The sequence below is a fragment of the Taklimakanibacter deserti genome (assembly GCA_003574785.1).
On the sequence record QORU01000001.1, the window covers coordinates 285875 to 340242 of the forward strand.

59 protein-coding genes and 2 pseudogenes (2 of these 61 running past the window's edge) are annotated in these 54368 nt (G+C 62.4%); 32 read left to right on the forward strand and 29 right to left on the reverse strand.

All coding sequences use genetic code 11. The features are described from left to right. The 6 genes from DS839_RS01260 to glpX form a co-directional block, all read left to right on the forward strand. Positions 1–371: the final stretch of an MFS transporter gene (locus DS839_RS01260; protein ID WP_119268461.1), read on the forward strand. Its footprint begins 877 nt before the window's first position; only the last 371 of its 1248 coding nucleotides appear in the window; its start codon lies beyond the left edge, outside the window; it ends in the stop codon at positions 369–371. A 203-nt stretch (positions 372–574) separates the two neighbouring features. Next, the gene (locus DS839_RS01265) at positions 575–1999 is read left to right on the forward strand and encodes a cytochrome ubiquinol oxidase subunit I (RefSeq protein WP_119268462.1); all 1425 of its coding nucleotides are present in this window, start codon (positions 575–577) and stop codon (positions 1997–1999) included. After that, positions 1996–2997 carry a cytochrome d ubiquinol oxidase subunit II gene (cydB, locus tag DS839_RS01270; protein ID WP_119268463.1) on the forward strand — a complete coding sequence of 334 codons (1002 nt, stop codon included), beginning with the start codon at positions 1996–1998 and terminating at the stop codon, positions 2995–2997. Before DS839_RS01265 ends, cydB begins: the two co-directional genes overlap by 4 nt. Next, complete coding sequence (locus tag DS839_RS36840) at positions 2994–3119, forward strand: DUF2474 family protein (protein ID WP_119268464.1); 126 nt, start codon at positions 2994–2996, stop codon at positions 3117–3119. Before cydB ends, DS839_RS36840 begins: the two co-directional genes overlap by 4 nt. A gap of 70 nt (positions 3120–3189) precedes the next feature. After that, entirely contained in the window at positions 3190–4485 is a 1296-nt protein-coding gene (locus tag DS839_RS01280; RefSeq protein ID WP_119268465.1) for a homoserine dehydrogenase, read from the forward strand. A 19-nt stretch (positions 4486–4504) separates the two neighbouring features. Then, positions 4505–5464 carry a class II fructose-bisphosphatase gene (gene glpX, locus DS839_RS01285; RefSeq protein ID WP_119268466.1) on the forward strand — a complete coding sequence of 320 codons (960 nt, stop codon included), beginning with the start codon at positions 4505–4507 and terminating at the stop codon, positions 5462–5464. Positions 5465–5771: 307 nt separating this feature from the next. Here glpX and murI read toward each other — a convergent pair whose 3' ends face one another. Both murI and DS839_RS01295 read right to left on the reverse strand, forming a co-directional pair. Beyond that, the gene (gene murI, locus DS839_RS01290; RefSeq protein WP_119268467.1) at positions 5772–6590 is read right to left on the reverse strand and encodes a glutamate racemase; all 819 of its coding nucleotides are present in this window, start codon (positions 6588–6590) and stop codon (positions 5772–5774) included. Continuing rightward, positions 6587–7405 (reverse strand): RNA methyltransferase, encoded by an 819-nt coding sequence (locus DS839_RS01295; RefSeq protein WP_119268468.1) that lies wholly within the window; start codon positions 7403–7405, stop codon positions 6587–6589. The genes murI and DS839_RS01295 overlap by 4 nt, the downstream gene beginning before the upstream one ends. Positions 7406–7517: 112 nt before the next feature. Between DS839_RS01295 and DS839_RS01300 the strand changes: the two genes are divergently transcribed. Together DS839_RS01300 and rpsD are read left to right on the forward strand one after the other, a co-directional pair. Beyond that, complete coding sequence (locus DS839_RS01300; protein WP_119268833.1) at positions 7518–9326, forward strand: PHA/PHB synthase family protein; 1809 nt, start codon at positions 7518–7520, stop codon at positions 9324–9326. Positions 9327–9550: 224 nt separating this feature from the next. After that, the gene (rpsD, locus tag DS839_RS01305; protein ID WP_119268834.1) at positions 9551–10168 is read left to right on the forward strand and encodes a 30S ribosomal protein S4; all 618 of its coding nucleotides are present in this window, start codon (positions 9551–9553) and stop codon (positions 10166–10168) included. 66 nt (positions 10169–10234) lie between these two features. Here the strand turns inward: rpsD and DS839_RS01310 are convergent. From DS839_RS01310 to DS839_RS01335, 6 genes and pseudogenes are all read right to left on the reverse strand, one after another. After that, positions 10235–10863, reverse strand: a pseudogene (locus tag DS839_RS01310) (hypothetical protein). Between the two features lie 82 nt (positions 10864–10945). Then, entirely contained in the window at positions 10946–11215 is a 270-nt protein-coding gene (locus DS839_RS01315; protein WP_438816481.1) for an usg protein, read from the reverse strand. 139 nt (positions 11216–11354) lie between these two features. Then, entirely contained in the window at positions 11355–11738 is a 384-nt protein-coding gene (locus tag DS839_RS01320) for a hypothetical protein (protein WP_119268470.1), read from the reverse strand. Continuing rightward, positions 11735–12979 (reverse strand): MFS transporter, encoded by a 1245-nt coding sequence (locus DS839_RS01325; RefSeq protein ID WP_119268471.1) that lies wholly within the window; start codon positions 12977–12979, stop codon positions 11735–11737. Before DS839_RS01325 ends, DS839_RS01320 begins: the two co-directional genes overlap by 4 nt. Positions 12980–13073: 94 nt before the next feature. After that, on the reverse strand, positions 13074–13949 hold the full coding sequence (locus tag DS839_RS01330) for a DMT family transporter (RefSeq protein WP_119268472.1): 876 nt from the start codon (positions 13947–13949) through the stop codon (positions 13074–13076). 4 nt (positions 13950–13953) lie between these two features. Further along, a complete protein-coding gene (locus DS839_RS01335; protein ID WP_119268473.1) occupies positions 13954–14928 on the reverse strand; it encodes a DMT family transporter in 975 nt (324 codons plus the stop codon). A gap of 63 nt (positions 14929–14991) precedes the next feature. Here DS839_RS01335 and DS839_RS01340 point away from each other — a divergent pair, with 63 nt between their 5' ends. Next, a complete protein-coding gene (locus DS839_RS01340) occupies positions 14992–15747 on the forward strand; it encodes an SDR family NAD(P)-dependent oxidoreductase (RefSeq protein ID WP_119268474.1) in 756 nt (251 codons plus the stop codon). Between the two features lie 37 nt (positions 15748–15784). Here the strand turns inward: DS839_RS01340 and grxD are convergent, their stop codons facing one another. The 6 genes from grxD to purQ form a co-directional block, all read right to left on the reverse strand. After that, positions 15785–16105 carry a Grx4 family monothiol glutaredoxin gene (grxD, locus tag DS839_RS01345; protein ID WP_119268475.1) on the reverse strand — a complete coding sequence of 107 codons (321 nt, stop codon included), beginning with the start codon at positions 16103–16105 and terminating at the stop codon, positions 15785–15787. Then, positions 16080–16337 (reverse strand): hypothetical protein, encoded by a 258-nt coding sequence (locus DS839_RS01350; RefSeq protein ID WP_119268476.1) that lies wholly within the window; start codon positions 16335–16337, stop codon positions 16080–16082. Before DS839_RS01350 ends, grxD begins: the two co-directional genes overlap by 26 nt. Positions 16338–16344: 7 nt before the next feature. After that, positions 16345–16581 (reverse strand): BolA family protein, encoded by a 237-nt coding sequence (locus tag DS839_RS01355; protein ID WP_119268477.1) that lies wholly within the window; start codon positions 16579–16581, stop codon positions 16345–16347. A 23-nt stretch (positions 16582–16604) separates the two neighbouring features. Next, positions 16605–18809 carry a phosphoribosylformylglycinamidine synthase subunit PurL gene (gene purL, locus DS839_RS01360; RefSeq protein WP_119268478.1) on the reverse strand — a complete coding sequence of 735 codons (2205 nt, stop codon included), beginning with the start codon at positions 18807–18809 and terminating at the stop codon, positions 16605–16607. A 75-nt stretch (positions 18810–18884) separates the two neighbouring features. Further along, positions 18885–19529 (reverse strand): glutathione S-transferase family protein, encoded by a 645-nt coding sequence (locus DS839_RS01365; protein WP_368911025.1) that lies wholly within the window; start codon positions 19527–19529, stop codon positions 18885–18887. Continuing rightward, positions 19526–20188 carry a phosphoribosylformylglycinamidine synthase subunit PurQ gene (purQ, locus tag DS839_RS01370; protein ID WP_119268479.1) on the reverse strand — a complete coding sequence of 221 codons (663 nt, stop codon included), beginning with the start codon at positions 20186–20188 and terminating at the stop codon, positions 19526–19528. Before purQ ends, DS839_RS01365 begins: the two co-directional genes overlap by 4 nt. 97 nt (positions 20189–20285) lie before the next feature. Here purQ and DS839_RS36220 point away from each other — a divergent pair, with 97 nt between their 5' ends. From DS839_RS36220 to DS839_RS01385, 4 genes are all read left to right on the forward strand, one after another. Further along, positions 20286–20576, forward strand: coding sequence for a hypothetical protein (locus DS839_RS36220; protein ID WP_162918217.1), 291 nt, complete (start codon positions 20286–20288; stop codon positions 20574–20576). After that, positions 20573–21019 (forward strand): PIN domain-containing protein, encoded by a 447-nt coding sequence (locus DS839_RS01375; RefSeq protein ID WP_162918218.1) that lies wholly within the window; start codon positions 20573–20575, stop codon positions 21017–21019. Before DS839_RS36220 ends, DS839_RS01375 begins: the two co-directional genes overlap by 4 nt. 102 nt (positions 21020–21121) lie before the next feature. Further along, the gene (locus DS839_RS01380) at positions 21122–21529 is read left to right on the forward strand and encodes a DUF3024 domain-containing protein (RefSeq protein WP_119268481.1); all 408 of its coding nucleotides are present in this window, start codon (positions 21122–21124) and stop codon (positions 21527–21529) included. Between the two features lie 48 nt (positions 21530–21577). Then, positions 21578–22156: a hypothetical protein gene (locus DS839_RS01385; RefSeq protein ID WP_119268482.1), complete on the forward strand. Its 579-nt coding sequence runs from the start codon at positions 21578–21580 to the stop codon at positions 22154–22156. Here DS839_RS01385 and purS read toward each other — a convergent pair. Both purS and purC read right to left on the reverse strand, forming a co-directional pair. Next, entirely contained in the window at positions 22153–22392 is a 240-nt protein-coding gene (gene purS / locus DS839_RS01390) for a phosphoribosylformylglycinamidine synthase subunit PurS (protein ID WP_119268483.1), read from the reverse strand. The genes DS839_RS01385 and purS overlap by 4 nt on opposite strands. Before the next feature lie 6 nt (positions 22393–22398). Further along, positions 22399–23187: a phosphoribosylaminoimidazolesuccinocarboxamide synthase gene (purC, locus tag DS839_RS01395; RefSeq protein ID WP_162918219.1), complete on the reverse strand. Its 789-nt coding sequence runs from the start codon at positions 23185–23187 to the stop codon at positions 22399–22401. A 255-nt stretch (positions 23188–23442) separates the two neighbouring features. Here purC and DS839_RS01400 point away from each other — a divergent pair, with 255 nt between their 5' ends. From DS839_RS01400 to DS839_RS01415, 4 genes are all read left to right on the forward strand, one after another. After that, a complete protein-coding gene (locus DS839_RS01400; RefSeq protein WP_119268485.1) occupies positions 23443–23766 on the forward strand; it encodes a DUF1476 domain-containing protein in 324 nt (107 codons plus the stop codon). Positions 23767–23776: 10 nt separating this feature from the next. Beyond that, positions 23777–24544 (forward strand): HpcH/HpaI aldolase family protein, encoded by a 768-nt coding sequence (locus tag DS839_RS01405; RefSeq protein ID WP_119268486.1) that lies wholly within the window; start codon positions 23777–23779, stop codon positions 24542–24544. Positions 24545–24589: 45 nt separating this feature from the next. Continuing rightward, positions 24590–25828: a nicotinate phosphoribosyltransferase gene (locus DS839_RS01410; protein WP_119268487.1), complete on the forward strand. Its 1239-nt coding sequence runs from the start codon at positions 24590–24592 to the stop codon at positions 25826–25828. Positions 25829–25988: 160 nt separating this feature from the next. Then, positions 25989–26432 (forward strand): L,D-transpeptidase, encoded by a 444-nt coding sequence (locus DS839_RS01415; RefSeq protein ID WP_119268488.1) that lies wholly within the window; start codon positions 25989–25991, stop codon positions 26430–26432. A gap of 9 nt (positions 26433–26441) precedes the next feature. Here the strand turns inward: DS839_RS01415 and purB are convergent, their stop codons facing one another. Further along, positions 26442–27743, reverse strand: a complete 1302-nt coding sequence (gene purB, locus DS839_RS01420; protein ID WP_119268489.1) for an adenylosuccinate lyase — start codon at positions 27741–27743, stop codon at positions 26442–26444. Between the two features lie 133 nt (positions 27744–27876). Between purB and DS839_RS01425 the strand changes: the two genes are divergently transcribed. From DS839_RS01425 to DS839_RS01435, 3 genes are all read left to right on the forward strand, one after another. Continuing rightward, positions 27877–28413 (forward strand): RNA polymerase sigma factor, encoded by a 537-nt coding sequence (locus DS839_RS01425; protein ID WP_119268490.1) that lies wholly within the window; start codon positions 27877–27879, stop codon positions 28411–28413. A 190-nt stretch (positions 28414–28603) separates the two neighbouring features. After that, positions 28604–30424: a vWA domain-containing protein gene (locus DS839_RS01430; protein ID WP_368911030.1), complete on the forward strand. Its 1821-nt coding sequence runs from the start codon at positions 28604–28606 to the stop codon at positions 30422–30424. 87 nt (positions 30425–30511) lie between these two features. Next, a complete protein-coding gene (locus tag DS839_RS01435) occupies positions 30512–31315 on the forward strand; it encodes an MBL fold metallo-hydrolase (protein ID WP_119268492.1) in 804 nt (267 codons plus the stop codon). Here the strand turns inward: DS839_RS01435 and DS839_RS01440 are convergent. Together DS839_RS01440 and DS839_RS01445 are read right to left on the reverse strand one after the other, a co-directional pair. Next, positions 31312–32037, reverse strand: coding sequence for a DUF2259 domain-containing protein (locus DS839_RS01440; protein ID WP_119268493.1), 726 nt, complete (start codon positions 32035–32037; stop codon positions 31312–31314). The genes DS839_RS01435 and DS839_RS01440 overlap by 4 nt on opposite strands. 9 nt (positions 32038–32046) lie before the next feature. Beyond that, positions 32047–32283: an Lrp/AsnC ligand binding domain-containing protein gene (locus DS839_RS01445; protein ID WP_119268494.1), complete on the reverse strand. Its 237-nt coding sequence runs from the start codon at positions 32281–32283 to the stop codon at positions 32047–32049. A gap of 120 nt (positions 32284–32403) precedes the next feature. Here DS839_RS01445 and DS839_RS01450 point away from each other — a divergent pair, with 120 nt between their 5' ends. Both DS839_RS01450 and DS839_RS01455 read left to right on the forward strand, forming a co-directional pair. Beyond that, a complete protein-coding gene (locus DS839_RS01450; RefSeq protein WP_119268495.1) occupies positions 32404–32739 on the forward strand; it encodes a hypothetical protein in 336 nt (111 codons plus the stop codon). Positions 32740–32983: 244 nt separating this feature from the next. Continuing rightward, entirely contained in the window at positions 32984–33364 is a 381-nt protein-coding gene (locus DS839_RS01455) for a hypothetical protein (protein ID WP_119268496.1), read from the forward strand. Between the two features lie 78 nt (positions 33365–33442). Here DS839_RS01455 and DS839_RS01460 read toward each other — a convergent pair whose 3' ends face one another. The 6 genes and pseudogenes from DS839_RS01460 to DS839_RS01485 form a co-directional block, all read right to left on the reverse strand. Further along, entirely contained in the window at positions 33443–34564 is a 1122-nt protein-coding gene (locus tag DS839_RS01460) for a branched-chain amino acid ABC transporter substrate-binding protein (RefSeq protein WP_119268497.1), read from the reverse strand. 128 nt (positions 34565–34692) lie between these two features. Next, the gene (locus tag DS839_RS01465) at positions 34693–35040 is read right to left on the reverse strand and encodes a DUF6867 family protein (protein WP_119268498.1); all 348 of its coding nucleotides are present in this window, start codon (positions 35038–35040) and stop codon (positions 34693–34695) included. Between the two features lie 10 nt (positions 35041–35050). Next, positions 35051–35776, reverse strand: coding sequence for an ABC transporter ATP-binding protein (locus DS839_RS01470; RefSeq protein WP_119268499.1), 726 nt, complete (start codon positions 35774–35776; stop codon positions 35051–35053). 11 nt (positions 35777–35787) lie between these two features. Then, positions 35788–36675 (reverse strand): annotated as a pseudogene (locus tag DS839_RS01475) (ABC transporter ATP-binding protein); the annotation flags it as partial. A 1-nt stretch (position 36676) separates the two neighbouring features. Next, the gene (gene livM / locus DS839_RS01480) at positions 36677–38260 is read right to left on the reverse strand and encodes a high-affinity branched-chain amino acid ABC transporter permease LivM (RefSeq protein WP_162918220.1); all 1584 of its coding nucleotides are present in this window, start codon (positions 38258–38260) and stop codon (positions 36677–36679) included. Positions 38261–38307: 47 nt separating this feature from the next. After that, positions 38308–39243, reverse strand: a complete 936-nt coding sequence (locus DS839_RS01485) for an ABC transporter permease subunit (RefSeq protein WP_119268502.1) — start codon at positions 39241–39243, stop codon at positions 38308–38310. 267 nt (positions 39244–39510) lie between these two features. Between DS839_RS01485 and DS839_RS01490 the strand changes: the two genes are divergently transcribed. From DS839_RS01490 to DS839_RS01505, 4 genes are read left to right on the forward strand one after another with little or no spacing between them, the layout of a single operon-like run. Beyond that, positions 39511–40653 carry an efflux RND transporter periplasmic adaptor subunit gene (locus DS839_RS01490; protein ID WP_119268503.1) on the forward strand — a complete coding sequence of 381 codons (1143 nt, stop codon included), beginning with the start codon at positions 39511–39513 and terminating at the stop codon, positions 40651–40653. A gap of 11 nt (positions 40654–40664) precedes the next feature. Continuing rightward, positions 40665–43895: an efflux RND transporter permease subunit gene (locus DS839_RS01495; RefSeq protein ID WP_119268504.1), complete on the forward strand. Its 3231-nt coding sequence runs from the start codon at positions 40665–40667 to the stop codon at positions 43893–43895. A gap of 21 nt (positions 43896–43916) precedes the next feature. Further along, entirely contained in the window at positions 43917–45407 is a 1491-nt protein-coding gene (locus DS839_RS01500) for a S41 family peptidase (RefSeq protein ID WP_119268505.1), read from the forward strand. Between the two features lie 9 nt (positions 45408–45416). Further along, complete coding sequence (locus DS839_RS01505; protein ID WP_119268506.1) at positions 45417–45797, forward strand: GFA family protein; 381 nt, start codon at positions 45417–45419, stop codon at positions 45795–45797. Here DS839_RS01505 and DS839_RS01510 read toward each other — a convergent pair. Next, positions 45794–47008, reverse strand: coding sequence for a pyridoxal phosphate-dependent aminotransferase (locus DS839_RS01510; RefSeq protein ID WP_119268507.1), 1215 nt, complete (start codon positions 47006–47008; stop codon positions 45794–45796). The genes DS839_RS01505 and DS839_RS01510 overlap by 4 nt on opposite strands. A gap of 176 nt (positions 47009–47184) precedes the next feature. On the opposite strand from DS839_RS01510, the gene DS839_RS01515 reads away from it, so the two are divergent. After that, a complete protein-coding gene (locus tag DS839_RS01515; protein WP_119268508.1) occupies positions 47185–47550 on the forward strand; it encodes a hypothetical protein in 366 nt (121 codons plus the stop codon). A gap of 7 nt (positions 47551–47557) precedes the next feature. Here the strand turns inward: DS839_RS01515 and DS839_RS01520 are convergent, their stop codons facing one another. Beyond that, positions 47558–48868: an NAD(P)/FAD-dependent oxidoreductase gene (locus DS839_RS01520; protein WP_119268835.1), complete on the reverse strand. Its 1311-nt coding sequence runs from the start codon at positions 48866–48868 to the stop codon at positions 47558–47560. Positions 48869–49066: 198 nt separating this feature from the next. Here DS839_RS01520 and DS839_RS01525 point away from each other — a divergent pair, with 198 nt between their 5' ends. The 3 genes from DS839_RS01525 (at position 49067) to DS839_RS01535 (ending at position 52532) form a co-directional block, all read left to right on the forward strand. Continuing rightward, positions 49067–50206, forward strand: coding sequence for a TRAP transporter substrate-binding protein (locus DS839_RS01525; protein WP_119268509.1), 1140 nt, complete (start codon positions 49067–49069; stop codon positions 50204–50206). A gap of 95 nt (positions 50207–50301) precedes the next feature. Further along, positions 50302–51204, forward strand: coding sequence for a TRAP transporter small permease subunit (locus DS839_RS01530; RefSeq protein WP_368911036.1), 903 nt, complete (start codon positions 50302–50304; stop codon positions 51202–51204). Continuing rightward, entirely contained in the window at positions 51201–52532 is a 1332-nt protein-coding gene (locus tag DS839_RS01535) for a TRAP transporter large permease (protein ID WP_368911037.1), read from the forward strand. Before DS839_RS01530 ends, DS839_RS01535 begins: the two co-directional genes overlap by 4 nt. Here DS839_RS01535 and DS839_RS01540 read toward each other — a convergent pair. Further along, positions 52529–52984, reverse strand: a complete 456-nt coding sequence (locus tag DS839_RS01540) for a GNAT family N-acetyltransferase (protein ID WP_119268510.1) — start codon at positions 52982–52984, stop codon at positions 52529–52531. The two genes, DS839_RS01535 and DS839_RS01540, sit on opposite strands and share 4 nt — an antisense overlap. Positions 52985–53034: 50 nt before the next feature. Between DS839_RS01540 and DS839_RS01545 the strand changes: the two genes are divergently transcribed. Beyond that, positions 53035–53568, forward strand: coding sequence for an SRPBCC family protein (locus DS839_RS01545; RefSeq protein ID WP_119268511.1), 534 nt, complete (start codon positions 53035–53037; stop codon positions 53566–53568). Here the strand turns inward: DS839_RS01545 and DS839_RS01550 are convergent, their stop codons facing one another. Further along, positions 53569–54042: an Lrp/AsnC family transcriptional regulator gene (locus DS839_RS01550; RefSeq protein WP_119268512.1), complete on the reverse strand. Its 474-nt coding sequence runs from the start codon at positions 54040–54042 to the stop codon at positions 53569–53571. Positions 54043–54167: 125 nt separating this feature from the next. Here DS839_RS01550 and DS839_RS01555 point away from each other — a divergent pair, with 125 nt between their 5' ends. Next, positions 54168–54368, forward strand: the 5' portion of a protein-coding gene (locus DS839_RS01555; protein ID WP_119268513.1) for a DUF455 family protein. It continues 1158 nt past the right edge of the window; the window shows 201 of its 1359 coding nt (coding positions 1–201); its start codon is at positions 54168–54170; the stop codon falls past the right edge of the window.

Below are 54368 nucleotides of genomic sequence, written 5' to 3' on the forward strand. Positions count from 1 at the left end.
TCATCATGTTCATCTTCGTCGCGGGCTTCGGTGTGTTCACCACCGTATTCGGCGCCTCGACGGCGATCTGGCTCTCGGTCCTGGCACTGGCGCTCGCCGGCGCCTGCGACATGATCAGCGTCTATGTGCGCGAAACCCTCATCCAGCTATGGACGCCGGACGAGGTGCGCGGACGCGTGAACGCGGTTAACATCGTCTTCATCGGCGCCTCCAACGAGCTGGGCGAGTTTCGCGCCGGCATATCGGCGGCTTTGTTCGGCGCGGTGCCGGCCGTCGTCTTCGGCGGCATCGGCACCGTCGCCGTCGCTCTTCTGTGGGCGATATGGTTTCCGCAGCTGCGCCGGATACGCCACCTGGACGGCAAGCATTAGCAACGGAGCCCCCGCAAAAAGTCGCAGGCGCGTGATCAGGAAAAGTGGACACCGGTTTTCCGTCCGATCACGCGCCAAAATTAAGAGTCTGGATGGCCGCCTCAAGGGCGGCCATGGAGGCCCGCTGCGACAGATGAGGTGTTGCAACAGTGCTGTGTTTGCCGCAGGTTAGGGGCAACGTCGACATCTGAAGGCTTGCCGCAATGGATGGCTTCGATCCGGTCCTCTTGGCCCGCTGGCAATTCGCCTTCACCGTCAGCTTTCACATCGTTTTCCCCGCCTTCACCATCGGTCTCGCAAGCTATCTCGCGGTGCTCGAAGGCTTGTGGCTCGCAACCGGCCGCAACACCTTTCTGGCGCTCTTCCACTATTGGAAGAAGATCTTCGCCGTCACCTTCGCCATGGGCGTCGTCTCAGGTCTGGTGATGAGCTACCAGTTCGGCACGAATTGGAGCGTGTTCGCCGACAAGGCCGGTCCCGTCATCGGTCCCTTGATGGGCTATGAGGTGCTCACCGCCTTCTTCCTCGAAGCGGGATTCCTCGGCGTCATGCTGTTCGGCCTGAACAAGGTCGGACGCGGCCTGCATTTCGTCGCCACCGCGATGGTCGCCTTCGGCACCTTCCTGTCGGCCTTCTGGATCCTGTCGGCGAACAGCTGGATGCAGACCCCAAGCGGCCATACGGTCAATGCCGCGGGACAGTTCATGCCGGTCGACTGGTGGGCCATCATCTTCAATCCGTCCTTCCCCTATCGCCTGGTCCATATGGTGATCGCGGCCTACCTCACCACGGCGCTTGTCGTCGGTGCGGTCGGCGCCTGGCATCTGTTGCGCGACAGCGTCAACCCGCATGCCCGTGTCATGTTCTCGATGGCGATGTGGATGCTGGCGCTGGTGGCGCCGATACAGGTTCTCGTCGGCGACCAGCACGGCCTCAACACGCTCGAGCACCAGCCGGCCAAGATCGCCGCCATGGAAGGCCATTTCGAGACGCGCGCCGGAGCACCGCTCATCCTCTTCGGCTGGCCCGATATGGAAGCCGAGAAGACGCTTTATGAAGTGGCGATCCCGCAGCTCGGCAGCTTGATCCTCACCCATGACTGGAACGGCGTGGTGCAGGGCCTCAAGGACTGGCCCAAAGAGGACAGGCCCAATGCGACGATCGTCTTCTGGTCGTTCCGCATCATGGTGGGCCTGGGCTTCCTCATGCTGGTGGTCGGCCTGTGGTCGCTCTGGGGACGCTTGCGCAAGAACCTCTATGTTTCGCGACCGCTCCTTGTCGCGGCACTCCTGATGGGGCCCACGGGCTTCGTCGCCGTGCTCGCCGGATGGGTCACCACCGAAGCCGGGCGCCAGCCCTATACCGTCTATGGGCTCCTGCGCACGGCCGACTCGGCGGCACCGGTCGCGGCGGAAGCGGTGGCGGCCTCGCTCATCGCCTTCATCGTCGTCTATTTTGCCGTCTTTGGCGCCGGCATCTTCTATATCCTGCGCCTGATGGCGAAGCCGCCCATCCCGGACGAGCCCGACAGTCCGAGCGATGCGCATTTGCGATCGGCTGGCATCGTGCCGGCGCCGGCGCTCGAATCGGTCGGCGAACTGCAGCCGCAGAGGGAGGGCTTGCGATGACGATCGATCTCGCTTTCATCTGGGCCGCGCTCATCGCCTTCGCCGTCCTTGCCTATGTGGTGATGGACGGCTTCGATCTCGGCATCGGCATATTGTTCCCGTTCTACAAATCGGAAAGCGATCGCGACCGGATGATGAATTCGGTGGCGCCGGTCTGGGACGGCAACGAGACCTGGCTGGTGCTGGGCGGCGGCGGTCTCTTCGCGGTCTTCCCGCTCGCCTATGCCGTCATCATGCCGGCCCTCTATGCGCCGATCATCATCATGCTGCTGGCGCTCGTCTTCCGCGGCGTCGCCTTCGAATTCCGCTGGCGCACCCATCGCGGCAAGTTCCTGTGGGACTGGGCCTTCGCTGCGGGATCGATCGCCGCCACCTTCGCGCAAGGCATAGCGCTCGGCACCATCGTGCAGGGCATTCCGGTGGCCGACCGCGCCTATGCCGGCGGCTGGTGGAACTGGCTGACACCGTTCAGCGTGTTCACCGGCATTGCCCTGGTGGTCGGCTACGCGCTCCTCGGCGCCACCTGGCTCATCCTCAAGACCGATGGCGCGATGCAGGAGAAGTCGCATCGCTTCGCCCTCGTCCTCGGCCCGGCGACCCTCATCCTCATCGGCCTGGTCAGCCTGTGGACGCCGTTCCTCGAGCCGCTCTACATGGAGCGCTGGTTCACCTGGCCGCGCATGCTCTATACCGTGCCGGTGCCGCTGCTCGTGGCGATCGCGGCCTACGTCCTCATCAAGGGCATCCTGCGCCGCGAAGAGCTGACGCCGTTCCTCGCATCGCTGGCGCTCTTCGTGCTGTCCTTCATCGGCATCGGCATCAGCTTCTATCCCTATATCGTGCCGCCGACGCTCACCATCTGGGACGCGGCAGCGCCCGATGAGAGCCTGGGCTTCCTCCTGATCGGCGCCGTCGTCCTCATCCCGATCATCCTCGCCTATACTGCCTATGCCTATTGGGTGTTCCGCGGCAAGGTCGGCACGGAGGGCTATCATTGACGGCGACACCGGGCGACAGGCCCCTCTGGCAAAGGTTTGCCTGGTTCGTCCTGCTCTGGCTCGCCGGCATTGTTGCCGTCGGGGCGGTTGCCTGGGTCATCAGACTGTCTCTCGGGTTATAGGCCGGTTCCTTGCCATTCCGTGCCGTTCCCGCCATAAGAACGGCCGCACTGAACTTTCCTGTCGGATATCATGGTAAAATCGCTGAAATTGGGTGTCGCCGGGCTCGGAACGGTCGGCACCGGGCTTCTGGACCTCCTGGCCAAGCATGGGCCCGAAATCGCGCGCCGCGCCGGCCGTCCCATCGAGATCACCGGCATTTGCGCCAGAGACCGGGCCAAGGATCGCGGCCATGACCTCACCCGCTTCGCCTGGTTCGACGAGCCTCAGGCTCTCGCCCGGTCCGACGCCATCGACGTATTCGTCGAACTGATCGGCGGCGATGGCGATCCGGCGAAATCCGCCGTCACGACGGCGCTCACTTCAGGCAAAGCGGTGGTGACCGCCAACAAGGCGCTCCTCGCCCATCACGGCGTGGCGCTCGCCAGGCTCGCCGAGGACAAGGGCGTCGCGCTCAATTTCGAAGCCGCGGTCGCGGGCGGCATTCCGATCGTCAAGACGATGCGCGAGGCGCTCGCCGGCAACCAGGCGACGAAAGTCTTCGGCATCCTCAACGGCACCTGCAACTACATCCTGACCAAGATGGCTGAGGAGGGGCGCAGCTTCGCCGACGTGCTGAAGGAAGCGCAGCAGCTCGGCTATGCCGAAGCCGATCCCACTTTCGACATCGGCGGCTTCGACACGTCGCACAAGCTCGCCATCCTGGCTTCTCTCGCTTTCGGCGCGGAAGTGAATGTCGCGGAGATCGACATCGAAGGCATCGAGGCGGTGACCCTTGCCGACATCCGCAACGCCAATGAGATGGGCTTCAAGGTCAAGCTGCTCGGCGTCGCGCTGGCGACGGCCGACGGCATCGAGCAGCGCGTGCATCCAACGCTCGTGCCCAAGGGATCGCCGGTCGCCGATACCGACGGCGTCTTCAACGCGGTCGTGGTGCAGAGCGATTTCGCCGGCGACCTGATGCTGGAAGGCCGCGGGGCGGGTGCGCATCCGACCGCCTCGGCGGTGCTCTCCGATATCGCCGATATCGCGCGCGGCAATCTCAGGCCTTCTTTCGGCCTTCCGGCGAAAGACTTGCGCAAATACAAGGCGGCGCCGAAGCGCGCGCATGAAGGCGGCTATTATGTGGCGCTCGAGCTCTATGACAAGCCGGGCGCGGTCGCAGCCATCGCCCGGATCCTTGCGGACGAGAAGGTGTCGATCGAAAGCATCGTGCAGAAGGCTCCCGCGAAGGAAGGCGCCATCGCCTCCTTCATGCTCGTCACACATAAGACACTCGATTCATCCATGCGTCATGCTCTCGCCCGGATCGAAAAAGACGGGCATGTCGCCGCCAAGCCGCGTATGATCCGTATCGAACGGCTTTAGACTTTTCTGGAGGACCCTGATGCTCAATCGCATGCTTACCATCGAGATCGCCCGCGTCACCGAGGCGGCGGCCATAGCCGCGGCGGGCTGGCGCGGCAGAGGCGATGAGAAGCTTGCCGATCAGGCGGCGGTCGATGCGATGCGCCAGGCGCTCAACGCCATCGTCGAGATGGACGGACTCGTGGTCATCGGCGAAGGTGAGCGCGACGAGGCGCCGATGCTCTATATCGGCGAGCATGTCGGCGGCGGCAAAAGCTGGCGCATCGACATCGCGCTCGATCCGCTGGAAGGCACGACGCTGTGCGCCAAGGCGATGCCGAACTCGATCGCCTGCGTCGCCATGGCGGAAGGCGGCAGCCTGCTGCATGCGCCCGACACTTACATGGACAAGATCGCCATTGGCGGCGGCTATCCCGAAGGCACCGTCGATCTCGATCTCTCGCCGCAAGACAACATCGCGCGCCTCGCCAAGGCGAAGGGCGTGCCGATGGCGCAGATCACCGCCTGCATCCTCGACCGGCCGCGGCATGAGAAGATCATCGCCGGCGTGCGCGAGACCGGCGCCTCGGTCAGGCTCATCACCGACGGCGATGTCGCGGGCGTCATCCATACGGCCGATCCGGACGAGACCGGCATCGACATCTATCTCGGCATCGGCGGGGCGCCCGAAGGCGTGCTCGCGGCCGCCGCTCTGCGCTGCATCGGCGGGCAGATGCAGGGCAGGCTCGTGACCTCGAGCGCCGAGCAGAAGGAGCGGGCGCGCAAGATGGGCATCTCCGACTTCAACAAGAAGTTCACGCTCAACGACATGGCCTCGGGCGATGTGATGTTCGCGGCGACCGGCGTCACCGACGGATCGCTCTTGCGCGGCGTGCGCTTCGACAAGGAGCATGTCACGACCGAGACGGTGGTGATGCGCTCGGCCACCGGCACGGTGCGCTGGATCAAGAACCGCCGCCGCGCCGATGCGGGAGATTGAGTCAGCACAATCCAGATGGACAGGCATCAAAAGGCCTATGTGTGCTTACACGTCTTTGAGAGGAAGAGACCTGTCTTGCTGGTCTCTCGCGCAGACGGCGACTGGTGCTTTTTATGCGGTGAAGGCCATGAGAACGTCGCGTCCAATTATCGTGTCGTCGGATTGGGGCATGTGATCGATGATGATCCGAGCCTGTTGCCGGTTCTGGATTTGCCTACCGATTGGGAGGCCGAAAGAACGACGCCTCGTTCACCCTGGATTCGGACCAAAGGCATCCCAGATCAGTAGAATGGCCTGAGGCGGATTTTCATACCGGCAGATCCAGCACCTCATTGGCGCCGAAGCCCATCGATGCATAGGCCGCGAGGCTCTCGGAGCCGCGGCCGCGCGCCGAAGTGAGATAGACGGTCCCGCCGGGAACACCCGTGACCGCCACGCCATTGACGGCCGCCGTGCGCAGAAGTTCGCTGACACGCCGCGCGATGGCCGGTGCCGGATCGATATAGGTCACGGGCCAGGGGGCTACGTCGCGGATCTCTTCGAGCAACAGCGGATAATGGGTGCAGCCGAGCACGACGACATCGGTCATGCGGCCGTCACGCTTGCGGAAGACCGGCGCGATCTCGTTTCTGAGCTCCTCTTTGTCGACAGGCTGGCCCTTGAGCTTCGCTTCGGCAATCTCGGCCAAGCGCTTGGCGCCATGCAGGAACACCTTGCAGTGAAAGGCATAGGTGTGAATGAGCGTCTTCGTATATTCGCGATTGACGGTGCCGGGCGTCGCCAGGACGCCGATGAGGCCCGATTTCGTCTGCTCGGCGGCGGGCTTGATGGCGGGAACGGTGCCGACGAAAGGAACCCGATAGGCCTCGCGCAAGGCGGCGAGCGCCAAGGTGCTGGCGGTGTTGCAGGCAATGACGACGAGATCAGGCCGGGTCTGCGCAATGAGCGAGCCTACGACGGCGACGATGCGCTTGACGAGGGCGGGCTCATCCCAGGCGCCATAGGGAAAGGCGGCATTGTCGGCCGCGTAGATCAAGGTCGCCTTGGGCTCGGCCGCCCTCACCGCCGAGGCGACGGTGAGGCCGCCCATGCCGCTGTCGAAGAGGAGGATGCGCGGGGCGATCATTCGGAGCCCTGGCCTTTCTTCTTGAGATGGGTGCGGGTGAGGGACGAGACGATGCCGCGCAGCGAGCGCACTTCCTGCTCGGTGAGCGCGGCCCTGGCGAAGAGGTTGCGCATGTTGCGGATCATTCCCGGTTTCTTCTCAGGCGTCTTGAAGAAGCCCGCTTCGTCCAATTCACTCTCAATATGATGAAAGAATCCATAAAGCTCGTCTTTCGTCGCCGGGCGGGTATCGGGCGTCATGAGGCCCGGCCCTGAAAGGGCGGGAAGCTCGGGTGTCGCCTGGCCCAGGGTCTCGGCCTCATGCTTGTACCATTCATAGCCGACGAGCAGCACGGCCTGGGCGATATTGAGGGATGCGAAGGCCGGGTTCACGGGAGCGGTGATGATGATATCTGCGAGCGAAACTTCGTCATTATTGAGACCCCAGCGTTCGCGCCCGAAGAGCAGCGCCAGCTTCTCAGCCCGGCCGATCCTCTCGCGCATGTCGGTTCCCGCCTGTTCCGGGGTGATCACCTCCTTGACCATGCCCCGGGGCCGGGCGGTGGTGGCATAGACGCGATGGAAATCCTTGAGGGCCTCATCGAGGGTCGGGTGGATCACGGCCGATTGGATGATCCAGTCGGCGCCCGAGGCCGCTTTCAGCGCCCGCTCATTGGGCCAGCCGTCCCTCGGATCGACAATATGCAACTCATGCAGGCCGAAATTGGCCATGGCGCGCGCCGCCGTGCCGATATTTTCACCAAGCTGCGGATTGACCAGGACGACCGCCGGGGCGGGGCCTGAGGGATGGGCTTGCGTCTTGTCGGTGCCGGCCATGGCGTGTCGCTTAACTTATTCGTGAGCAAGGGAAAATGTCAGGATCGTCACATGCGATCTGTGATTGCGTGATTTGTAAATTGCGTCAATATTGGACCTGTTCGAGGTATGCATGAACGACGGTAAGACGCAACAGACTGATTTCCGCCTCGCCGATCCGGCACAGTTCGCCCGCAACATGGCGAAAGTCTTCGAGCAGGCGGCCCAGATCGCCCGCAACCTCGCCGAGACCGCACCCAATCCGCAACGCGACATGGAAGCCCAGGTCACGCCGATCGAGCAGGTGGTCAAGACGCTGGCCACCGTCGCCCAGTCCTATGCGCAGGATCCGCAAAAGCTCATGGAAGCCCAGATGCGGCTGTGGTCGAGCTATGGCGAATTGTGGCAGTCGGCCTGGCGCAAGGCGCTGGGCGAGGAGGTGGCTCCGGTCGCGGCCCCCGAGCGTGGCGATCGGCGCTTCACCGACAAGGACTGGCAGCAGAACACGGTCTTCGATTTCCTCAAGCAGTTCTATCTCCTGTCGGCGCGCTGGGCGGGCGATCTCGTCGAAGAGGCGCAAGGCCTCGACGACCATACGCGCCACAAGGCCCGCTTCTATGTCGACCAGATCGCCAATGCCGTCTCGCCGTCCAATTTCGCCTTGACCAATCCGGAAGTGCTGCGCGCCACGCTTGCCAGCAACGGCGCCAATCTCATCGAGGGGCTGAAGAACCTCGAAGAGGACATCAAGGCCGGCCAAGGCCGCCTGCGCATCAAGCAGACCGACCTTTCGGCCTTCGAGCTCGGCAAGAATGTGGCGACGACGCCGGGCAAGGTCGTCTTCCAAAACGACACCTTCCAGCTCATCCAATATCAGCCTGCGAGCGAGAAGGTCTTCGAGATCCCGCTCCTCATCGTGCCGCCCTGGATCAACAAGTTCTACATTCTCGACCTGAATCCCAAGAAATCCTTCGTGCGCTGGGCGACGGAGCAGGGCTTCACCGTCTTCGTCGTGTCCTGGGTCAATCCGGACGAGAAGCACGGCCACAAGACCTTCGCCGATTACATGCGCGACGGCTTCCTCGCAGCACTCGACCAGGTCCAGACGGCGGCCGGCACCCGGAAAGTGAACGTCATCGGCTATTGCGTCGGCGGATCGCTGGTCGCGGCGGGCTTGGGGTATCTCGCGACCAAGGGCGATGAGCGGGTCAACGCGGTCACCTTCTTCACCACGCAAGTCGACTTCGAGAAGGCCGGGGATCTGCGCGTCTTCGTCGACAAGGAGCAGATCGAGTGGGCCGAAGGGCGCATGAAGGACAAGGGCTATCTCGCCGGCCGCCATGTCGCCGATGCGTTCAATCTCTTGCGGTCGAACGACCTGATCTGGTCCTATGTCGTCAACAACTACATGCTGGGCAAAGACCCGATGCCGTTCGACCTGCTGTTCTGGAACAGCGATTCGACGCGTATGCCGGCAGGCGTGCACAGCCAGTATTTGCGCGAATGCTATCTCAACAACCGCCTGGCGCAGGCGCAGATGACCTTGGACGGCGTGCGCATCGATCTGAAGAAGGTGAAGCTGCCGATCTACAATCTGGCGGCGCGCGAGGACCATATCGCGCCCTTGCCGTCGGTCTTCCGGCTCGATCAGAATTTCGGCGGCGATACGCGGCTCGTGGTGGCGGGCTCAGGCCATATAGCGGGCGTCGTCAATCCGCCCGAGGCGCAGAAATACCAGTATTGGACGAATGACAAAGGGGCCAAGACGCTGGAGGACTGGCTCAAGGGGGCGACCGAGCACAAGGGCTCCTGGTGGCCCGATTGGCTCGCCTGGATGACGCCCAAATCCGGCAAGAAGGTCAAGGCCAGGGTTCCGGGTGAGGGCAAGCTCAAGGCGATCGAGGACGCGCCTGGCAGCTATGTGCTTGTGAGGGCTGAGTAATCCTTAAGCCGCGCGGCCGATTGACAAGCCCTCGGGCGTGCATTACACGAAGCTCCCAACGCGGGGCCGCATTTGGCTTCCCGCGTTTTTGCTTGCCTGTGGACCTGGTTTTCCTTGGCGAAACGAAGGTCCTGTCGGCCGGGCAACCGGCAGAGGAGGGCTCGCTCAATAACCCGGCGGTCGCAAAGGCCGCCACCTATTATTTCGAGACTTTGGAGCTACAGATGACGAAACGCGTGCAAGCCAAGCACAAGATCGACCGACGCATGGGGCAGAATATCTGGGGTCGCCCCAAGAGCCCCATCAACAAGCGTGAATATGGCCCCGGCCAGCACGGCCAGCGCCGCAAGGGCAAGCTCTCCGACTTCGGCATGCAGCTCAGGGCCAAGCAGAAGCTCAAGGGCTATTATGCCAATATCTCCGAGCGCCAGTTCTACGGCATCTATTCGGAAGCGGCGCGCATGACCGGCGACACCTCGCAGAACCTGATCGGCCTGCTCGAGCGGCGCCTCGATGCGCTCGTCTACCGCGCCAAATTCGTCCCCACCATGTTCGCCGCCCGCCAGTTCGTGAGCCACGGCCATGTCAAGGTGAATGGCCGCCGGGTGACCATCCCCAGCATGCGGCTCAAGGCGGGCGATGTCATCGAAGTCCGCCAGAAGTCGAAGGAGCTGCCGGTGCTCCTCGAAGCGACGCAGCTCGCCGAGCGCGACGTGCCGGATTATGTCGAGACCGACCACAAGTCCATGACCGCGAAGCTGTCGCGCGTGCCAGGCCTGTCGGACGTTCCCTATCCGGTGCAGATGGAGCCCAATCTGGTCGTCGAATATTATTCGCGCTGATCGGTTCTCTTGCGGGATTTTCACGACGGCGAGGCTTTGCCTCGCCGTTTTGTTTTGCGCCGGTGGTCAGTTCGCAACGAAGCAGTAGAACAGGCCGGCCCCGCCGGTGCCCTTGAAGGCTTCCATGCTGCAGCCGCCGCGCGTCGGGTGCGACATGTTCCATGACTTCGCCTCGGCGGAATCGTTCAGGCCCATGCGATCGGAGTGGCCGACGATCGCGGCGCCCTCGGCACCGCTCATCGTCCAGTTGCCGCAGGTCTCGGGCGCCGCCGTGCCGTCCGCCTTGGAGCCGGTCAGTATGTCGTGATGGTTCGGATCGTCGCCGCGTCCGTTGATGACATTGCCCTTCTCGTCGAGGCGGTCTGCTTGGTCAGATTGTTCTTGTCGCTGTGGAGAGAGGCGACATCGTCGGCGATCTTCTCACCCTTGGCGTTGAACCAGGGACCGGCGCCGATACGATCCTTGGCATTCTCGGCATCCGTCGACAAATAGGCTTTCCAGGTCTTGCCCGTCGCGGCGCCGGCTGCGGCCGCGAGGCTCGCGCAATAGGCGTCCGCGCCGGCCAACCCGCCAAGATCGCCACCCTTGCCGGGGTTGACGCTGGTCACGAAAAAGCTCATCGACGTATCCTGCGCCGCGACAGCTATTGTCGCGCAGAGCAAAAACGCTCCGGCAAGTCCAGCAATCCTTGTCATGGTCATCCTCCGGGTTGCGTCCCCGGATCAAACTAGCTTGGCGATGATGCCGGCAAAATCAAACCCTTGTGACCCGAGAAATCTAGTGCAATCGCCATTCGCTGCCGACGAAGCGCAGCTCCGCCGGACCGACAATGGACGAATGCGCCACGCGCACCTCGCAGACGGGGCCATCGAGATTGTGGGTCCAGAAATCGAGAAACTTGATGAGGCGCGGGAATTGCGGGGCGAGATCGTAGTCCTGCCACAGGAAAAGCTGCAGGATGTCGCGGTGATCGGGCATGCGGTACATGATCTCCGCCGTCGTCAGACTCCAGCCACGCAACTGACCTTCGAAGGCTTTGTCGCTCATCGCCATTCCTCCTTGAGAGTCGGCGAATCCAAATCTGGTACACCGGACATGTTCGGTCAAGGCGATGAAGATTGATTTAACGCCTATTTTTCAAACGCTTAGCAGCCTATGCTGAAGAGTGCTGCTAACCGGTGCCACTTCATGGTCGCAGTGAAAAGACCTCGGAGACCTTGGCGTCGGCATAGGCAAAGCAGCCGGCGAGCGAGGGATTGAAGGGCAATTCGGCATAGGTGCCAATGGCGCCCTGGCTTTCGAGGCGGCCCGCCAGCCCCTTGTCCTCGCCCGCCACGACCCACACGAAGCCCAGCCATGTGCCACGCAACGGCTTGCCATTGGCGGCGATGATGCGGGCGAACATCTCGTCCTCGCTCATGCCCGGCTCGAACACGGCAAGCAGCGGACCTGGCGCTTCGAGGGGAAGTGCTGCCTGGCGCATGGTCACCGCCATGACGATGAGCCACACGATGAGGACGAGGCCGCCAAAGGCGGCGGCGAATTTGTGACCTGGCCAGGTCCCCGTCATGCCGGCGCTGGCTGCACGAAGCTGGTGGAGCGCTGCTCGCGGATCGGGAGATGGATGATGGCCGCGAAGACACCGAGCGCCGCCCCCATCCACCAGACCGGATCATAGGAGCCGAACTGGTCATAAAGCCGTCCGCCGAGCCAGACGCCGAAGAAGGAGCCCACCTGATGGCTGAGGAACACGAAGCCGTAGAGTGTCGCCATGTAGCGCGTGCCGAACAACACGGTGACGAGGCCCATGGTCAGAGGAACCGTTGACAGCCACAGAAGCCCCATCGAGGCGGTGAAGATGATCGTCGTCACATCGGTGACGGGCAGGAGGATGAAAGCGACGATGGCGATGGAGCGCAAGAGATAGATGATGCTCAAGGGAATGCGCTTGGAGTGTCTGCCGCCGATGATGCCCGAATAATAGGAGCCGGCGACATTGAACAGGCCGATGGCGCCCATGGCGAGACCGGCGAAGCCCGCGCTGATGCCATGCTCCTGCAGATAGGGCGGCAGATGGACGGTGACGAAAGCGAGTTGGAAGCCGCAGACGAAAAAGCCGGCGGTGAGCAGATTGTAGGAGCGGTTGCCGAAAGCGGCCTTGATCGCCTGGCGCAGGGTCATCTCGGCTTCGCCGGGCGGCAGCGCGCTCTTCGAGGTGTTCTGCGCCATCAAAGGGAAAGCGAAGATGATCATGAGCAAGGCGCAGGCGGCGAGGATGAGCAGCGCCTGATACCAGCCGAAGGCCGGGATCAGGGCGCCCCCCAGAGGCGCGAAGATGAACTGGCCGAGGGAACCCGCCGCGGTGGCGATGCCGAAGGCCCAGGACCGCTTTTCCGGCGGTACCAGCCGGCCGAAGGCGGCCATGACAATGCCGAAGGACGAAGCGGCGATGCCGATGCCGATCAAAATGCCGCCGCTGAAATGCAGCATGGCGGGGCTCGCCGCCCCGGCCATGAGGGCGGTGCCGACGGCATAGAACACCGCACCGCCCATGAGGACGCGAGCGCTGCCATAGCGGTCGGCAAGGGCGCCCGAAATCGGGGTAGCGATTCCCCAGAGCAGGTTCTGGATGGCGATGGCGATGCTGTAGGTCTCGCGCGGCCAGCCATGTGCTTCGGAGATCGGACCGGTGAACAGTCCGAAGCTCGAGCGAATGCCGAAATTGACCATGGCGACGAGGCAGCCGGCGACAATGATGACCGACGGCAAAAAGTACCAGGGCTTGGTTCTCGGCAAGGTCTGTTCGCTCATAGGCGCCTCGAAAGTTGGGCCGCGCAGGATAGGGTGTTGGACCAACTGGTCAAACTGCTTTCTGTTCATGCCGGACCCGCCTTGGGCGCGTGATCTATCGCGGCCCGAACTGGGCGACGGCAACGCCGAGCACGATGCACAGGCCGCCCAGCACGGTCAGCCAGGTCACGGTCTCGCCGAGGATGAGCACGCCGGCAAGAACCGCAATCACCGGAATCAAATAGAGAAACGGACCGGTCGTCGTGGCCGGAAGCTTTGCCGAGGCATAGGTCCAGCCGAGCATGGCGATGAAGGTCGAGCACGAAGCGAGATACAGCACCTCCAGCCATTGCCGCAGGGTCATGGTGTGCAGCGTGTCGATGGTCTGGGGGGATGCCAAAGCAAGCATCGGCACTGTCGCGATGATCGTGCTCATCGCGGTGATGGGCAGGGGGCCATAGCGCTGGAAAATCGCCTTGCCCGGCACGGAGTAGAAGGCCCAGGCGAAACAGGCGAGAAGCAGCAGCACCGCGCCCATGAGGTAGGACTGGCCCAGGTCGATGTTGGTGAGATCGGTCCACAAGAGCAGGACAGTGCCCAATATGGCGAGGATCAGTCCGAGGACGATGGAGAGCGTCAGCCTCTCGCCCAGTATCACCACCGCCAGAAGGGCGACGAACAAGGGTTGCGTCGCGTAGATGAGCCCGCCAATGCCCGCGGGCACATGGGCGAAGCCATACATCGAGGCCAGGGCATAGCCGAGGAGGCCGACCAGCGAGACGACGAGCAATCGCGGCCAATCGCGTCTCGCGATGCGCCAGCCGCCGGTCACGGCGAGCACGATGATCCAAACGAGGGAGATCGGGATATAGCGGATGACGAGGGAGTCGGCGGGGCCTATTCCCAAGGACTGCGAGCGCAGGAAGACGGGCGTCATGCCCCAGATCAGCATGGTGAGCAGCAAAGCGGCGAAGGGCTTCGCTCGATCCATGGCTTTAGCTCGTCGTGGCTTTGCGGCAGAGCCAGATGCCGGCGAGGATCGCAGCCCCGCTCGCCAGCATCATCGGGGTCAATGGCTCGGAGAACAGGATCCAGGCGACGACCGCGGCGACGGCGGTCTGCAGGAGGCCGGTCATCGACGAGAAGGAGGTGGGCAAGTGGGCCAGCGCGAAGGTCATGAGCCCTTGGCCGCCGGCATGGCTGATGACAGCGAGGCCGAGAAGGATCAGCCAGCCCGCGAGCGAGCCTGACAACAGCGTTGGGCTCATGGCTAAGGCAAAGGGCAGGAGGGCGAGCGCCGCCACGAACGTCATGTAGTACATGATGGTCGTCGTCGAGCTGTGGCGGCGCACATTGGCGATGATCAAGAGGTAGAGGCCGAAGAACAAAGCGGCGAGCAGCGCATAGATGCCGCCAAGCAGCCGGTCGGGCGGCGTCACGACGGCGCCGGTGCGCTGCGCGGCAAGGGTCGCGACGCCGAGCAGCGCCAGGCCGAGGCCTGCGATGAACAAGGTCTTGATCTTTTCGCCGAAGAGGAAAACCGAAGCGACCGTCACCATGATCGGCACGGTGCTGGCAAGAAGCGTCGCCTCGAGCACGGTCGTGTGGGCGATGGCGAGATGCCAGAAAGCGATATCGGCGGCAAAGGCAAGCCCGGCAAGAACGAGGCGGATGCGATCGCTGCGGCTGAGAGCGGAAACGGGATCGATCCGATCGCCGCTTGCCCAAGCGAAGAGCCAGACGGCGGGGACGGCGAAAGCCAGCCGGTAGAAGCCGGAAGCGAGCGGAGCAAGGTCCGAGAGCCGGGCAAAGATCGGCGAGAAGCCAACCGCTATGCCCGCACCCAACAGGGCCAGGAAGGCGAGCGAGGAGGCGTGCGAAGTCGTTGGATGAGTGACCGCCATGAGGTTGGGAAGTGAGTTGCCCGAAGCACGCCTGAGCGTCAATCGCCAGCCGGGAGGGCCAGCCATGCGTGATGCGTGGGGTCGGCCCGTGCTCTAAAGTCCGAGGGCCAAGCTCAGAAAGGAGCGATCATGGATATTTCGGGGATTGCGGGGGTGGTGACGGGTGGCGGCTCGGGACTAGGGGCGGCGACGGCGCGGGCGCTTGCGGAGAAGGGCGCCAAGGTCACCGTCCTCGACATCAGTCTCGATGCTGCGAGGGCGGTCGCTGAGGAAATCGGCGGCCTCGCACTTGCCTGCGACGTGACGCAGGAAACGGCCGCCGATGCGCTCGATGAAGCGGCTGAAGTGCACGGGACGGCGCGCGTACTCGTCAATTGTGCCGGCATTGCGCCATCTGGCCGGACGGTGGGAAGGGAGGGGGCGCTGCCGCTCGCCGATTATGCCAAGGTCATCAACGTCAATCTGATCGGCACCTTCAACATGCTTCGGCTCGCTGCCGCCCGCATGGCCAAACTCGATCCCATAGACGGGGAGCGGGGCGTCATCATCAATACGGCGAGCATCGCCGCTTATGAAGGCCAGATCGGTCAGGTGGCCTACGCATCCTCCAAAGGCGGCGTCGTCGGCATGACACTGCCGGCGGCGCGCGATCTCGCCTCCTCAGGCATCCGTGTCAACGCCATAGCTCCCGGCATCTTCATGACGCCGATGCTTATGACGGTGTCGGAAGACTATCGCCAGAGCCTCGCGGCGCAAGTGCCGTTCCCGTCACGCCTCGGCGATCCGGCCGAATTCGCGAGCCTCGCCGTTCACATCGTCGAGAACAGGATGATCAATGGCGAAACCATAAGGCTCGACGGCGCCCTGCGGATGGGGCCGCGGTAAGGGCCCGCGCGCCATTCGAGACTCGCGGGCGGTCAGATCAGGCGGCGGTCTTCTCGGCCAGAAGCGTCTTGAGCTCGCCCGACTGGTACATCTCGGTGACGATATCGCAGCCGCCGACGAACTCGCCCTTCACATAAAGCTGGGGAATGGTTGGCCAGTTCGAATAGTCCTTGATGCCCTGGCGCAGGTCGCCCGAGTCCAGAACATTGACGCCCTTATAATCGGCGCCGAGATGATCGAGGATCTGCACGACGCGGCCGGAGAAGCCGCACATCGGCATTTCCGGCGTGCCCTTCATGAACAGCACCACGTCGTTCGACTTCACTTCATTGTCAATCCAGGTCTTGATGTCGGTCATTTTTAGCTCGCTCTCTCAGATAGTCCCTATGTTCCTCATGACGCTCTTCGGCCGACTTCTCGGCCAGCCATAAGGCGGCGTTGCTCTGTCTCATCAGCGTATTCGGCTCGCGGGTCCGATAAGACAATTGCCAGTCATATTCCTTCCGCCTGCTCAATATGCGCAGCACAACAAACACCAGACCCGCCACGACAATCGCTAGAATTAGGGCAATCGCGATCGGATCGGGCATCCTTGATTCAGTCCTCCGGTGCGCTGGTCTGCAGCGCCAAAGCATGCAACTCGCCGCCCATTCTACCCTTCAGCGCGGCATAAATCATCTGATGTTGCTGAACCCGTGATTTGCCCCTGAAGGAGGAGGAAACGACATTGGCGGCATAGTGGTCGCCGTCGCCCGCCAAGTCACGGATCTCCACATGCGCATCCGGAAGAGCTTCCTTGATCAGACGCTCGATATCGGACGCGTTCATGGCCATGCTTGTCTTCTCCTTCAGGTCCTTCAGGCTGCCTTGGTTCCCATATAGGCCGGGAACCAGCCCTCATGGGCCTCGGCCAAGGTCTCCAAGGATATAGAAGCCGCCCCCTCGACAATCAATCCGGCCTTGGAGGTTACCGTGCCGATGCGGATGACGTCGACGCCTTTGACATGGGCCTGGGTGATGATCTTGGCTACCTCCTTGGCAGGGCAGGTCATGACATAGCGGGCCTGGTCCTCGGCGAAGAGGGCGACATGATCGAGCGCGCCGACGGCGGCGCCGAGCGTCTTCGAAGCGAGCGCCATCTCGATCAAGGCGCAAGCCAGTCCGCCGTCGGAAATATCATGCACGGCAGTGACTTGGCGCGATCTGATGAGAGTTCGAATCAGGTCGCCATGGCGCTTTTCCTTGAGCAGATCGACGGGCGGCGGCGCTCCTTCCTCGCGGCCCAGGATCTCGCGCAGATAGATCGACTGGCCGAGATGGGTTCCATGGCCGCCGACCAGCAGAATGGCCTCGCCCTCCTTCTTGAAGGCGAGCGTCGCCATCTTCGAAAGATCCGGCAGGAGGCCGACGCCGCCAATGGCCGGGGTCGGCAGGATCGCCTGGCCGTTGGTCTCGTTGTAGAGCGACACATTGCCCGAGACGACCGGGAAATCGAGCGCCCGGCAGGCCTCGCCAATGCCTTCGATCGCCTTCACGAAGGTGCCCATGATCTCGGGCCGCTCGGGATTGCCGAAATTGAGATTGTCGGTGACGGCGATCGGATCGGCGCCGACGGCGGTGAGGTTGCGCCAGCATTCGGCGACCGCCTGCTTGCCGCCCTCAAAGGGATCGGCCTCGACATAACGCGGCGTCACATCGGTCGAGACCGCGAGACCTTTTTTGCTTCCCTCGATACGGATGACGCCGGCATCGCCGCCCGGAACTTGCGCCGAGTTCGACTGGATCAAATGGTCATACTGCTCCCATACCCAGCGGCGCGACGACATGTCAGGGGAGCCCAGGAGCTTGAGGATCGCGGCCTTGAGATCTCTGGGTGCCGGGACATCTTCCGCCTCGAGCACGCGCGGCGCCTTGGGCGCCACCCAGGGGCGGTCATATTCCGGCGCCTGGTCGCCCAGCTCCTTGATCGGCAGGTCGGCCTTGACCTCGCCCTCATGCTTGATGACGAAGCGCAAAGTGTCGGTCGTATAGCCGACGATGGCGAAATCGAGGCCCCATTTGCGAAAGATCGCCTCCGCTTCCTTCTCCTTCTCGGGACGGAGCACCATGAGCATGCGCTCCTGCGATTCCGACAGCATCATCTCATAGGCGGTCATGCCTTCCTCGCGGCACGGCACCTTATCGAGATCGAGCTCGATGCCGAGATCGCCCTTGGCGCCCATCTCGACGGCGGAGCAGGTGAGGCCCGCGGCCCCCATGTCCTGGATGGCGATGACGGCGCCAGACGCCATTAATTCGAGGCACGCCTCGAGCAGGCATTTCTCCGTGAACGGATCACCCACCTGGACGGTCGGGCGCTTCTCCTCGGCCTTGTCGTCGAACTCGGCCGAGGCCATGGTGGCGCCGTGGATGCCGTCGCGCCCGGTCTTGGCGCCCAGATAGACGACGGGGAGGCCGACGCCTTCCGCCTTCGAATAGAAGATCTTGTCGGCATCGGCGAGGCCGACCGCCATGGCATTGACCAGGATGTTGCCGTTGTAGCGGGGATGGAAGTTCACTTCGCCGCCGAGCGTCGGCACGCCGAAGGAATTGCCATAGCCGCCAATGCCGGCGACGACGCCCGAGACCAGATGGCGGGTCTTGGGATGATCGGGGCTGCCGAAGCGCAAGGCATTGAGCGCCGCGACCGGGCGGGCGCCCATGGTGAAGACGTCGCGCAATATGCCGCCGACACCGGTGGCCGCCCCCTGATAGGGCTCGATGAAAGAGGGGTGGTTGTGGCTTTCCATCTTGAAGATGACGGCCTGGCCGTCGCCGATATCGACGACGCCGGCATTCTCGCCCGGGCCCTGGATGACCTTCGGCCCCTTGGTCGGCAGCGTCTTCAGCCATTTTTTGGAAGATTTATAGGAGCAGTGCTCGTTCCACATCGCCGAGACGATGCCGAGCTCGGTGATGGTCGGATCGCGGCCGATGAGCTTGCGGAAGCGCTCATATTCATCGGGCTTGAGCCCGTGCTGGGCGACGAGTTCGGGCGTGATCTTGATGTCGTTGGGAATCATGGTTTTCGCTGGGCCGGGCCTGGAGAAGGGTCTGCTTAGCGGGCTTGGAGAGGGATAACAACTCACCAATTCAGGTCATGCGGGAGGCCCGATCGCGCCGGCCCAGGCCTTCGTCGCCGATATCCGCTGCCACCATTGGGCGACGCGCGGAAACTCCGCTACGAGCCTGCGGCCCTCGTCGGCCTCGAGAAAATAGCCGAAGACGGGCGCCGCATGGAAATCGGCGAGGGTGGGGAACTCCTCGGCGAGGAAAGCCTGCCAGCCCATGAGATAATGCAGCGCCTGCATATAGGTGCGCGCCTTGGGCAGGGCCGCCGCGATCAAGGCTTCATCGGTGGGCTTGCCTTCGGCCGGGTTCCCCACGCGCTCGACATAGACGTCCCAGACGAGCGCGCGATAGGCGTAGGCATCGGTCATCGACATGATCTGCGTCATGCGGGCGCGGTTCTCGGCCGCCGCGGGCTGCAGCGCGGGCCCCAGAAAGGCTTCGTCGACATAGCGGTTGATCGCCGCCGTCTCATAGAGGACGAAATCGCCATGGCGGAAAGCGGGGATGCGTAGGAAAGGATGCAGCTTGCGATAGGCGTCGAGATCGGCGTCGGGGGAGAATATGTCGACGGGCTCGAGGGCATAGGCGACGCCCTTCGTCTCGAGCGCCATCAGAACGGCGCGCACATAGACGCTGTAGCGGGCGCCGAAGACGGTGACCTCGGCGCTCACGCCGCAAGCAGGCTTTCGAAAAGCGGCCGGCAATCGCTGTTGCCGTGCAAGGGCTCGATCATGTTCTCGGGGTGCGGCATCATGCCGATGACATTGCCTTCCATGTTCATGATGCCGGCAATGTCGCTCGTCGCGCCATTGGGATTGGTCTCCTCGGCATAGCGGAAGATGATGCGGTTCTCATCCTCGAGCGCCTTCAGCGTATCGGCGTCGCAAACATAATTGCCTTCGCCATGGGCCACGGGGCAGCGCACGACATCGCCTTGCTTCATGCGGTTGGTGAAGAAGGTGCGGGTGTTCTCGACCTTGAGCTTCACTTCGCGGCAGACGAATTTGAGGCCGGAATTGCGCAACAGCGCGCCGGGCAGCAGGCCGGCTTCGGTCAGGATCTGGAAGCCGTTGCAGACGCCGAGCACCTTCAGGCCCTTGGCCGCCTTGGCGCGGACATCGGTCATGATCGGCGAGCGCGCCGCGATGGCGCCGCAGCGCAGATAGTCGCCATAGGAGAAGCCGCCTGGCACGGCGACGAGATCGACCTTGGGGAGCGTCGTCTCGGTGTGCCAGACAATGGCCGGCTTCTCGCCGGTGACGGCTTCGAGGGCCCGCGCCATATCGCGTTCGCGATTGATGCCGGGAAAGAGGATGACGGCGGATTTCATGGGCGCTGCATAGCGAGATTCCGGCCGGTTAAAAAGCCCCTTCGATGCGTCCAGCGAGGGGCTTGTCCGGATTTACATATAGGCGTATGTAAGTAGCATGAGCCATATCAGCATTCGAGACCTGCAGAAGATGTCCGGGGAAAAAATCGAAGCCCTGCCGGGACCGACAGCCGTGAAATCTGGCAACCGGACCGTGGGGCTGCTGATCCCCTTCAAACGCTCCGACCCCGACCGGATGGCGGCCATTCTCGCGCGTGCCGAAGAACTGAACAAGGGACGTGATCGTGCCGCAGATGACGCAGCGCTGGCAGCTATCGGGGTCGATCCCACGGATTGGTCCGTCGAGGCGGTGCGTGCGTTTCTGAAGGAGCGGTCGAAAAAGTCGTGAGAGCGCCATCGGCGACGCTCGTTCTTGATGCTGCGATTCTGATCTCGGCTGCAGGTGGAAGAAGTGCTGGCGCGATCACGGAAGCCCTGCGCAATGCTGTTCTTGTCACGACGGACCGCGTAATCGAAGAAGCGCGCCGGCGTATCGAACTCGGCCTGAAGCGGCCGGATCTGCTGACCATCATCGATGCACTGGCTGAGGAGATAATGATAGTGCCGGTGACGACGCATGAGCCGCTGTTGGCGCGAAGCGAGGTCTCCTTGCGCGATGCCGTTGCAAGCCGGAACGGATCGACCAAGGATGCTCACGTGCTCGCGCTGGCCTGGGATGCCGATGCCGACATATGGACGACCGATCGCGATTTTGCCGGAACCGGTGTCGCGACCTGGTCTACGCCGAACCTGCTGGAGGCGCTTGCCGAGACTGCCGGCAGCTCACCCTGACAAGGAACCGGTGGTTACGCGAAGATGCTGTTGAAACCGGTTCGATGACCTCCTTCGCCTTAGCCGCATTATGGCACAATCGAGCGGCGGAGATCATGTGAAATGGCGAAGCGTAAAGGACAATGGGTGTGGGTCAGAACGCTGTCCGCAGAAGAGAAAGCGGATATTGCAGTCGCTTGCGAACGCATCATCACCGAGCTCTTCAAGCCTCGCTTCCTGCCCGAAATCCGTCCCACCTCGTTCAACTACCCGGTCGACATCTTCGGCCGATGGCGAGGCAACAAATACAGTTTCATCACACGCTACCGCTCGGGCTTTCCCGAGAATGCCGGCGAAGAGTTCGACATGGCGTTCACCCGTCTCGATCATATCGAGGAAAGCGCGGGGGAACACCGGTTCAATGTCATGTGGCACAGACATACGGGACAGTGGTGGCGATTGCACAGCAATGTATCGCTCGCGATCGCCCTGGACTTGATCGGAACCAACGAGCTACTGCATCCCTTATGAAAACCAAGAGCACACAACGCAATTTCATGAAGCTGCTCGGGTGATGGGATGCGCCGCGCCAAGATCCAGGAGCAAAATCGCTATCTGTTGGAACACCAGCGGCAGTTCCGAATAGCCGCCGATGTCGTTACGGAGGCCTGGATGGATTTCCCGGAAGTCCAGGCCATCGCAGTCATCGGGTCGGTTGCGAAGAGACTATGGAAGGAGGTCCCGCGGTTCAGCGATTTCCGTCGCGCAGGCATCGAGGTGTGGCATGAGTGCAAGGATCTCGACCTTGCGCTGTGGCTCGCTTCCCAGGATCGGCTCGACGAACTGCGGCGGGCGGAGGTGCGCGCCTTGCACGACGCCTATCGGACCGGTCGGGGCAGCGGTGTCGCCGGGCATCAGGTCGATGTCTTTCTGTTCGAGCCGAAGAACAATGAGTATCTCGGCCGGCTCTGCAAATTCAATCAGTGCCCGAAAGGCAAGAGTGACTGTCTCGTTCCGGGCTGCGGGACCATTCCGTTCAACAAGATCGTCGACGGCTTCGTTCCGCGCGATGACCTCCTGGCGGGAGCCGACGAGGCGATGCTCTATCGGAAGGGCGTCGGCCGCTTGCGCTCCGCTTTGGATCTGCCAGCGAACTAAGCCAGCTCGATCTCGTAATTCTCGATGACGGTGTTGGCGAGGAGCTTCTTGCAGATGTCGTCGAGCTGGGCCTTGGCCTTCGCCTTGTCCGAGCTCTTCAGGTCGATCTCGAAATACTTGCCCTGGCGCACATGCTCGATGCCGGAGAAGCCGAGGGAGCCGAGCGCTCCCTCGATCGCCTTGCCCTGCGGGTCGAGCACGCCGTTCTTCAGCGTGACCTTGATCTTGGCTTTCATGGATTCTCAGTCGCTCTTCACCAGTTGCGGACGGGAACGTTCAGGCTCGGTCAGCTCCGGCATGATGCCGAGGCGCTTGGCCACTTCCTGATAGGCCTCGACGAGGCCGCCCATGTCGCGGCGGAAACGGTCCTTGTCCAGCTTGTCCTGGGTCTTGATGTCCCACAGGCGGCAGGAATCGGGGCTGATCTCGTCGGCAAGAACGATGCGCATCATGTCGTTCTCATAGAGGCGGCCGAACTCGACCTTGAAATCGACGAGCTTGATGCCGATGCCGAGGAAGAGGCCGGACATGAAATCATTGATGCGGATGGCGAGATGCATCATGTCGTCGATCTCCTGGGGCGTGGCCCAGTTGAACGCGGTGATGTGCTCTTCCGAAACCATCGGATCGTTGAGCTCGTCCTTCTTGTAGTAGAATTCGATGATCGAGCGGGGCAGGGCGGTGCCTTCCTCGATGCCGAGACGCTTGGCGAGCGAGCCCGCGGCGACATTGCGCACCACGACCTCGAGCGGAATGATCTCGACCTCGCGCACGAGCTGCTCGCGCATATTGAGGCGCTTGAGGAAATGGGTGGGCAGGCCCAGCTCGTTGAGCCGCGTGAAGATCATTTCCGAGATGCGGTTGTTGAGCACGCCCTTGCCGTCGATGACGGCTTTCTTCTGGGCATTGAAGGCGGTTGCGTCGTCCTTGTAGTGAACGATCAGGGTTCCGGGCTCAGGCCCTTCATACAGGATCTTGGCCTTGCCCTCATAAATGCGGGTGCGCCTGGTGTTCATATTCACTATCCTCATCCAGAAAACCCTTGTTGCCCTCGCAAATTACGTCCGCAAGGGGGACTTACGCCACCAATATCGAGAGGTTATGCGACTCAACCTTTGCCGCCATGGCTTAAACATAGTGCCTGTGGTTGCGCTGCACAATGGACCTAGCCCGAAGCCTCCGGATAATCAAGCGCGGTTGATTTGGGGCCGGTCAGCCGCTATCTCATCCGCCACGAGCTATTTGGCGCATCATTTTTAGCACTTTGGCGGAGAGGGAGACCCGGAATGACGACATTCGACAAGCGCGAGGAAGGTTTTGAGCGAAAATTCGCCCTTGACGAGGAAATGAAGTTCCGGGCCATGGCGCGGCGGAACCGGATGCTGGGTGCGTGGGCTGCTCAAAAATTGGGTCTTTCCGGCGCCGATGCCGACGCCTATGCCAAAGCGGTGGTTGCCTCCGATTTCGAGGAAGCCGGCGATCACGACGTTTTCCGCAAGATTCGCAAGGATTTCGACGACAAGAGCGTGGCTGTGTCGGACCACCAGATCCGTCGCACCATGGACGAACTCCTCGGGAAGGCTGTCCAGCAGCTCCGGGACGAGGCTTGAGACAAACCAAATGAGCATTGACCTCAGGGCGCGGCTCGAAAAGCCGGAGCCTTTCTATTTCACCTGGATGACGCTGCCGGGCGCAATTGTCGCAGGGCAGGTGGCAAGGCTGCCTTACGAGGCTGTCTGCATCGACATGCAGCACGGCCTCTCGGGCTTCACCGACGTGGCCGCGATGTCGCCGGCGATCACCGCCTCCGGCAAGCCGCTCCTGCTGCGCATCCTGTGGAACGATCCGGGCCTCGTCGGCCAGGCGCTCGATGCCGGCGCATCGGCCGTCATCGCGCCCATGGTCAATACGCCGGCTGAGGCGCAGGCCCTGGTCAAGGCGGCGAAATATGCCCCGAACGGCATGCGCAGCTGGGGCGGCTACGCCGCTGTCCAGGCGGCAGGCCTGGTGCCCGCCGACTATCTGAAAGAGGCCAATCGCCGGACGATGATCTTCGCCATGATCGAGACCGAGGAAGCGCTCGGCAATCTCGACCAGATCGCCGCTACACCCGGTCTCGACGGGCTGTTCGTCGGTCCGAATGACCTGTCGATTTCGCTCGGCTTCGGCCTTGGCAAGGATCTCAAGATCCCCAAGCTCGAAGCCGCGATCAAGTCGATTGCCGCCGCGGCCACGAAGAACAAGCTGGTGCCGGGCGCCTTCGGTGGCTCGCCCGAGGCTTGCGCCTACTTCGTCGGACATGGCTTCAAATTCATCGCCGCGGCGACCGATGTCGGTCTGATGACGGCCGGCGCCAAGGCGATGCAGGATCAATTGGCCAAGATTTGACGCCGGAACCAATAGCGTACAAACTCGCCTGGCAGTGAGGCATTCATGGATCAGAGAACACCCCTGACCGCCCGGCGCGACGAGGTCCTGGACCGCATCGTCGACATCTGCCTGAGCGCCGGCTCGATCGAAGCGCAGACCGACAAATATTTCACCAACACGTCCCGCATCGTGAAGGCGCATGGCGATTCCGAAGTGACCTTCGCGGTGTTCATGCGCCGGCGCGTCGTGGCAGCGCTCGAACCGACGATCCGCCTCATCAATCGGCTGGTACCGGGTGCGCGGGTGAAGCGCTTCTTCAACGAAGGCGACCTCGTGCCCTCCGAAATGAAGATGATGGAAATCACCGGCTCCATGGCGAAGCTGTCGGAGATCGAGACGCTGCTGCTGCAGAAGACCGGCTTTCCCTGCGTGTCGGCGAACAACGCCTATGAGATGTGCCGCGCCATACCGAGCGCGGGCTTCATGGACATGCATGCGCGCCATGCGAGCGGCGCTGAAATGAACATCCTCGCCGCCTATGGCGCGGCGATCGGCAGCGAAGCGGCGAAGCGCGCCGATCCCAAGGTGAGAGGCTTCATCGGCTCCTCGCAGGACCTGACCGCGCCCCTGTTCGGCGCCGACGTCGGCATGGGCACCATGCCGCATGCGCTCGTCGGCTATACGGGGGGCGATGTGCTCGAGGCGATGAAGCTCTTCAATGCAACGATTCCCGACGCCAAGACGCTCGTCGTTCTCGTCGACTATACGGGCGAGGAGATCACCGACGCGCTGCGCTGCGCCAAATGGTTCTACGAAGAGGAAGAGCTGCAACTCAAGGGCAAGACCTTCGGCATCAGGATCGACACCCATGGCGGGCGCTTCGCCGAAGGGCTCGACTACGAGAAGTCGGTCGAGCGGGTCGGGCACTGGCTCGGCGTGTCGGGCGAATACAACATCGTCGAACAGGTCTTGGGCGGGCGCGCCTTCCAGCTCGATCCCGGCAACATCCTGGTTGACAAAGTGCGCCGCATCCTGTTCGGCAAGGGCGTGTCGGTCGCCTCCATCATCCATGCGCGCCTGGCGCTCGACGAAGCGGGTTACAAGGATGCCCAGATCGTCGGCTCCTCGGGCTTCGATCCGCAGAAGTGCCAGGTCATGGGCGCCGCCAAGGCGCCGCTCGATATCGTCGGCACGGGAAGCTTCCTGCCGGCGACCTTGTCGGAGACCTATGCGACCGCCGACATCATCGCCTATGACGGGGTCAGGCGGGTCAAAGTCGGCCGGGAATTCTTGTTCGATTAACTCTCCTCGCACAGCCTCACTTAAACATAATTCCGCAATTTTAATGCGTTCCGTGCCGTAATGGGTTAGGAATAATCACGGTGAAGTGAAGCATAGGCCTGTTGAAGGACGAGGCTTGGTATGCTTTCCTATCGTGGCTGAGATTGTGAGGGTTGGCGTCATGCGTATTGGTTTTTTCCGGAAAGCCGCGGCGGTCGCCGCTGCTTGTCTGTTGAGTCTCCTCGTCATGGGATCCGCTGCGCAAGCGAAAGTCGCGGTCAGGATCGACATTTCAAGCCAAACCATGTTCGTGTCGGTCAATGGCTGGCCCTATGCGAGCTGGCGGGTGTCGACGGCGCGGCGCGGCTACTGGACGCCGCGCGGATCCTTCCGGCCCTATTTGCTGAAGCGCATGCATTATTCGAGCAAGTACGAGAACTCGCCGATGCCGCATTCGGTCTTTTTCCGCGGTGGCTATGCCATCCATGGCACGGGCTATCTGCGTTCCCTCGGCCGGCCCGCTTCGCATGGCTGCATCCGCCTGGCGCCCGGCAATGCGGCGCGGCTCTACGGCCTCATTCGCCAGTATGGTAAAGCCGGCACGCGGATCGTCATCACTAATTGATCTGCCGAACTAGCCGAATACCCGCTTGAAGATCGTGTCGACATGCTTGGTGTGGTAGCCGAGGTCGAATAATTCGGCGAGCTCGACCTTCGACAGTTTCGCGGTCACGTCCTTGTCGGCCTGGAGCAGCGTCAGGAAATCGCCTTCGCCGCGCCAGACCGGCATGGCGTTGCGCTGGACCGCGGCATAGGCTTCCTCGCGCGCCATGCCCTTCTGGGTCAGCGCCAGCATCACGCGCTGCGAATGGATGAGGCCGCCGAGCCTATCGAGGTTCTTCTTCATGTTCTCAGGATAGACGACGAGCTTGTCGATGAGGCCGGTGAGGCGGCGCAAGGCGAAATCGAGATGCACCGTCGCATCGGGCGCAATGCCGCGCTCGACGGAGGAGTGCGAGATGTCGCGCTCGTGCCACAAAGCCACATTCTCGAGCGCTGGCACGGCGGCCGAGCGCACCAGGCGGGCAAGGCCGGTCAAATTCTCCGACAGCACCGGGTTGCGCTTATGCGGCATGGCGGACGAGCCCTTCTGGCCGGGCGAGAAGAATTCCTCCGCCTCCAGCACCTCGGTGCGCTGGAGATGGCGGATCTCGGTCGCCAGCCGCTCGACCGAGCTCGCAATGACGGCGAGCACCGCGAAGAACATGGCATGACGGTCGCGCGGGATGACCTGGGTCGAGACGGGCTCCGGCGTCAGGCCCATCTTCTTAGCCACATGCTCCTCGATAAGGGGATCGATATTGGCGAAGGTGCCGACGGCGCCCGAAATGGCGCAGGTCGCGACATCCTTGCGGGCATAGGCGAGACGCTCCTTGGCGCGCGAGAATTCGGCATAGGCGTAAGCGAGCTTGACCCCGAAAGTGGTGGGCTCGGCATGGATGCCGTGGCTCCTGCCGATGGTGACGGTGTTCTTGTGCTCCTTGGCCCGGCGCTCGAGCGCCGTCAGGAGATCGTCGAGATCGGCCAGCAGCAGGTCGGCGGCGCGGCACAGTTGCACATTGAGGCAGGTGTCGAGCACGTCGGACGAAGTCATGCCCTGGTGCACGAAACGTGCGTCGGGGCCGACGATCTCGGACAGGTGGGTCAGGAAGGCGATGACGTCGTGCTTCGTCTCACGCTCGATCTCATCGATCCGGGCGACGTCGAACACGGCGTCCTTGCCCTTGGCCCAGATGGTCTCGGCGGCCTTTTTAGGGATGACGCCAAGCTCCGCCATGGCATCCGCGGCATGCGCCTCGATCTCGAACCAGATGCGGAAGCGGGTCTGCGGCTCCCAGATGGCAGCCATTTCGGGGCGGGTATAGCGCGGAATCATATGGGGTTTCTGCTCGCTTCGGCGTTTTCGGGGGCGGTCTAACAGATTTGGCCGGGAAGTGCGAGAGCGGGAAAAATTATTCCTCCAACTCTCCAAGCTTTTGCCACTGGCTTGCGTCAAACCCTTTGAAAACATGAGTGCGAGCGACCTCGATCTCGTCCGGCTTGCGCAGGACGGCGACCGTGCCGCCTTCCGGCTTCTGCTGGAGCGGCATTACGGCCTGCTTTACCGGGTCGCCTACCGTTTCCTGGGCAACCGCGCCGAAGCCGAGGACGCCGCCCAGGAGATGGCCATGACGCTCGCGGAAAAGATCGGCAGCTTTCGCGGCGGGAGCCGGTTCTCGACCTGGATCTACCAGATCGTCCTCAACCATTGCCGCGACCAGGTCCGGCGGCAGAAGAGCCTCGGGCGCATGCAGACGGCCTTCGTCGAGGTCGAGGCACATCGGACGGCCGACTGGGTCGACAGTGACCGGCGGGTGCGCTGGCTCTATCGAGCGATCGACCGGCTGAAGCCCGATCTCAAGGAGACCGCGCTCCTCGTGCTGGCCGAGGAGATGAGCCATGCCGAGGCCGGGGATGTCCTCGGCATCAAGGAAGCGACCGTGTCCTGGCGCATGCATGAAGTGCGCAAGCAACTGAGCCAGATGGCGACGACGAACGATGACTGACGAATTCGACGAACTCAAAGCGCGCTTCCGCGCCGAGAAAGGCCTGAGTCCGGAGCCTCAGGCAAAGGCCGCCGGCATCGCCCGGGCGATGGCGCGCTATGACGAAATTTTTTCGAAGCGTTCCCAAGGAAAGGCAAGGGGCCTCCGTCTCATCGAGCGGGTGAGGGGTCTCATTCCTGGGAGCACAAAGATGCATGGATTGAAATTGAGCCACGGCCTGATGGCCGGTGCGAGCTTGGCCGTCCTCACGCTGGTGGTCGTCAATAGCGGCCTCCTGCGTGAGGCGCAGAATATCCCCTTAACGACATCACCTGATCAGGACCAGGTGACGACGCCCGAGCCCAAGAAGGCTGAGCTCAGCCAAGAAAACCTCGCGGCCAAGCCGGCTGAGAACGAGATCGACACGCTGGCGGAATCGCCGCCTTCGCCCGCGCCGCTGCCCAGCCTCGACATGCAGGGAACGATGGCGCGGCAGAAGATGGCCGTCGATGCCGGCGGCGTGGGCTATCTGCAGAAGGCGCCCGCTTCGGGCATTGTCGCGCAAGGCGACCAGGCCGATGCCTATTACCGCGATCAGGGCCGCGACAAGTTCACCGACATCGAGACCAATCCGATGAAGATCGCCAAGGACGAGCCGGTCTCGACCTTCTCGGTCGATGTCGACACGGCCTCCTACAGTTTCGTGCGTGGATCGCTCAACCAGAACGTCCTGCCGCAGAAGGATGCGGTGCGCGTCGAGGAAATGATCAACTATTTCCCCTATGACTATGCCGGTCCCGCCGACCGGGCGGTGCCGTTCAAGGCGAATGTGTCGGTCTTCCCGACGCCGTGGAATCCCGACACGAAGCTCATGCATATCGGCATCAAGGGCTTTTCGCTCAACGGCCAGGAGAAGCCCAAATCCAACCTGGTCTTTCTCATCGACACGTCGGGCTCGATGGATTCGCCCGACAAGCTGCCCTTGTTGCAAAATGCGATGAAGATGCTGGTCGAGACGCTGGGCCCGGAAGACACGGTCTCGATCGTCACCTATGCCGGCAGTGCCGGCACGGTGCTCGAGCCGACCAAGGCCAAAGACAAGGCCAAGATCGTGGGGGCGCTCGACCGGCTGATGGCGGGAGGTTCGACCGCCGGCGCCGAAGGCATCCGCCAGGCCTATCAGCTCGCCGAGCAGAGCTTTGACAAGACCGGTATCAATCGCGTGATCCTCGCCACCGACGGCGACTTCAATGTCGGCATCACCGATCCCGAGGAGCTGAAAAGCTTCGTCGAGCGCAAGCGCGCGACCGGTGTCACGCTCTCGGTCCTGGGCTTCGGCCGCGGCAACTACAATGACGAGATGATGCAGACGCTGGCGCAGAACGGCAATGGCAATGCCGCCTATATCGACACGATCAACGAGGCGCGCAAGGTGCTGGTCGACGACGTGAGCGCGACGCTCTTCACCATCGCCCAGGACGTCAAGATCCAGGTCGAGTTCAATCCCGATACCGTCTCCGAATACCGGCTCATCGGCTATGAGACTCGCATGCTGAAACGCGAGGATTTCAACAACGACAAGGTCGATGCCGGCGATATCGGCTCGGGGCACACGGTGACGGCGATCTACGAGATCACGCCCAAGGACTCGAAGGCGAAGCTCAATGACGATCTGCGCTATGGCGAAGCGAACACGCCCGCGGCCGCAGGCGCTGACGAATATGGCTTCGTGAAGATCCGCTACAAGCTGCCGGGCGAAAAGGACTCGAAGCTCATCAGCGAGCCGTTCAAGATCAGCGCAGCCGCGCCGACCGTGGAAGCAGCGCCACAGGAAGCGCGTTTCGCCGCCGCTGTCGCCGGCTTCGGCCAGCTGTTGCGCGGCGGGCAGTATACGAAGTCCTATTCCTATGACGACGTCATTGCGCTGGCTCAAGGCTCCAAGGGCAGCGATGCCTTCGGTTATCGCGCCGAATTCATCAACCTGGTGCGCCTCGCCAAGACGGCGCAAGGCCTTGAGCCGCTGAAGCAGTAGCCTTACGACAAGAGATGTCCTCCCGTGGCGGTCTTGCCCGCTGCGGGGGGCATCGTTATCCTCGCCGGCTTATCCGGGAGGCTTCGAATGACCCATTTCATGTGCCGGCAATGCGGCGTGCAATATGCCGCGAGCGATGCACCCCCCAAATCCTGTGTGATTTGCGAAGACGAGCGGCAATATGTGCGCTGGGCCGGGCAGGACTGGACGACGCTGGAAGAGCTCGGCCGCGACCACAAGGTCATCATCAAGGACGAGGATGGGGTGTTGAGCATCGGCGTCGAGCCCCATTTCGCCATCGGACAGCGAGCACTCCTCGCCGAGACACCGGCCGGCAATGTGCTGTGGGACTGTGTCAGCCTGGTCAATGATGAAACCGTAGCCGCGCTCAAAGCGCGCGGCGAGCTCAAGGCGATCGGCATCTCGCATCCGCATTACTATTCGGTGATCGTGGAATGGAGCAGGGCCTTTGGCGGCATCCCGATCTACATCCATGCGGACGACCGCAAATGGGTGACGCGCCCCGATCCGGCGATCGTCTTCTGGGAAGGCGAGACGAAATCCATCCTGCCCGACCTCACCCTCATCCGTTGCGGCGGGCATTTCGAGGGCGGCACGGTGTGTCATTGGAAGCGCGGGGGCAAGCCCAATGTCCTGCTTGCCGGTGACATCCTCCAGGTGGTGATGGACCGCAAACATGTGAGCTTCATGTACAGCTATCCCAACACCTGGCCGCTCAATGCGCGCGCCATCAAGCGCATCGCCCGGGCGCTCGAGTCCCACGACTACGGGCAGGTCTACAGCGCCTTCTGGAACATGCGCATCCTCGAAGACGGCAAGGGTGCCGTGGCGCGCTCGGTCGAGCGCTATCTCAAGGCAATTGCTGATTAGGGCAGGGCGAAAGGCACGGCGATGAGGCGGCGGTTGAGGCCCTCGAAGCCCGGCGTGTAGACGCCGATCAGCGCGACATGGCGTTCGCTGCCGGACGAGGAGCGATAAGCGATCACATCGGCAATATCGTAGTCGCGCGGACAATAGCGCGAGGAGGGGATCGCACTGTCCTTGTGAGCTTCTTTTGCCGCGTTCTGGTCGTTGTCGGTAATGGTGAGCTTGAAACCCATTTGTTTGCCGTCCTCGGCATAGCAGCTCTCCGGCGCCGCAAACGGGACGAGCTCGAGGCTCAGCGTGTAGCGATTGGCGGATTGTTTCCCCAAGCTGGCATAGTAGGGATCGAAGGTCAGGCGTCGCCGGTCCGGCGATGTCTCGGTTATGGGCTGCGACGCGAGGACCTCGCCGGGCTCGGCCGCCTTCAATTGCGCGAGGAGCGTTTGCGCCGCCTCGGCGGATCTGGCGCGAACGGCACTGACGAGCGCCCCCTCATCCTCCACCTTCTCGCGGAAGGGCGATCCCTTCACCCATTGATTGGCATCGAGATCGACGATGAAGATCTCCGAAAAGGGAAAGCCGGATCCGTCCTGCACGCCATATTGCTCGAAAGCAAAGTAGCGTCCGTCAGGGGAAAAGCCGATGACGGCGCGCTCGGCATTGTCGGCTGCCCTTGCGGAAGTTGTGGCGACAATGAGGAGGCCAAGAAGACAAACGAGTGCGCGCATGGCGGAACGTCAAAAAGCGCGGAACGTGATGATGGTATACGTGTCCTTGATGCCTTTGATCTTGTGGAGCCGTTCGTTCACGAAATGGCCGATATCGGCCTCGGGCTCCAGGTAGAATTTGGCCAGGAGATCGAAATTGCCCGATGTCGAATAGATTTCGGACGCGATCTCGGCATCGGCAATGGCCGTTGCCACCTGGTAGGCTTTGCCCAGCTCGCATTTAATCTGGACGAAATAGGCTTTCATCGCCGACTCCTTTGATCTTCGGAACGATCCTTCCTGCCGAACGTTGCCCTGGTCAAGATGCCTTTTCGAAGGCATCTGAGGTTAGCCAGGTCTCAGAGAGAGAAACAGGAGGACCTTATCGTGTTCAACATCAAAACCTTGGCCATGGCCACGGCCATCTCGGCCGGCGTCGTTTTCGCCATGCCGGTCGCGACCCAGGCCATGCCCGCTTCATCGCCGGTAAAAATAGACACCGCTAAGAACAGCAACATTGTCGATGTCCGGCATAGGAAGTGGCATAAGAGAAAGTATTCTTCGCGCTATTGCCGCTATGCCGATGATTGGCGCTGCTACAAGCGTTATCGCTACAGCAGGTCCTATCGGTATCGGTACTATGATGAGCCCTATTATGGCTATTACAGGCCGTACCGCTATGATCGCGGGCCGGGCGTCGGATTGTATTTCGGCATCGACTAACGAGTGACCGAGTTCAATGAGGAGCCTGCATGGCTGCCATGCCATGCGGGCTCCTTGCGTCAGGTGGACCTGTTGCGGCGTAGAACAGCGATATGACGCAGGGTCCCATGCTTTTATCTGACCACGGATTATTTTGTTACGAAATGTTGCGTGAACGTCGACGCCTTTGATTGGCCACAAGCCCTTCCTATCTAGAAAGCCCTCAGAACTGTTGAGGTCTTATCGAGAGAGGAGGGACCTTATCGTGCTCAACATCAAGACATTGCTGATGGCCGCTGCCGTTTCCACCGGTGTGGCTCTTCCCCTGCCGGCAGCGAGTCAGGCCATGCCCGCTTCCGCGCCGGTCAAGATGCAGACGGCTCAGGACGGCAATCTGGTTCAGGTGTATCACAAGAAAAAGTGGCGCAAGAACTATTACCGCAAGGGTAAATGGCGCGAGAGCCGCAGATGGCGTCATAATCGGCGCTGGGCCAGATATTGCGATCCGTGGGACGGCTGTTACCGCCGCCGCCATGCGCGCTTCTACCGCTCCTGGGATGAACCCTATTACGGCTACGGCTATGGCGGCTATTACGGGCCGGGCTTCTACGGCCCCGGTATCGGGTTGCAGTTCCGCATCGACTGAACGAGCGGGATTGCACAGCGCAACAAAAAGCCCGCATGGCGCGCCATGCGGGCTTCTTCGTTTCAGCGCCTAGGCTGATTACTTGTTCAGCTCGGCATCCTCGGCATATTTGCCGTCATGCCACTTGTACCAGACGTACTTTGCGTCCTTGATGTCGCCCTTCTGGTCGAGCGAGAGGTCGCCAAGGACGGTCTTCACCGTGTTGCCGGCGCGGAGCCATTCGGCGATCTTCTTGTTGTCGTCAGCACCGCCCGCCGCCTTCACCGCCTGGTCATAAGCCTGGACGGCGGCATAGGTGTAGAGCGTATAGCCCTCCGGGTTGTAGCCGGACGCCTTGAACTTCTCGACCACGGCCTTGGCCGAGTCGAACTTCTGCGGATCGGGCGCGAAGGTCATGATCGTGCCTTCACCGGCCGGACCCGTGATGCTCCAGAACTCGTCGGTGACGAAGGCGTCGCCCGAGATCATGAGCGCCTGCGAGCCCTGCTCACGCAGCTGGCGGAGGATGAGACCGCCTTCCGTGTGATAGCCGCCGACATAGACGACATCGATCGCCGCTTCCTTGAGCTTCGACACGAGCGCGGTGTAGTCCTTCTCGCCGGCCGTGTAGGATTCGTTCACGGCTTCCTTCCCGCCGGCGGCATTCAGCGCCTTGCGGGTTTCGTCCGCCAGTCCTTTGCCGTAAGCGGTCTTGTCGTCGATGATGGCGATCTTCTTGTCCTTGTAGTTCTTGGCCAGGAAGTTGCCGGCGACGATGCCCTGGGCGTCGTCACGGCCGCAGACGCGCGCCACGTTCCAGCCGCCTTCGTCGGTGAACTTCGGGTTCGTCGAGGCCGGCGAAATCTGCAGGATGCCTTCCTCTTCATAAACCTTGGACGCGGGGATCGAGGAGCCCGAGCAGAAATGCCCGGCGATGAACTTCACGCCCTTGGACGCCATCTGGTTGGCCACGGCCACGGCTTGCTTCGGGTCGCAGGCGTCGTCGCCCACTTCCAGAACCACTTTCTCGCCGTTGATGCCGCCGGCCGCGTTGAGATCGGCAACAGCCATCTCGGCGCCCTTCTTCATCTGCTCACCGAAGGCGGCATACTGCCCGGTGATCGGGCCGACCACGGCGATCGTGATATCGGCCCAGGCCGTCGAGGCGGCGAGGGCCGTCGCGAAGCCTACGGCTAAGCCCGATAGTACAAACTTCTTCATCTGGTTCTCCCTTGGGGTAATGACCTTGATCGGTCTTCGGGGTTTGCACACCCCTTGAGCCTATCTTTGCTCAAATGGGTGCGATTGGAAAGGGCCATGCAGTTGGGTCATCGCCCTTGTTCCAAATTTCATGGAGCTCCTTTGGCCCGCCAGGAAAACGGGCTCGAACGCTCGTAAAGCCAGGGATACTGGCTGACCATCTGGCTAACCCGGGTCAGCCGGTAACCCAGGCTGGCGCCGGCGATCAGGACCAGCGTGTCAGTTATGAAATAATGCAGGCTTAAAAGGTCGCCATTGAACAGCGCATAGTGAAAGAAGCGTAAAGCCAGGCCCAGGGGGATCATATAGAGAACCGCCATCGCCCAGGGGCGCCATTTGGTGGCCAAGGCGCGTCCGGCGAGGAAAGCCGCGCCGCCCCCGATCACCACCGTCATGATCAGGAAGATCCAGGGGTTGTCCTCGACGAAGAGAGACATTGTCGTTTCCTCAGTGAGCTCCGCCTTCGAGATAGGCGGCGCGGATTTCGGGGCTCGCCAGGAGGTCCTTGCCGGTGCCCGTCATGGTGATGCGGCCGTTTACCATCACATAGGCGCGATGGGCGAGCTTGAGGGCGTGGAAGGCGTTCTGCTCGACCAGGAAGACGGTCAGGCCCTCCTTGGCATTGAGTTCCCGGATGACCTCGAAAATCTGCTTCACGATCAGCGGCGCCAGGCCCAGGGAAGGTTCATCGAGCAGAAGCAGGCGGGGCCGCGCCATCAAGGCCCGGGCGATGGCCAGCATCTGCTGCTCGCCGCCCGACAGCGTCCCGCCGCGCTGGCCCTGGCGCTTCTCGAGGATGGGAAAGACCTTGAAGGCGCGCGCGAGATCCGCCTCAAAATGCGCAGGGTTACTGACCGCGGCTCCCATCTGCAGGTTTTCGAGGACGGTCATGCGCGGGAAGATGCGCCGGCCTTCCGGCGACTGGGCGATGCCGAGGCGGACGATCTGATGCGTCGGGCTCTGGGTGATGTCCGTGCCGCCGAAGTCGATCGCTCCGGCCCGGCAGCGCGGCGTGCCGCAAATGGTCATCATCAAGGTGGATTTGCCGGCGCCGTTCGATCCGATCAAGGTGACGATCTCGCCTTCATTGACGTCGAGATCGATGCCCTTGAGCGCCTGGATCTTGCCGTAGAAGGTCTCGACGCCACGCACGGTGAGAAGGGGCTTGGCCATCAATGGCCTCCCTTCCGGGCCGACGGCGCCTCGTGCTCGGCGCGCGCGATCGCCTCGGTCACGAGCTTCGCGGCTATCGGTGGCGCCTCCTCTTCATCGACGCCCAGATAGGCGCGGATGACCGCCGGGTCGATCTTCACCTCGGCCGGTGTTCCGTCGGCGATCTTCTGGCCGTAGTCGAGCACCACCACATGGTCGGAAATCTCCATCACCACCTTCATGTCGTGCTCGATGAGGAGGACGCCGATGCCCTGGTTCTTGCGGATCGCCAGGAGAAGCTTGTTGAGGTCATCCGATTCGCGCGGGTTGAGGCCGGCGGCTGGCTCGTCGAGACACAGGAGCTTGGGCTCGGTGCACATGGCGCGCGCGATCTCGAGCCGGCGTTGCGCGCCATAGGGCAGGTCGCCCGCCGGATCGTCGGCGCGATCGGTCAGATGGATCTGATCGAGCCAATATTTCGCCTTCTCGACCGCCTCCTTCTCGGCGCGGCGATAGCCGCCCAATCCGAGAATGCCGGCGACGGTATAGCCCGAGGCCTTCATCAAGGTGTTGTGCTGGGCGACGACCAGATTCTCCAGCACCGTCATGCCGGCGAAGAGCCGGATGTTCTGAAAGGTGCGCGCCACCTTGGCGAATTGCGATATGCGGAAATCGTCCATGCGCTCGAGGATGAATTCCTTGCCGTCGGTGTGGCGCATCACAATCATGCCCTCGGTCGGCTTGTAGAAGCCGGTGAGGCAGTTGAAGACGGTGGTCTTGCCGGCGCCATTGGGGCCGATGAGGGCGGTGATGTCGTTGCGTCCGACGCTGAAGGAGAGGTCGTCGATGGCGACGAGGCCGCCGAAGCGCATGGTGAGATGATCCACGCGCAGCACGGGATTGTCTTTCCAGTTCGCCATCTCAGCCGTGTCCCTGCGCCACGAGATCGGCGGAGACCGCCTTCTTCTCTTTCAGGAAGATCGACGGATCGCGTTTGGTGACGAGGCCGCGCGGTCGCCAGCGCATGATCAGCACCATGGCGATGCCGACCGCCAGCATGCGGTACTGCGCCGGATCGAAGCCGTCCGGCATGATCGCCTTGAGGAAGGCCAGCTCGCGGAAGACCTCGAAGGCGCCGATCACCACGATGGCGGCGATGACGACGCCGATCTGCGATCCGAGCCCGCCCAAGACGACGATGGCGAGGATGATAGCCGATTCCATGAAGACGAAGCTCTCGGGCGAGACGAAGCCCTGCCTCGTCGCGAAGAACGAGCCAGCGAAGCCGCCGAACATGGCGCCGATGGCAAAGGCGGTGAGCTTGGTGTTGGTGGTGTTGATGCCGAGCGAGCGGCAGGCGATCTCATCCTCGCGCAAGGCTTCCCAGGCGCGCCCGATCGGCAGCCGGCGCAGCCGCATGGTGACGAAATTGGTGATGAGGGCCAGAACGAGAATGACATAATAGAGGAAGATGATGCGCTGGAGCGGCGAGTACTTCAGGCCGAAAGTCGCGGCAAAGCCGTTCTCGTCACTGGTGAAGGGAATTCCGAAGAAGCTCGGCCGGGGGATGTCGGATATGCCGTTGGGGCCGTTGGTGAAGCTGTACCAGTTGATCAGGATGACGCGGATGATCTCGCCAAAGGCCAAGGTGACGATCGCCAGATAGTCGCCCCTGAGGCGCAACACCGGAAAACCGAGGATGATGCCCCAGAGACCGGCAAGAAGGCCGGCGAGGGGGAGCACCAGCCAAAAGCTCCAGGGCGTGATGCCGTCGCCGAACCACAGCGGGAAATAGACGGTGGCGAGAAGCGCATAGGAATAGGCGCCGACCGCATAGAAGGCGACGTAGCCGAGATCGAGGAGGCCGGCGAGACCGACGACGATATTGAGGCCCCAGCCGAGCATCACATAAGTGAGCATCAATATCCCGAGGTCGACGATGCGGCGGTCGATGCCCGGTATGAAGGGCAGGAGGACGCCGACGATCAGAAGCGCCACGCCGAAATATTTGCCATAGGGCTCGACGGCCTGGACGAAGCCTGATTGCGCAGCCTTGCCTTCCACCGTCTCGCTGGCCGCCGAATAAGCGAGCCAGGCGCCCGCCAAGAAGGCGAAGACGCCAAAGGCTATGAACCAGGCCGGTAGTTGCGCATGGATCTGGGCCAGGAAACCCAAGGGGGCATCCGTGGTGAAGAGGCCGATGACAAATGCCGCGACGCCGACGGCCATCGCACTCCAGCCCCAGCGCTTTACATGTTGCGGCGTCACCCAGGATGGGCGGTTCCAGACGAGAAGATGCAATGCCAGCCGTCCGGCGGTGATGATGGCGACGAAGCTCGCCACCCATCCCCAGCGTTGCTGGAGCACCAGGCCGCCTTGCGGCGCTTCCGTCTTGAGGCCGACGATCGGGCCCAGGATCGCGAAGGCGATCAGGGCGGTAAGCGCGACGTCGATGAGGATGCGGTTGAAATCGGTTCCGGAGTGGGCGGGAGAGGAGGCGGTCACTGCGCCTTGTCCCTTTTGCTGTTGTGCGGTTTGCGCAGTCGCCATCGTCAGACTTTCTCTACCTCCGGTTTGCCCAGAAGCCCTTGCGGCAGGAAGATGAGAACCACGGCCAGCATCGCGAAGGATGCGACGTCCTTGTATTCGACCGAGAAATAGGCCGACCAGAACACCTCGATGAGACCCATGACAAGACCGCCCAGCATGGCGCCCGGGATCGAGCCGATGCCGCCCAGCACGGCCGCGGTGAACGCCTTAACGCCGGCGAGGAAGCCGATATAGAAGTCAATGACGCCGTAGCGCAGGAAGAACATGAGCCCGGCAACGGCGGCGAGCGATGCGCCCATGATGAAGGTGATGGAGATGGTCTTGTTGACGTCGATGCCGAGGAGCGACGCCATCTTCATGTCCTGCTCGCAGGAACGCTGGGCGCGCCCGAGCGAGGTGCGGGTGATGAGTGCCGTGAACAGCGCCATCAGAGCGAGCGTCGTCACGATGATGATGATCTGCATGGTGGAGAGGCGGACCACGAACTCGCCTTGCGCCGTCGTGGTGTGGACGAGATCGACGCCGCCCGAGATCAGGGCCGGCATCGGCTTCGGCCGGCCGCCTTGGGCGATACGCACGAACTCCTGAAGGACGATCGACATGCCGATGGCGGAAATGAGCGGCGCCAGGCGGAACGAGCCGCGGAGCGGGCGATAGGCGACGCGCTCGACTGTCCAGTTGTAGGCGGAAGCGAGAATCATCGCGATGGCGAGGACGAGAAGGAGCGCCAGAAGAAGAAGCGCGAAGCTCGCCGAGGCGGTAAGCCCGATCGCCAGGATGGCGATCAGCGAGATGAAGGCGCCGACCATGAATATATCGCCATGGGCGAAGTTGATCATGCCGATGATGCCATAGACCATGGTGTAGCCGATGGCGATCAGACCATAGATCGAGCCGAGCGTAATGCCGTTTATGAGCTGCTCTAGGAAATATTCCATGAGCCCCCCTGCCTTTGTCCTCACCCGTTGCTTTTTTAGTTGTTATCCAGCTTCTTTTCGACTGGTTCAGCGATGCTTAGACGTATCACTTTGGAAAGACAAGCGGTTGCTCAAAAAACCGCCAAACGGTTCACAACCGCACCGTAAAGTAGTGAAATATTTCGTAACGAAATACTTTACCGAAATATCTTGTCGTCTGTCAGTAGTGACCCATCTAGCAAGTTTATATCATTTACATCCAACCTTAATCGGCTTATCTAGACGCCCATGTTGCGCCGCATCATATATTTCCTACTTGTGATTGTGCTGCTGGGCGGACTCGGTGGCGCCATCGCCTGGTATGCCTTCGACTTCAAGCCGAAGATGATCGCCGGCTTCATTCAGGCGGCGCCGAAGCCGGTCGAGACCGTCTCGGCCGAGGAAGCGCGCCAGGACCAGTGGGAGCCGCAGATCGGCGCCATCGGCACGCTGGCAGCCGTCAACGGCATCGAGGTCGCGCCCCAGGTCGGCGGCGTGGTCAGGGAGCTCCTGTTCGATTCGGGCGACCTGGTGAAGAAGGGCCAGAAGCTCATCCAGCTCGACATCGATACGGAAGAAGCCGATCTCAAGAACTTCAAGGTGCAGCTCGACAATGCCCAGATCGAGTTCGACCGGCGCGAGAAGGTGTTCAAGAAGGGCTATGCCTCCAAGTCCGATCTCGACGCGGCGCGCATGCTCAGAGACCGGCTTCTCGCCGATGTCCAGCGCACCGAGGCGCTGATCGCGCAGAAATCGATCTATGCGCCGTGGGACGGCAGGCTCGGCCTGCGCGATGTCGCGGTCGGCAAATATGTGGCGGCCGGCCAGAATGTCGTGTGGATGCAGAGCGTCGATCCGATCTATGCCGACTTCACGGTGACCGAGGCCGATTTCGGCCGCATCAAGATCGGCCAGGAGGTGCAGGCGAGGTTCAGCACCTATCAGGGCGAAGCCTTCAAGGGCAAGGTGAAGACGCTCGATGCCCGCGTTTCCGAAACGAGCCGCATGATCACGGTCAGGGGCGAGATCGAGAATCCGGAAGGCCGCCTGGTGCCCGGCATGTATGCCGACGTGACCGTGATCGTCGGGGCGCCCGAGCCGGTGGTCACCATATCGCAGACGGCGGTGACCTATTCGCTTTACGGTGATAGCGTCTTCGCGGTGGTGAAGGCGAAGAATCCAGATCCCAATGCGAAGGAGCCGGAGCTCGAGATCGAGCGGCGCTTCGTCAAACTGGGCCCGGTGCGCAGCGGCAGAGTGAACGTGATCGAAGGCGTCAAGTCCGGCGATCAGGTCGTGATCGCCGGGCAGAACAAGATCGATCAAGGTTCGAAAGTCCGAATCGACAATTCGATCGCGCTCAACCTGACGGTTGACCGCAACACGCAATAACGGGGCGAGCCATGAGCTTCACCGATATTTTCGTGCGCCGGCCCGTGCTGGCGACGGTCGTAAGCCTTCTCATCCTCCTGGTGGGCGCCAATTCGGTGTGGAACCTGCCGGTCCGGCAGTTCCCGAAGGTCGAAGACACGACGATCACCATCACCACGACCTATCCCGGCGCCAATGCCGACCAGATCAAGGGCTTCATCACCACGCCGATCCAGCAGGCGGTGGCCTCGACCGAGGGCATCGACACGCTGAAATCGACATCGGCGCAGAACGTCTCGACCATCACCATGAAGCTGAAGCTCGACGCCGACGGCGACCGGGCGCTGGCCGACGTTCTTTCCAAGATCAATGAAGTCAAGAGCGTGCTGCCGGAGGAATCGAAGGACCCGGTGGTGACGCGCACGACCGGCACGCCCTATGCGCTCATGTATATGGGCTTCAGCTCCGAGACCATGGCGCCGGCGCAGATCTCAGACTATCTCGACCGCGTGATCCGGCCGCAGATCCAGGCCATCAACGGCGTCGCCGAAGCCGAGATCCTCGGCGGCTCGACCTTCGCCATGCGCGTCTGGCTCAATCCGGACAAGATGGCGGCGCTCGGCATCACGCCGCTCGACGTCAACAACGCGCTGGCACAGAACAACTTCACTACCGCCGCCGGCAGCGTGAAGGGCGACTTCATCCAGCAGAACATCAATGCCAAGACGTCGCTCGAGACGCCCGAGCAGTTCCTGCAGCTCGTCGTAGCGGTCAAGAACGACACGATCATCCGCCTGGGCCAGATCGCCACTGTCGATCTCGGCCCGCAGAACTTCGACTCGACCTCGGCTTTCGACGGGCTCAAGGCGGTGTTCCTTGGCATCACCACCACGCCCGACGCCAACCCGCTGTCGGTGATCTCGCAAGTGCGCGACCAATTCCCCAACCTGCAGGGGCAACTGCCGCCGCAGCTCAAGGCGAGCATCGCCTATGACGCGACCGAGTTCATCAATGCGTCGATCTGGGAGGTGAGCAAGACGCTCCTCGAGGCGACGCTCATTGTCATCGTCGTCATCTTCCTGTTCCTCGGCAATATCCGCTCGACGCTGGTTCCGGTCGTCACCATCCCGCTGTCGCTGGTCGGTGTGGCCATCTTCCTCCTGGCGCTCGGCTATTCGATCAACCTCCTGACGCTGCTCGCCTTCGTGCTGGCCATCGGCCTCGTCGTCGACGACGCCATCGTCGTCGTCGAGAACATCCACCGCCATATCGAGGACGGCATGACGCCGTTCCAGAGCGCGCTTGCGGGTGCGCGCGAGATTGCTGGCCCCGTCATCACCATGACGCTGACGCTGGCGGCGGTCTATGCGCCGATCGGCTTCACCTCGGGGCTGACCGGCGCCTTGTTCCGAGAATTCGCCTTCACGCTCGCCGGCGCCGTCATCGTCTCAGGGATCATCGCGCTGACGCTGTCGCCGATGATGTGCTCGAAGATCTTCAAGCAGCATGAGCAGGAAGGCTGGTTCGAGCGGATGATCGAGCGCATCTTCGGCGCGGTGCGCGGCTTCTATTCGCGCCGGCTCGAGGGCGCCATGAAGCAGCGGCCGGTCTTCGCGCTGATGGTCATCCTCATCGTCGTCATGTCGGGCATCCTCTACAGCGCGATCAACAAGGAGTTGGCGCCCTCGGAAGATCAGGGCGTGCTGTTCTCCTTCGTCAACGCGCCCGAGCACACCAATCTCGACTATCTGCAGACCTATGCCGACAAGGTGACACAGACCTTCATGGACGTGCCGGAGCGGCAGAACGTCTTCTCGATCGTCGGCATGGGATCGGTGCATGCCGCATTCGTCGGCCTCATCGTCAAGCCGTGGGAGCAGCGGGAGCGCTCCGACACGATGATCATCGGTGAAATGCAGGGCAAGCTCGGCGGCATTTCCGGCGTCAAGACCTTCGCCACGGCGCCGCCCGCCATCCCGATCGGCGCCGGTGAAATGCCGGTCGAGTTCGTCATCAAGACGCCCGGCGACTACACCAAGGTGGCCGAGGTGCTCGACAAGATCGATGCCGATGCCAAGAAGAGCGGCCTGTTCATCTTCACCAACACGGATCTGCGCTTCGAGACGCCGCAGGCCGAGCTCATCATCGACAAGGACAAGGCCAACCAGCTCGGCGTCCGGATGAGCGATATCGGCTCGACGCTCGCGGTGCTGCTCGGCGGCAACAACGTCAACCGCATCAATATCCAGGGCCGGTCATATGAAGTGATCGCGCAGGTTCCGCGCGCGTATCGCGGTTCCGCCCAAAGGCTGCTCGACTATCAGCTGCGCACCACGGGTGGCGACATGGTGCCGCTGTCGTCCTTCATCAGGCTCGACCAGACGGTGCAGCCCAACAGCCTCGCTACCTTCCAGCAGCTCAATTCGGCGACCTTCCAGGGCGCTCCGTTCCCCGGCCGGACTGTCGGCGAGGCGGTGGCGTTCCTGCAGCAGAAGGCGCAGGAATACTTCCCGCAGGGCATGACCTATGACTGGCAGGGTGAAGCCCGGCAGTTCGTGACCGAAGGCAACACGCTGGCCTACACCTTCCTGTTCGCCCTCATCGTCATCTATCTGGTGCTGGCGGCGCAGTTCGAGAGTTTCCGCGATCCGTTCATCATCCTCATCGGCCTGCCGGCGTCGATGTTCGGCGCCTTGTTCTTCCTGTTCATCCTGGGCGAGGTGAACGGCATGATGCAGGGCCAGTCGCCGATCAATCTCGGTTCCGGCACCATCAATATCTATACCCAGATCGGGCTCGTGACCTTGATCGGCCTCATCTCGAAGCACGGCATCCTCATGGTGGAATTCGCCAATAAGCTTCAGGAAGAGCAGGGCTACGACAAGTTCGCCGCCATCAAGGAAGCGGCCGCGGTCCGCTTGCGGCCGATCCTGATGACGACCGCCGCCATGGTGATCGGCGTCGTGCCGCTGCTCGTCGCCGCCGGCGCCGGCGCCAAGAGCCGATTCGATATCGGTCTCGTGATCGCCGCCGGCATGACCGTCGGCACGATGTTCACACTGTTCATCACGCCTGTCGTCTATACCTATATCGCCGCCGACCGGCGGCCCAAGGAAGCGCTTGCAGCCGGCGGTGCCGCGGGGCATGCTGGCCATGCGCCCGTCGCGGCGCAAGCGGCTAATGATCGTGATGATCGCAGAGAAGCAGGCAAGAGCAAGAAGCAGCGCGAGCGGCGTCCGCCACCGGCGGAGGCGGCGGAATAGCATTCGCCTGATGCGGCTCGGATGAGCGAGTCGCAGCGCCGATCCGCTTCCGGGCGCTTCCTCAAGCGCTTGTTCCAGGCAGTCATGGTCCTGGCGGTCGCCGCAGCGGCAGCATTCGCCTATCTCATGTATCCGGTGTGGAGATCCTATCCCGCGGCCGACTTTCCCCCAGCCGCCACCGAGGCCGACAAGAACCGCCAGGACCTCGAATATCTGAGCCGTCTCCCGGAGATCGACCGCAGCTTCACCAAGGAGAAGCGCCGTGCTTTCGCGCGCGCCGTGGAACGGCTCATCGCGCAGTCGGGCACGTTCGACAGGGCGAAGCTCACCCTCGAAGCGGCACGGCTCACCGCCCTTGCCGATAACGGCCATACCAATGTCCTGACCCAGCTCGGCGACAGGAGCTTCAAATCGGTGCCGATCCGGCTCGGCGTCTTCAGCGACGGCCTCTTCGTGGTGAAGGCGCTGGGCGACGCCCAGGACCTCGTCGGGGCGCAGCTGCTTGCGGTAAACGACCGCCCGATCGATTCGGTCATCACGACGTTCCGTCCCTTCATCGGCGGCCCGCCGACGCTGCTTCGCCAGCATGTGCCGCGGCTGATCGTTTCCCCCGAGCTCCTGACGGCTGCGGGCCTCAATGGCAGCGCCGACAACAGCCAATACCGCTTCCGCCTCGCCAACGGCCTGGTGATCGACCGCTTCCTGAGCGTCGCCGACGTCACGCCGGAACTCGAGGACAATCCTTATTGGCCGGTGCGCGACCTGAGCCCGGTTCCCACCCTCACCGACGGTCCCGGCTGGTCGCATGTCCTCGATGCCGCGCCGCTCTATCTGTCCAAGCTCGACGAGAATTACTGGCACGCTTATGTCGATGAGGGGCGGGTTCTCTTCCTGCAGATCAACCGGATGCGCGACCAGGGGCGGCAGAGGCTCGCCGACCATCTCGCCGAAGTGCTCGACACGATCAAGCGCAGAGGAACCAAGTTCGTGGTGGTCGATCTGCGCTACAATCGCGGCGGCGACTACACGCAAGCGGCGGATTTCGCGCGCCGCCTCGCCGATGCGGTACCGCCCGACGGCCGCATCTTCATCCTGACCGGCGGCAACAGCTTCTCCGCGGCGATCAGCACCGTAGCGCGGATAAAATTCTTCGCCGGTGGCCGCGCCACCCAGGTCGGCGAGCCGATGGGCGATCGCGGACAGTTCTGGGGCGAAGGCGACAGGGCCATATTGCCCCATTCGAAGATCGCGGTGCGCTATGCCACCGCCTATCATGACTGGGAGAATGGCTGTGAGCTCGAGCAGATCACGACCTGCTTCCTGCTCAACTATGTCTATGGCGCGGCACCTGGTTCCCTTACCCCGCAGCTCACCGCAAGCCCTCGTTTCGCCTATTACGCCTCGGGGCGGGACATGGTCATGGATGAGGTGATGAAGGTCATCCGCTCCGCCGCCGTCGCGAGCGTGGCCGCGGGAAAAGGCGCCGCTCCGCCCTCCAACCAGCCGAACTAGTAGCTCCTCATGCGCGAAGAAAGACTGGCGACCTGTGCCTGCGGAAAGCTGCGCGTGACCGCCTTGGGAAATCCTTCGACAGTGTCCTTGTGCCATTGCCTGGCGTGCCAAAGGCGAACCGGCAGCGTCTACGGCATCGCTGCTTTCTTCGAGCGGGACCGGATCAAAGTGGAGGGGGAGGCGAAAAGCTTTTCACGCCCATCCGACTCAGGGCACCCGGTGACATTTCACTTTTGCCCCCGCTGCGGCTCGACGGTCTTCTGGGAGCCGCAGCGCAAGGCCGATTTCATCGCCGTCGCCGTCGGTTCCTTCGCCGATCCGCATTTCCCGGCACCAAGCCAGGCCGTCCATGAGGAGTGCCGGCACGCCTGGGTCAGAGCCGTGATTTAGGCGGTCAGGCGTTCGAGCGCGCCGGTGAAGCGCTCGAGCGCCTTGGCGAGCTCGGCTTCGCCGGTGGCGAAAGAGAGCCTGATGCAGTTCGGATCGCCGAAGGCCGAGCCCGGGACGGTCGCGACGCCATTCTCTTCCAGAAGCCAGTCGCACAGGGTCTCGACGCTGTCCATCACGTGATTGCCGGCCTTGCGGCCAAGGAAGGCGCCGACATTGGGAAAGGCGTAGAAGGTCGCCGGGATGGGCGCGAGGCGAAGGCCCGGAACGCGCGCGAGGGCGGCGACCACCATGTCACGGCGCGCCTCGTAGCGCCGGCGCATCCGCCCGACATCAGCGCGGCCGCCCGAAAGCGCCGTCAGCGCCGCATGCTGGACAAAGGAATTGGCACCGGCGGTGAGGCCGCTCTGCAGGCGCGCCATGGCCTGGGCCAAAGGCGCGGGGCCCGCCGCATAGCCGAGCCGCCAGCCCGTCATGGCGAAGCTTTTGGAAAAGCCGTTCACCGTGATGGCGCGCTCGCGCATGGAGGGCAAGCTGGCGAATGAGGTCATCTTGCCGTCGAACAGGATGTATTCGTAGATCTCGTCCGAGAGCACCATCAGGCGCGGATGGCTTTTCACCACCGCGGCAAGGGCTGAAAGCTCAAAGGCGCTCCACACGGCGCCCGTCGGGTTGTTGGGCGAGTTCAGGATCAGAAGCTTGGTCCGGTCGGTAAGGGCCGCGGCGATCCGCTCCGGCGGCGCCTTGAAGTTCTCCTCCACTCCGGCCTTGAGGATGACCGGCACCCCGCCCGCCAAGCGCACGATGATCTCATAGGAGACCCAATAGGGCGAGAGCATGATCACCTCGTCGCCGGGCTCGATCAGGGCCAGGACGGCATTGGCGATGGCCTGCTTGGCGCCATTGGCGATGACTATCTCGGATGCGGCGTAGTCGAGCCCGTTCTCGTCCTTGAGCTTCAGGGCCAGCGCCTGGCGCAATTCGAGGATGCCGGCGACCGGCGAATAATGGGTCAAGCCCTTCTTCATGGCCTCGCCAGCGGCTGCCTGGATATGGAAGGGCGTATCGAAATCCGGCTCGCCGATCGTCAGGCTCGCTATGTCCTGGCCCTTGGCCCTAAGTTCGCGGGTACGCTGCGACATGCGCACGATGGGACCTTCGTCGGACTGGGAGGTGCGGCGAGCGAGGAGGGAAGCGACGTCGAAGGGAGCCATGGCGGGGCTCTATGCCATGCAAGGCCCCGGTCCGTCGAGCGTTCCCGCAAAAATGTCACAGTTTGACCCTAGGCACGCCCCCAATCGCATCGCCGCATTTGCTTAACCTCCTTCCTGTACATATCGGGCGAACAACCCTATATGCGCCGGGCCTCCCAGCCATTTCCGGAACTCCCATGAATCGCAACGTGCTTGCCTTATTGTGTGTGTCTGTCCTCGCCGCCGCCTGCAGCAAGCCGGGAAATGTCGACATCAATTCCGGAGGGCCGCGCACGGTCCAGACCCAGTCGCGCTCGGAGCCGATCTTCTACAACGGCAAGCACTATGCGCTGAACTACACCTATAATGACGCGATGAAGGCCTTCGACGTGAAGGTGTCGGGCACGACGGCGGCGATGAAGCCCGACAGCCAGAAGGATGCGATCAACATCGCGTCCTCGTCGCTCGGTTATTTCGCCTGCCCGGAAGGCCAGCGCGGCCGTCTGGTCGGCTCGCCCAAATTCAATGGCGGCGTGTGGGCGCTGCAGGCACGCTGCGGCTAGCTTTCAGCTAGCCCCCGATGTTCCGGTCGATCCAATCGCGGGTGCGGAAATAGCGCCCGATCCACGGCACGAACCAGGTATTGCCGGTATAAAGCGGATGCGTGGGAAAATCCTCGCTGTCGAAAGCGCAGATGCGGTTCACATGGCCGGCAATTTTGCGCCCGGTCTGGAAGCCCAGATAGCTCAGCATCGCGACGCCGGAGCCGTTGCAGCCCAGCGCGTAATGCAGATTGTCGAACTTGCCCATATGCGGCATCTCATCGAGGGTGAAGGCGACATTGCCGGTCCAGGCATGGGTGATCTTGACGCCCTCGAGCTGCGGATAGCGATCGACCATGAAGCGATAGAGCACCGGCGCGGTCTCGACCGGATCCGTCTGGCCGAATTTGGCGCGGCCGCCGAAGATGAGGCGCCTGCCGTCGGGCGACATGCGATAATAGGTGAGCACCCGGCGCGTGTCGGCGATCGAGCGGTTCCTGGGCGAGAGCGAGCGGGCAATCTCAGGCGGAAGCTCTTCGGTCGCGATGATATAGGAACCGATCGGCACCACGCGGCGCTTGAATTGCGGCGTCACATCGCCGGTATAGCCGTTGGTGGCGATGACGACATCGGCCGCCTTGATATCGCCCCTCGGCGTCGTGACGATCCAGCCCGAGTCCGACTGTGTCAGCTTGGTCACCGGCGTCCTGGCGGCGAGCGGAATATTCCGCCGACGGACGATATCGAGGAGGCCCTTGTAATAGAGAGCGGGGTGGATGTGGGCGGCGCGCTCCACCACCATGCCGCCCCGATAATAGTCGGAGCCGATCTCGTCGCGCTGCCGCTCGCGCGGCACGATGTAGGCGCCCGTTTGCGCATTGGCGTTGAGGACGGCGATCTTCTTCTCCATGGCGCGATAGTGGCTCTGGCACCAGGCGCCGAGGAAATAGCCGGCCTTGGTCCAGTGGCAGGCGATCTTCTCGCGCGCGATCAGGTCCTCGATATGGGTGAAGGCCTCGGCCGCGTCGCTCATGAAAGGAGCAGCCGCTTCGGGGGACAGGGGCTTGGCGATGTAGCGCTTGCCGACATTGACGCCGCCCGACACCATGCCGCCATTGCGCGTCGAGGCGCCGAAGCCCGGCTCATGGGCATCGAGGACGATGCAGTCGATGCCGGCATCATTCAGCGCCAGCGCTGCCGAAAGTCCGGCATAGCCGGCGCCGACGACCGCGACGCGGCTCTCCCGGGGCAACTCGATGGGCGCCATCGTCTCGGGCGCATAGGCCTCCCACCAGAAAGGGCGGGCCTTGAATTCGGGATGAAATATCTGTGAAGGCATGGGTTGCTTCATGGGGTGCGGGTCGCACCCTCTTACACGGCTTTTTCCCTTTTCAAAATCAGAGACTTAAAGGCAAGCCTGGAAAGTTCCCGCGAGCCGTCTTCGACGTTAGTTGAATGACGCGGCAAGTTGCCTCACCTCGGTAATTCCTGCACACTGCGCACCAATCAAGAACAACGTTTCATCTGGAGGAACCCAATGTCCAAAGATCGTAAATCCAAAAACCGGGATGCGGCCCAGCGCTCGCGCCGCAACTTCCTGAAGACGGGAGCAACGGCGGTCGCGGGAGCGGCCGCTTTGTCGATGCCCAACGTCGCCCGCGCCCAGGAGGCCATCGTGTTCAAATTCCAGAGCACTTGGCCGTCCAAGGATATCTTCCATGAATACGCGCAGGACTATGTGGCCCGCGTCAATGAGATGTGCGGCGGGCGGCTCAAGCTCGAATTGCTCGCGGCAGGCGCCGTCGCCAAGGCCTTCGAGGTGCAAGATGCGGTCATCGCCGGCACGCTTGATGGCGGCCATGGCGTGTGCGCCTATTGGTACGGCAAGCACAAGGCCTATTCGCTCTTCGGTACGCCGCCGGCCTGGGGCTGGCGGGCCAACCAGATGGTCGGCTGGATGAAATATGGCGGCGGACAGGCGCTCTATGACGAGCTCGTCCAGCAGGTGCTGGGCCTCAATCTGGTCGGCTTCCTTACCGGGCCCATGCCGACCCAGCCGCTCGGCTGGTTCAAGAAGCCGGTCGAGAAGCCGGAAGAGCTCGCCGGTCTCAAATACCGCACCGTCGGCCTCTCCGCCGATCTCTTCAAGGAGATGGGTGCCGCAGTGACCATCCTGGGCGGCGGCGAGATCGTCCCCGCCATGGACCGCGGCCTGCTCGAGGCTGCGGAGTTCAACAACCCGTCCTCCGACCGGCTGCTGGGCTTCCCAGATGTCAGCAAGGACTACATGCTGCAGAGCTATCACCAGTCGGCGGAATGTTTCGAGGTCATCTTCAACAAGTCGAAATATGACGCGCTCCCGCCGGATCTCCAGGCGATCGTGAAATATGCCGCGGAATCGGCCTCCGCCGACATGTCGTGGAAGGCGATGGATCGCTATTCCAAGGACCTCGAAGCGATGAAGGCGGAGCAGGGCGTCAAAGTGCATCGCACACCCGATGCAGTGCTCCAGGCGCAACTCGCCGCCTGGGACAAGGTGATCGCGGCGCAGTCGCAGGAGCCGTTCTTCGCCAAGGTGGTCGAAAGCCAGAAGGCCTGGACGAAGCGGGTGGTGGCGACCCAGTTCGACCTGGAAGTCGACCAGAAGACGGCCTACGATCACTTCTTCAAGGCATAGCTCAAGAAGAACAATCAGTGCCGGCTCCTGTCCCGACGGGAGCCGGAAGACTTAGGGGAGGGGTAATGCCGGCTTATCCGCGGGGGCTGGGCGCCATGAAAAATCAGCGCCTGTCCTTGCTTCTCTTCGGGGGTGGCGTCGTCGCCACACTCCTCGCCATCTTCTGGTCGCTCTATGCCTATGGCCAGGTCGGCGGCCTTGTCGCCGGCAAGGGCTTGCGGCCCAACCAGGTCTTCATGTGCCTGTTCGGTCCGTTCGAGCGCTGCGCGCCGCTCGCCGCCGCCCATGCCGAGCGTGGCACAATGCCTTACTCATCACTCCTCTTCTGGCTGGGCGTCGTGGCCATCATCGCCAGCTTCTGGCTCAACCTCGCCAAGCGCACGCCCGATGAGGGGTGGGGGCCGCGATTGCAGCGCGTCCTTATTCCCGTCGACCAGGTCTCGACCTTCATCGGCAAGCTTTTTGCCTGGACGATCGTCATTCTTACCCTCGCGGTGAGCTATGAGGTGTTCGCGCGCTATGTGCTCCGGGCGCCGACCACCTGGGCCTATGATGCGAGCTATATCCTCTATGGCGCCTTGTTCATCATGGCGGGCGCCTATGCGCTGTCGCGCAATTCGCATGTGCGTGGCGATTTCCTCTATCGCGCCTGGCCGCCGCGCCGCCAGGCGGCGATGGATCTGGTGCTCTACTTCCTGTTCTTCTTCCCCGGCATCATCGCCTTCATCTATGCGGGCTATGGTTTCGCCGCGCAGTCCTGGATGACGCATGAGCATTCGGCCTACAGTCCCGACGGTCTGCCGGTCTATCAATACAAGACGCTGATCCCCATCACCGGCGTGCTGCTCCTCCTGCAAGGAATCGTCGAGGTGGTGCGCTGCATCTTCTGCCTGAGAAGGGGAGAGTGGCCGCAGCGGCTGCATGACGTCGAAGAGCTCGAGAATGTCATCCTGGCGCAGCATGGAACGCCAGCCGAAGAGCTTGGAGATCGCCTGTGACCGACCCGCAACTGGGCGTGCTGATGCTCGTCCTTTTCATCTTCCTCATCATGCTGGGCTTTCCCATCGCCTTCACTTTGATGGCGATGGGCGTCGGCTTCGCCTTCCTCGCCTATGACGGCAATATGGATACGGTGGCGGCACTCCTCGTCCAGCGCACCTGGTCGGTGATGACCAATGACGTCTTGATCTCGGTGCCGCTCTTCGTCTTCATGGGCTATATCGTCGAGCGCGCCAATATCCTCGACCGGCTGTTCCGCTCGATCCAACTCGCCTCAGGCGCCTTGCCGGGCTCGCTCGCCATCGCGACGCTTGCCACTTGCGCGCTCTTCGCCACCGCCACCGGCATCGTCGGAGCGGTGGTGACGCTGATGGGGCTGCTCGCTTTCCCGGCCATGCTGCGCCATGGCTATGACGTCAAGCTGTCGGCGGGCGTCGTCTGCGCCGGCGGCTGCCTCGGCATCCTGATCCCACCCTCGATCATGCTCATCCTCTATGGCGCGACCGCCGGCGTGTCGCCGGTGCAGCTCTATGCCGGCGCCTTCTTCCCGGGACTGATGCTCGCCGGCCTCTATATGGTCTATGTGATGATCCGCGTGCTCATCGATCCGTCGCTAGCGCCGCCCATGCCCAAGGAAGAGCGCGATGTTCCCTATGCGACAATCTTCTGGCAACTCACCACGTCCTTCCTGCCGCTGGCGCTTTTGATCCTGGCGGTGCTCGGCGCCATCATGTTCGGGCTGGCGACGCCGTCGGAAGCCGCGGCGATCGGGGCCTTGGGCGCCCTCATCCTTGCCGCCGCCTATCGCTCGCTCACTTTCGACAAGCTCAAGGAATCGGTGTACCTCACCGCCCGCACCTCCGCCATGGTCGGCTGGCTGTTCGTCGGCTCCTTCATGTTCTCGGCCGTCTTCGCCGCCCTGGGCGGCGATGCGGTCATCAAGGATTTCGTCGTCGGCCTCAACCTCTCGCCGGTCATGTTCCTGATCGTCAGCCAGATCATCATCTTCATCCTGGGCTGGCCGCTCGAATGGACCGAGATCATCGTCATCTTCGTGCCGATCTTCCTGCCCTTGCTCGAGCATTTCGGCATCGACCCCTTGTTCTTCGGTCTCCTGATCGCGCTCAATATCCAGACGTCGTTCCTGTCGCCGCCGGTCGCCATGGCGCCGTTCTACCTGAAAGGCGTGGCGCCCAAGCATGTGAACATCAACGACATCTTCCGGGGCGTGATGCCCTTTCTCTTCATCGTGCTCATCGCGATGGTGCTGCTCTATATCTTTCCCGAAATCGGCATGTGGCTGCCGCGCCAGGTCTATGGCAGCTAGCTGCCCGGCCAGCGATAGACAACATCGCCGATGCCGAGCGGCTCGTAGATAAGATGGATCATGGGTACGAAGCCGTGGCGCTCATAGAGGCGGCAGGCGCCGAAATTCTGCTGCGCGCAATGGAGCTCGATGCCGGCGGGATAGAGGGACTTGGCGAAATCGATCAGGGCGGTGCCGAAGCCAAAGCCCTGCCAGTCGGGCGCAATGAAGAGCCGGTCGATGAAAGCCGGCTTCACGGTGAGAATGCCGACCACCACGCCGTCCGCTTCCGGCACGAAACATCTCTGGCCTTCCGCCAGGGCTTCGGTGAGGCGCGTGCGCGTCGCCGAGACCGGATGGTTGTAGCCGAAATAGGCATAGGCCTGCCGGCAGGCGGCGTTGGCGGCCCGGGCGGCCGCGTCAAGATCGCGCGGTTCATAGGGCCTGATGCGGAACAGATGGGCTTTGAGCATGGGCTGAGTTATAGAGGCGCCGATTGCCACTACCAGGAAACAATGCGCTGATGAAAAAGTTTCTCCTGAGCCTCGCCTATGTGCTGATCGCGATCGTCGTCATTTTCATGGGCGGGGCCTATGCCCTGCCGGGCGAGGCGGTCGTCGAGCGCCAGATCACCATCCAGGCCCCGCCGGGAAAGGTCTTCGGCATCGTCAGCGATCTGAGACGGTTCAAGGAATTCTCACCCTGGGCCGAGATCGATCCGAACCTGCAATATACGTTCGAGGGTCCCCCGATCGGCATCGGCCAGAAGATGTCCTGGACCTCCGACAATCCGCGGCTCGGCTCGGGCTCGCAGACCGTTGTCGATTATCAGCCCAATACGCGCTTCGCCACAACGCTGGCTTTCGGCGACATGGGTGATGCGATTTCCTATTTCAACTTCGTGCCGGTCGCCAGCGACACGAAGGTCATCTGGGGCTTCAAATCGCTGTTGCGCAATCCGCTCGAGCGCTGGATGGGCCTGTTCTACGACCGTGAGATCGGCGCCGACTACGAAAAAGGCCTGGCCAAGCTGAAGGCCATCACCGAGCAGCCCTGATTAGACTATGTGCAGCGCGGTGGTCTGCTTGACGCATTTCATCGCGATGGTTGATTTGAGGCTCTGCACCTCGCGCAGGGAAGTGAGCCGCTGGACCAGGAAATTCTGGAACTCGTCGAGATCGCGCACGCAGATCTTGAGCACATAGTCCCAATCGCCGGTCACCAGATAGCATTCGAGCACATTCGGGAGCGTCAGCACCGCCTTCTCGAAGGCCTTGATGCGTTCGATCGTCTGGCTGGCAAGCTTGACTTCGACAATCACGGTGAGCGTCTGGCCGGCAAGCGGCGGATCGAGCAAGGCGACATATTTGCGAATCAGGCCCGACTCTTCGAGCGCCTTCACCCGCCTCAGACATGGAGCAGGGGTCATGCCGATCGCATCGGCAAGGTCGGTGTTCCGGCGCCGGCCGTCCTCCTGCAGGATGCGCAAGATGTGCTTGTCGGTTTCGTCGAGCTGGATCGCCGCGGGCATTGCCAACCTCGCTTCCGCTATAAATGCGCAATGATATTGCTCATTTTCCCATAAAAGAGGATACGAAAGCAATCTCATGATCGCCGTCCCTGATATTTTTCTTATTCCATTCAGGAGGAGCGATCATGAAACCAGCCAAGCCCAAGACCGTGCATGCTTTGCATGATGTGCGTGAGAATGCCCGCAAGCTTTCCATCCTCTATACGGCCGAAGTTGAAATCGCCCGGCTGATCGGACGCTGGCTGCCGGCCGTGCCCTGGCTCGAGGAGAAATTGCTGCTCGGCCGGCTGCTCTATGAGGATGCCGAGCATGCGGCATGGCTCGAG

What these genes read in the sequence shown, in the direction of transcription:
- DS839_RS01265 (WP_119268462.1), top strand. Translation starts at nt 575, where the DNA reads ATGGATGGCTTCGATCCGGTCCTCTTGGCCCGCTGGCAATTCGCCTTC.
- DS839_RS01435 (WP_119268492.1), top strand. Translation starts at nt 30,512, where the DNA reads ATGACCCATTTCATGTGCCGGCAATGCGGCGTGCAATATGCCGCGAGC.
- DS839_RS01490 (WP_119268503.1), top strand. Translation starts at nt 39,511, where the DNA reads ATGTTGCGCCGCATCATATATTTCCTACTTGTGATTGTGCTGCTGGGC.
- DS839_RS01550 (WP_119268512.1), bottom strand. Translation starts at nt 54,042, where the DNA reads ATGCCCGCGGCGATCCAGCTCGACGAAACCGACAAGCACATCTTGCGC.
- DS839_RS01400 (WP_119268485.1), top strand. Translation starts at nt 23,443, where the DNA reads ATGACGACATTCGACAAGCGCGAGGAAGGTTTTGAGCGAAAATTCGCC.
- DS839_RS01515 (WP_119268508.1), top strand. Translation starts at nt 47,185, where the DNA reads ATGAATCGCAACGTGCTTGCCTTATTGTGTGTGTCTGTCCTCGCCGCC.
- murI (WP_119268467.1), bottom strand. Translation starts at nt 6,590, where the DNA reads ATGATCGCCCCGCGCATCCTCCTCTTCGACAGCGGCATGGGCGGCCTC.
- purB (WP_119268489.1), bottom strand. Translation starts at nt 27,743, where the DNA reads ATGATTCCGCGCTATACCCGCCCCGAAATGGCTGCCATCTGGGAGCCG.
- DS839_RS01440 (WP_119268493.1), bottom strand. Translation starts at nt 32,037, where the DNA reads ATGCGCGCACTCGTTTGTCTTCTTGGCCTCCTCATTGTCGCCACAACT.
- DS839_RS01410 (WP_119268487.1), top strand. Translation starts at nt 24,590, where the DNA reads ATGGATCAGAGAACACCCCTGACCGCCCGGCGCGACGAGGTCCTGGAC.
- purQ (WP_119268479.1), bottom strand. Translation starts at nt 20,188, where the DNA reads ATGAAATCCGCCGTCATCCTCTTTCCCGGCATCAATCGCGAACGCGAT.
- DS839_RS01445 (WP_119268494.1), bottom strand. Translation starts at nt 32,283, where the DNA reads ATGAAAGCCTATTTCGTCCAGATTAAATGCGAGCTGGGCAAAGCCTAC.
- purS (WP_119268483.1), bottom strand. Translation starts at nt 22,392, where the DNA reads ATGAAAGCCAAGATCAAGGTCACGCTGAAGAACGGCGTGCTCGACCCG.
- glpX (WP_119268466.1), top strand. Translation starts at nt 4,505, where the DNA reads ATGCTCAATCGCATGCTTACCATCGAGATCGCCCGCGTCACCGAGGCG.
- DS839_RS01540 (WP_119268510.1), bottom strand. Translation starts at nt 52,984, where the DNA reads ATGCTCAAAGCCCATCTGTTCCGCATCAGGCCCTATGAACCGCGCGAT.
- DS839_RS01295 (WP_119268468.1), bottom strand. Translation starts at nt 7,405, where the DNA reads ATGGCCGGCACCGACAAGACGCAAGCCCATCCCTCAGGCCCCGCCCCG.
- DS839_RS01465 (WP_119268498.1), bottom strand. Translation starts at nt 35,040, where the DNA reads ATGTCTCTCTTCGTCGAGGACAACCCCTGGATCTTCCTGATCATGACG.
- DS839_RS01470 (WP_119268499.1), bottom strand. Translation starts at nt 35,776, where the DNA reads ATGGCCAAGCCCCTTCTCACCGTGCGTGGCGTCGAGACCTTCTACGGC.
- rpsD (WP_119268834.1), top strand. Translation starts at nt 9,551, where the DNA reads ATGACGAAACGCGTGCAAGCCAAGCACAAGATCGACCGACGCATGGGG.
- DS839_RS01510 (WP_119268507.1), bottom strand. Translation starts at nt 47,008, where the DNA reads ATGGCTCCCTTCGACGTCGCTTCCCTCCTCGCTCGCCGCACCTCCCAG.
- DS839_RS01425 (WP_119268490.1), top strand. Translation starts at nt 27,877, where the DNA reads ATGAGTGCGAGCGACCTCGATCTCGTCCGGCTTGCGCAGGACGGCGAC.
- DS839_RS01495 (WP_119268504.1), top strand. Translation starts at nt 40,665, where the DNA reads ATGAGCTTCACCGATATTTTCGTGCGCCGGCCCGTGCTGGCGACGGTC.
- DS839_RS01460 (WP_119268497.1), bottom strand. Translation starts at nt 34,564, where the DNA reads ATGAAGAAGTTTGTACTATCGGGCTTAGCCGTAGGCTTCGCGACGGCC.
- DS839_RS36220 (WP_162918217.1), top strand. Translation starts at nt 20,286, where the DNA reads ATGAGCCATATCAGCATTCGAGACCTGCAGAAGATGTCCGGGGAAAAA.
- DS839_RS01330 (WP_119268472.1), bottom strand. Translation starts at nt 13,949, where the DNA reads ATGGATCGAGCGAAGCCCTTCGCCGCTTTGCTGCTCACCATGCTGATC.
- purL (WP_119268478.1), bottom strand. Translation starts at nt 18,809, where the DNA reads ATGATTCCCAACGACATCAAGATCACGCCCGAACTCGTCGCCCAGCAC.
- DS839_RS01320 (WP_119268470.1), bottom strand. Translation starts at nt 11,738, where the DNA reads ATGACGGGGACCTGGCCAGGTCACAAATTCGCCGCCGCCTTTGGCGGC.
- DS839_RS01315 (WP_438816481.1), bottom strand. Translation starts at nt 11,215, where the DNA reads ATGAGCGACAAAGCCTTCGAAGGTCAGTTGCGTGGCTGGAGTCTGACG.
- DS839_RS01545 (WP_119268511.1), top strand. Translation starts at nt 53,035, where the DNA reads ATGAAAAAGTTTCTCCTGAGCCTCGCCTATGTGCTGATCGCGATCGTC.
- DS839_RS01500 (WP_119268505.1), top strand. Translation starts at nt 43,917, where the DNA reads ATGAGCGAGTCGCAGCGCCGATCCGCTTCCGGGCGCTTCCTCAAGCGC.
- DS839_RS01485 (WP_119268502.1), bottom strand. Translation starts at nt 39,243, where the DNA reads ATGGAATATTTCCTAGAGCAGCTCATAAACGGCATTACGCTCGGCTCG.
- grxD (WP_119268475.1), bottom strand. Translation starts at nt 16,105, where the DNA reads ATGACCGACATCAAGACCTGGATTGACAATGAAGTGAAGTCGAACGAC.
- DS839_RS01355 (WP_119268477.1), bottom strand. Translation starts at nt 16,581, where the DNA reads ATGGCCATGAACGCGTCCGATATCGAGCGTCTGATCAAGGAAGCTCTT.
- DS839_RS01325 (WP_119268471.1), bottom strand. Translation starts at nt 12,979, where the DNA reads ATGAGCGAACAGACCTTGCCGAGAACCAAGCCCTGGTACTTTTTGCCG.
- DS839_RS01530 (WP_368911036.1), top strand. Translation starts at nt 50,302, where the DNA reads ATGAAAAATCAGCGCCTGTCCTTGCTTCTCTTCGGGGGTGGCGTCGTC.
- DS839_RS01415 (WP_119268488.1), top strand. Translation starts at nt 25,989, where the DNA reads ATGCGTATTGGTTTTTTCCGGAAAGCCGCGGCGGTCGCCGCTGCTTGT.
- DS839_RS01350 (WP_119268476.1), bottom strand. Translation starts at nt 16,337, where the DNA reads ATGCCCGATCCGATCGCGATTGCCCTAATTCTAGCGATTGTCGTGGCG.
- DS839_RS01380 (WP_119268481.1), top strand. Translation starts at nt 21,122, where the DNA reads ATGGCGAAGCGTAAAGGACAATGGGTGTGGGTCAGAACGCTGTCCGCA.
- DS839_RS01300 (WP_119268833.1), top strand. Translation starts at nt 7,518, where the DNA reads ATGAACGACGGTAAGACGCAACAGACTGATTTCCGCCTCGCCGATCCG.
- purC (WP_162918219.1), bottom strand. Translation starts at nt 23,187, where the DNA reads ATGAGGATAGTGAATATGAACACCAGGCGCACCCGCATTTATGAGGGC.
- DS839_RS01525 (WP_119268509.1), top strand. Translation starts at nt 49,067, where the DNA reads ATGTCCAAAGATCGTAAATCCAAAAACCGGGATGCGGCCCAGCGCTCG.
- DS839_RS01505 (WP_119268506.1), top strand. Translation starts at nt 45,417, where the DNA reads ATGCGCGAAGAAAGACTGGCGACCTGTGCCTGCGGAAAGCTGCGCGTG.
- DS839_RS01385 (WP_119268482.1), top strand. Translation starts at nt 21,578, where the DNA reads ATGCGCCGCGCCAAGATCCAGGAGCAAAATCGCTATCTGTTGGAACAC.
- cydB (WP_119268463.1), top strand. Translation starts at nt 1,996, where the DNA reads ATGACGATCGATCTCGCTTTCATCTGGGCCGCGCTCATCGCCTTCGCC.
- DS839_RS01280 (WP_119268465.1), top strand. Translation starts at nt 3,190, where the DNA reads ATGGTAAAATCGCTGAAATTGGGTGTCGCCGGGCTCGGAACGGTCGGC.
- DS839_RS01430 (WP_368911030.1), top strand. Translation starts at nt 28,604, where the DNA reads ATGCATGGATTGAAATTGAGCCACGGCCTGATGGCCGGTGCGAGCTTG.
- DS839_RS01405 (WP_119268486.1), top strand. Translation starts at nt 23,777, where the DNA reads ATGAGCATTGACCTCAGGGCGCGGCTCGAAAAGCCGGAGCCTTTCTAT.
- DS839_RS01340 (WP_119268474.1), top strand. Translation starts at nt 14,992, where the DNA reads ATGGATATTTCGGGGATTGCGGGGGTGGTGACGGGTGGCGGCTCGGGA.
- DS839_RS01335 (WP_119268473.1), bottom strand. Translation starts at nt 14,928, where the DNA reads ATGGCTGGCCCTCCCGGCTGGCGATTGACGCTCAGGCGTGCTTCGGGC.
- DS839_RS01520 (WP_119268835.1), bottom strand. Translation starts at nt 48,868, where the DNA reads ATGCCTTCACAGATATTTCATCCCGAATTCAAGGCCCGCCCTTTCTGG.